The sequence below is a fragment of the Marivirga salinae genome, assembly GCF_030503855.1.
GTDB classification, from domain to species: domain Bacteria; phylum Bacteroidota; class Bacteroidia; order Cytophagales; family Cyclobacteriaceae; genus Marivirga; species Marivirga salinarum.
The window spans coordinates 699558-756498 of record NZ_CP129971.1; the positions used below are offsets into that span (position 1 = coordinate 699558).

Annotated in this window: 62 protein-coding genes and 1 riboswitch (2 of these 63 only partly in view); of the genes, 42 read left to right on the plus strand and 20 right to left on the minus strand. The window is 35.7% G+C overall.

Annotation, left to right across the window (positions count from 1 at the left end):
• Together QYS49_RS02965 and QYS49_RS02970 are read left to right on the plus strand one after the other, a co-directional pair.
• Positions 1-287 carry the end of an ABC transporter ATP-binding protein gene (locus QYS49_RS02965; protein WP_308350148.1) on the plus strand. 406 nt of this gene lie to the left of the window's left edge, so the window shows 287 of its 693 coding nt (coding positions 407-693); its start codon lies off the left edge, out of view; its stop codon occupies positions 285-287.
• Between the two features lie 10 nt (positions 288-297).
• Positions 298-2823 carry an ABC transporter permease gene (locus tag QYS49_RS02970; RefSeq protein ID WP_308350149.1) on the plus strand — a complete coding sequence of 842 codons (2526 nt, stop codon included), beginning with the start codon at positions 298-300 and terminating at the stop codon, positions 2821-2823.
• A 10-nt stretch (positions 2824-2833) separates the two neighbouring features.
• On the opposite strand, the gene QYS49_RS02975 is transcribed toward QYS49_RS02970, so the two are convergent.
• The 3 genes from QYS49_RS02975 to QYS49_RS02985 form a co-directional block, all read right to left on the minus strand.
• On the minus strand, positions 2834-3610 hold the full coding sequence (locus QYS49_RS02975; protein WP_308350150.1) for a class I SAM-dependent methyltransferase: 777 nt from the start codon (positions 3608-3610) through the stop codon (positions 2834-2836).
• 10 nt (positions 3611-3620) lie between these two features.
• A complete protein-coding gene (locus tag QYS49_RS02980; RefSeq protein WP_308350151.1) occupies positions 3621-4376 on the minus strand; it encodes a 2OG-Fe(II) oxygenase in 756 nt (251 codons plus the stop codon).
• 196 nt (positions 4377-4572) lie between these two features.
• Entirely contained in the window at positions 4573-5148 is a 576-nt protein-coding gene (locus QYS49_RS02985) for a methyltransferase family protein (RefSeq protein ID WP_308350152.1), read from the minus strand.
• 188 nt (positions 5149-5336) lie between these two features.
• Here QYS49_RS02985 and QYS49_RS02990 point away from each other — a divergent pair, with 188 nt between their 5' ends.
• Entirely contained in the window at positions 5337-5900 is a 564-nt protein-coding gene (locus QYS49_RS02990) for a DUF4256 domain-containing protein (RefSeq protein WP_308350153.1), read from the plus strand.
• Positions 5901-6100: 200 nt separating this feature from the next.
• Here the strand turns inward: QYS49_RS02990 and QYS49_RS02995 are convergent, their stop codons facing one another.
• A complete protein-coding gene (locus QYS49_RS02995; RefSeq protein WP_308350154.1) occupies positions 6101-6829 on the minus strand; it encodes an NYN domain-containing protein in 729 nt (242 codons plus the stop codon).
• A gap of 93 nt (positions 6830-6922) precedes the next feature.
• A complete protein-coding gene (locus QYS49_RS03000) occupies positions 6923-7606 on the minus strand; it encodes a hypothetical protein (protein WP_308350155.1) in 684 nt (227 codons plus the stop codon).
• A 323-nt stretch (positions 7607-7929) separates the two neighbouring features.
• Here QYS49_RS03000 and QYS49_RS03005 point away from each other — a divergent pair, with 323 nt between their 5' ends.
• Positions 7930-9063, plus strand: a complete 1134-nt coding sequence (locus QYS49_RS03005) for a DUF3137 domain-containing protein (protein WP_308350156.1) — start codon at positions 7930-7932, stop codon at positions 9061-9063.
• Here QYS49_RS03005 and QYS49_RS03010 read toward each other — a convergent pair.
• The 3 genes from QYS49_RS03010 to QYS49_RS03020 all read right to left on the minus strand — a co-directional run bounded on the left by QYS49_RS03010 (position 9053) and on the right by QYS49_RS03020 (position 11735).
• The gene (locus tag QYS49_RS03010) at positions 9053-10252 is read right to left on the minus strand and encodes an MFS transporter (protein ID WP_308350157.1); all 1200 of its coding nucleotides are present in this window, start codon (positions 10250-10252) and stop codon (positions 9053-9055) included. The genes QYS49_RS03005 and QYS49_RS03010 overlap by 11 nt on opposite strands.
• A gap of 152 nt (positions 10253-10404) precedes the next feature.
• Entirely contained in the window at positions 10405-11223 is an 819-nt protein-coding gene (locus tag QYS49_RS03015; RefSeq protein ID WP_308350158.1) for an SDR family oxidoreductase, read from the minus strand.
• 59 nt (positions 11224-11282) lie between these two features.
• Positions 11283-11735, minus strand: a complete 453-nt coding sequence (locus QYS49_RS03020) for a hypothetical protein (RefSeq protein WP_308350159.1) — start codon at positions 11733-11735, stop codon at positions 11283-11285.
• Positions 11736-11928: 193 nt separating this feature from the next.
• Between QYS49_RS03020 and QYS49_RS03025 the strand changes: the two genes are divergently transcribed.
• The 3 genes from QYS49_RS03025 to QYS49_RS03035 all read left to right on the plus strand — a co-directional run bounded on the left by QYS49_RS03025 (position 11929) and on the right by QYS49_RS03035 (position 16929).
• On the plus strand, positions 11929-12987 hold the full coding sequence (locus QYS49_RS03025; protein WP_308350160.1) for a flavin monoamine oxidase family protein: 1059 nt from the start codon (positions 11929-11931) through the stop codon (positions 12985-12987).
• A 76-nt stretch (positions 12988-13063) separates the two neighbouring features.
• On the plus strand, positions 13064-14731 hold the full coding sequence (locus tag QYS49_RS03030; RefSeq protein ID WP_308350161.1) for a formate--tetrahydrofolate ligase: 1668 nt from the start codon (positions 13064-13066) through the stop codon (positions 14729-14731).
• Between the two features lie 365 nt (positions 14732-15096).
• Positions 15097-16929 carry a T9SS type A sorting domain-containing protein gene (locus QYS49_RS03035; protein WP_308350162.1) on the plus strand — a complete coding sequence of 611 codons (1833 nt, stop codon included), beginning with the start codon at positions 15097-15099 and terminating at the stop codon, positions 16927-16929.
• 51 nt (positions 16930-16980) lie between these two features.
• On the opposite strand, the gene QYS49_RS03040 is transcribed toward QYS49_RS03035, so the two are convergent.
• Positions 16981-17490, minus strand: a complete 510-nt coding sequence (locus tag QYS49_RS03040; RefSeq protein WP_308350163.1) for a sigma-70 family RNA polymerase sigma factor — start codon at positions 17488-17490, stop codon at positions 16981-16983.
• 17 nt (positions 17491-17507) lie between these two features.
• A complete protein-coding gene (locus QYS49_RS03045; protein WP_308350164.1) occupies positions 17508-17906 on the minus strand; it encodes an ArsI/CadI family heavy metal resistance metalloenzyme in 399 nt (132 codons plus the stop codon).
• A gap of 457 nt (positions 17907-18363) precedes the next feature.
• Between QYS49_RS03045 and QYS49_RS03050 the strand changes: the two genes are divergently transcribed.
• On the plus strand, positions 18364-19821 hold the full coding sequence (locus QYS49_RS03050) for a S41 family peptidase (RefSeq protein WP_308350165.1): 1458 nt from the start codon (positions 18364-18366) through the stop codon (positions 19819-19821).
• Between the two features lie 173 nt (positions 19822-19994).
• On the opposite strand, the gene QYS49_RS03055 is transcribed toward QYS49_RS03050, so the two are convergent.
• The gene (locus QYS49_RS03055) at positions 19995-20198 is read right to left on the minus strand and encodes a YwbE family protein (RefSeq protein ID WP_308350166.1); all 204 of its coding nucleotides are present in this window, start codon (positions 20196-20198) and stop codon (positions 19995-19997) included.
• 242 nt (positions 20199-20440) lie between these two features.
• On the opposite strand from QYS49_RS03055, the gene QYS49_RS03060 reads away from it, so the two are divergent.
• The 22 genes from QYS49_RS03060 (at position 20441) to QYS49_RS03165 (ending at position 38940) form a co-directional block, all read left to right on the plus strand.
• Positions 20441-20749 (plus strand): nucleotidyltransferase family protein, encoded by a 309-nt coding sequence (locus QYS49_RS03060; RefSeq protein ID WP_308350167.1) that lies wholly within the window; start codon positions 20441-20443, stop codon positions 20747-20749.
• A complete protein-coding gene (locus tag QYS49_RS03065; protein ID WP_308350168.1) occupies positions 20739-21077 on the plus strand; it encodes a HepT-like ribonuclease domain-containing protein in 339 nt (112 codons plus the stop codon). The genes QYS49_RS03060 and QYS49_RS03065 overlap by 11 nt, the downstream gene beginning before the upstream one ends.
• Before the next feature lie 175 nt (positions 21078-21252).
• The gene (locus QYS49_RS03070) at positions 21253-22224 is read left to right on the plus strand and encodes an NAD(P)-dependent alcohol dehydrogenase (protein WP_308350169.1); all 972 of its coding nucleotides are present in this window, start codon (positions 21253-21255) and stop codon (positions 22222-22224) included.
• A gap of 72 nt (positions 22225-22296) precedes the next feature.
• The gene (locus QYS49_RS03075; protein ID WP_308350170.1) at positions 22297-23298 is read left to right on the plus strand and encodes an NADP-dependent oxidoreductase; all 1002 of its coding nucleotides are present in this window, start codon (positions 22297-22299) and stop codon (positions 23296-23298) included.
• Between the two features lie 22 nt (positions 23299-23320).
• Entirely contained in the window at positions 23321-24127 is an 807-nt protein-coding gene (locus tag QYS49_RS03080; protein ID WP_308350171.1) for a type 1 glutamine amidotransferase domain-containing protein, read from the plus strand.
• A 251-nt stretch (positions 24128-24378) separates the two neighbouring features.
• Positions 24379-25263, plus strand: a complete 885-nt coding sequence (locus QYS49_RS03085; RefSeq protein ID WP_308350172.1) for a DUF808 domain-containing protein — start codon at positions 24379-24381, stop codon at positions 25261-25263.
• Between the two features lie 72 nt (positions 25264-25335).
• On the plus strand, positions 25336-26154 hold the full coding sequence (locus QYS49_RS03090) for a crotonase/enoyl-CoA hydratase family protein (protein WP_308350173.1): 819 nt from the start codon (positions 25336-25338) through the stop codon (positions 26152-26154).
• A 63-nt stretch (positions 26155-26217) separates the two neighbouring features.
• On the plus strand, positions 26218-26901 hold the full coding sequence (locus QYS49_RS03095; RefSeq protein WP_308350174.1) for a DUF6090 family protein: 684 nt from the start codon (positions 26218-26220) through the stop codon (positions 26899-26901).
• 241 nt (positions 26902-27142) lie between these two features.
• A complete protein-coding gene (locus QYS49_RS03100) occupies positions 27143-27400 on the plus strand; it encodes a hypothetical protein (RefSeq protein WP_308350175.1) in 258 nt (85 codons plus the stop codon).
• Positions 27401-27579: 179 nt separating this feature from the next.
• Complete coding sequence (locus QYS49_RS03105; protein ID WP_308350176.1) at positions 27580-28422, plus strand: tetratricopeptide repeat protein; 843 nt, start codon at positions 27580-27582, stop codon at positions 28420-28422.
• A 163-nt stretch (positions 28423-28585) separates the two neighbouring features.
• Entirely contained in the window at positions 28586-29452 is an 867-nt protein-coding gene (locus tag QYS49_RS03110; protein WP_308350177.1) for a TraB/GumN family protein, read from the plus strand.
• A 9-nt stretch (positions 29453-29461) separates the two neighbouring features.
• The gene (locus QYS49_RS03115) at positions 29462-29965 is read left to right on the plus strand and encodes an RNA polymerase sigma factor (RefSeq protein WP_308350178.1); all 504 of its coding nucleotides are present in this window, start codon (positions 29462-29464) and stop codon (positions 29963-29965) included.
• Entirely contained in the window at positions 29955-30608 is a 654-nt protein-coding gene (locus QYS49_RS03120) for a hypothetical protein (protein WP_308350179.1), read from the plus strand. The genes QYS49_RS03115 and QYS49_RS03120 overlap by 11 nt, the downstream gene beginning before the upstream one ends.
• Positions 30609-30661: 53 nt before the next feature.
• Positions 30662-31039, plus strand: coding sequence for a hypothetical protein (locus QYS49_RS03125; RefSeq protein WP_308350180.1), 378 nt, complete (start codon positions 30662-30664; stop codon positions 31037-31039).
• 377 nt (positions 31040-31416) lie between these two features.
• Complete coding sequence (locus QYS49_RS03130; protein WP_308350181.1) at positions 31417-33267, plus strand: DUF885 domain-containing protein; 1851 nt, start codon at positions 31417-31419, stop codon at positions 33265-33267.
• A gap of 440 nt (positions 33268-33707) precedes the next feature.
• Entirely contained in the window at positions 33708-34409 is a 702-nt protein-coding gene (locus QYS49_RS03135; RefSeq protein WP_308350182.1) for a DUF3667 domain-containing protein, read from the plus strand.
• Between the two features lie 204 nt (positions 34410-34613).
• Positions 34614-35240, plus strand: coding sequence for a Crp/Fnr family transcriptional regulator (locus tag QYS49_RS03140; protein WP_308350183.1), 627 nt, complete (start codon positions 34614-34616; stop codon positions 35238-35240).
• 77 nt (positions 35241-35317) lie between these two features.
• Positions 35318-35530 (plus strand): YgaP family membrane protein, encoded by a 213-nt coding sequence (locus QYS49_RS03145; RefSeq protein WP_308350184.1) that lies wholly within the window; start codon positions 35318-35320, stop codon positions 35528-35530.
• A gap of 102 nt (positions 35531-35632) precedes the next feature.
• A complete protein-coding gene (locus tag QYS49_RS03150; RefSeq protein WP_308350185.1) occupies positions 35633-36274 on the plus strand; it encodes an IS3 family transposase in 642 nt (213 codons plus the stop codon).
• Between the two features lie 327 nt (positions 36275-36601).
• Positions 36602-37219, plus strand: a complete 618-nt coding sequence (locus QYS49_RS03155; RefSeq protein WP_308350186.1) for a hypothetical protein — start codon at positions 36602-36604, stop codon at positions 37217-37219.
• Between the two features lie 429 nt (positions 37220-37648).
• Complete coding sequence (locus QYS49_RS03160) at positions 37649-37879, plus strand: hypothetical protein (RefSeq protein ID WP_308350187.1); 231 nt, start codon at positions 37649-37651, stop codon at positions 37877-37879.
• 5 nt (positions 37880-37884) lie between these two features.
• Positions 37885-38940, plus strand: coding sequence for a hypothetical protein (locus QYS49_RS03165; protein ID WP_308350188.1), 1056 nt, complete (start codon positions 37885-37887; stop codon positions 38938-38940).
• Positions 38941-38944: 4 nt separating this feature from the next.
• Here QYS49_RS03165 and QYS49_RS03170 read toward each other — a convergent pair whose 3' ends face one another.
• Positions 38945-39283, minus strand: coding sequence for a hypothetical protein (locus QYS49_RS03170; protein ID WP_308350189.1), 339 nt, complete (start codon positions 39281-39283; stop codon positions 38945-38947).
• Between the two features lie 154 nt (positions 39284-39437).
• On the opposite strand from QYS49_RS03170, the gene QYS49_RS03175 reads away from it, so the two are divergent.
• The 3 genes from QYS49_RS03175 to QYS49_RS03185 all read left to right on the plus strand — a co-directional run bounded on the left by QYS49_RS03175 (position 39438) and on the right by QYS49_RS03185 (position 41527).
• Positions 39438-40016, plus strand: a complete 579-nt coding sequence (locus QYS49_RS03175; protein WP_308350190.1) for a hypothetical protein — start codon at positions 39438-39440, stop codon at positions 40014-40016.
• Positions 40017-40135: 119 nt separating this feature from the next.
• Positions 40136-40747, plus strand: a complete 612-nt coding sequence (locus QYS49_RS03180) for a hypothetical protein (RefSeq protein WP_308350191.1) — start codon at positions 40136-40138, stop codon at positions 40745-40747.
• A 93-nt stretch (positions 40748-40840) separates the two neighbouring features.
• On the plus strand, positions 40841-41527 hold the full coding sequence (locus tag QYS49_RS03185; protein ID WP_308350192.1) for a hypothetical protein: 687 nt from the start codon (positions 40841-40843) through the stop codon (positions 41525-41527).
• A 96-nt stretch (positions 41528-41623) separates the two neighbouring features.
• Here QYS49_RS03185 and QYS49_RS03190 read toward each other — a convergent pair whose 3' ends face one another.
• The gene (locus tag QYS49_RS03190; RefSeq protein ID WP_308350193.1) at positions 41624-41899 is read right to left on the minus strand and encodes a Trm112 family protein; all 276 of its coding nucleotides are present in this window, start codon (positions 41897-41899) and stop codon (positions 41624-41626) included.
• Between the two features lie 336 nt (positions 41900-42235).
• Here QYS49_RS03190 and QYS49_RS03195 point away from each other — a divergent pair, with 336 nt between their 5' ends.
• The gene (locus QYS49_RS03195) at positions 42236-42880 is read left to right on the plus strand and encodes a DUF2715 domain-containing protein (protein ID WP_308350194.1); all 645 of its coding nucleotides are present in this window, start codon (positions 42236-42238) and stop codon (positions 42878-42880) included.
• Positions 42881-42947: 67 nt separating this feature from the next.
• Complete coding sequence (locus tag QYS49_RS03200; RefSeq protein ID WP_308350195.1) at positions 42948-43874, plus strand: hypothetical protein; 927 nt, start codon at positions 42948-42950, stop codon at positions 43872-43874.
• On the opposite strand, the gene QYS49_RS03205 is transcribed toward QYS49_RS03200, so the two are convergent.
• Complete coding sequence (locus tag QYS49_RS03205; RefSeq protein WP_308350196.1) at positions 43856-44194, minus strand: Trm112 family protein; 339 nt, start codon at positions 44192-44194, stop codon at positions 43856-43858. The two genes, QYS49_RS03200 and QYS49_RS03205, sit on opposite strands and share 19 nt — an antisense overlap.
• A gap of 416 nt (positions 44195-44610) precedes the next feature.
• On the opposite strand from QYS49_RS03205, the gene QYS49_RS03210 reads away from it, so the two are divergent.
• A complete protein-coding gene (locus QYS49_RS03210; RefSeq protein ID WP_308350197.1) occupies positions 44611-46536 on the plus strand; it encodes a tetratricopeptide repeat protein in 1926 nt (641 codons plus the stop codon).
• Between the two features lie 152 nt (positions 46537-46688).
• Here the strand turns inward: QYS49_RS03210 and QYS49_RS03215 are convergent, their stop codons facing one another.
• From QYS49_RS03215 to QYS49_RS03230, 4 genes are read right to left on the minus strand one after another with little or no spacing between them, the layout of a single operon-like run.
• The gene (locus QYS49_RS03215; protein WP_308350198.1) at positions 46689-46988 is read right to left on the minus strand and encodes a Trm112 family protein; all 300 of its coding nucleotides are present in this window, start codon (positions 46986-46988) and stop codon (positions 46689-46691) included.
• A 29-nt stretch (positions 46989-47017) separates the two neighbouring features.
• Positions 47018-47644 carry a thiamine phosphate synthase gene (locus tag QYS49_RS03220; RefSeq protein ID WP_308350199.1) on the minus strand — a complete coding sequence of 209 codons (627 nt, stop codon included), beginning with the start codon at positions 47642-47644 and terminating at the stop codon, positions 47018-47020.
• Positions 47641-48705, minus strand: coding sequence for an AIR synthase-related protein (locus QYS49_RS03225; protein WP_308350200.1), 1065 nt, complete (start codon positions 48703-48705; stop codon positions 47641-47643). The genes QYS49_RS03220 and QYS49_RS03225 overlap by 4 nt, the downstream gene beginning before the upstream one ends.
• A complete protein-coding gene (locus QYS49_RS03230; protein WP_308350201.1) occupies positions 48705-49430 on the minus strand; it encodes a class I SAM-dependent methyltransferase in 726 nt (241 codons plus the stop codon). The genes QYS49_RS03225 and QYS49_RS03230 overlap by 1 nt, the downstream gene beginning before the upstream one ends.
• 43 nt (positions 49431-49473) lie before the next feature.
• A riboswitch (TPP riboswitch) is annotated at positions 49474-49568 on the minus strand.
• A 317-nt stretch (positions 49569-49885) separates the two neighbouring features.
• Between QYS49_RS03230 and QYS49_RS03235 the strand changes: the two genes are divergently transcribed.
• The 4 genes from QYS49_RS03235 to QYS49_RS03250 all read left to right on the plus strand — a co-directional run bounded on the left by QYS49_RS03235 (position 49886) and on the right by QYS49_RS03250 (position 52063).
• Complete coding sequence (locus QYS49_RS03235; protein ID WP_308350202.1) at positions 49886-50467, plus strand: hypothetical protein; 582 nt, start codon at positions 49886-49888, stop codon at positions 50465-50467.
• A 318-nt stretch (positions 50468-50785) separates the two neighbouring features.
• Complete coding sequence (locus QYS49_RS03240; RefSeq protein WP_308350203.1) at positions 50786-50977, plus strand: DUF3185 family protein; 192 nt, start codon at positions 50786-50788, stop codon at positions 50975-50977.
• 138 nt (positions 50978-51115) lie between these two features.
• Positions 51116-51232 carry a GTP-binding protein gene (locus QYS49_RS03245; protein WP_308350204.1) on the plus strand — a complete coding sequence of 39 codons (117 nt, stop codon included), beginning with the start codon at positions 51116-51118 and terminating at the stop codon, positions 51230-51232.
• A 96-nt stretch (positions 51233-51328) separates the two neighbouring features.
• Entirely contained in the window at positions 51329-52063 is a 735-nt protein-coding gene (locus tag QYS49_RS03250; RefSeq protein WP_308350205.1) for a toxin-antitoxin system YwqK family antitoxin, read from the plus strand.
• Here QYS49_RS03250 and QYS49_RS03255 read toward each other — a convergent pair.
• A complete protein-coding gene (locus QYS49_RS03255) occupies positions 52060-53610 on the minus strand; it encodes a hypothetical protein (protein WP_308350206.1) in 1551 nt (516 codons plus the stop codon). The two genes, QYS49_RS03250 and QYS49_RS03255, sit on opposite strands and share 4 nt — an antisense overlap.
• Positions 53611-53866: 256 nt before the next feature.
• Here QYS49_RS03255 and QYS49_RS03260 point away from each other — a divergent pair, with 256 nt between their 5' ends.
• Positions 53867-55858, plus strand: a complete 1992-nt coding sequence (locus tag QYS49_RS03260; RefSeq protein WP_308350207.1) for a GTP-binding protein — start codon at positions 53867-53869, stop codon at positions 55856-55858.
• Between the two features lie 122 nt (positions 55859-55980).
• Here QYS49_RS03260 and QYS49_RS03265 read toward each other — a convergent pair whose 3' ends face one another.
• Complete coding sequence (locus tag QYS49_RS03265) at positions 55981-56352, minus strand: hypothetical protein (protein WP_308350208.1); 372 nt, start codon at positions 56350-56352, stop codon at positions 55981-55983.
• Between the two features lie 105 nt (positions 56353-56457).
• Between QYS49_RS03265 and QYS49_RS03270 the strand changes: the two genes are divergently transcribed.
• Positions 56458-56941, plus strand: the 5' portion of a protein-coding gene (locus QYS49_RS03270; RefSeq protein WP_308350209.1) for a transposase. 305 nt of this gene lie beyond the right edge of the window; the window shows 484 of its 789 coding nt (coding positions 1-484); the start codon lies at positions 56458-56460; its stop codon lies off the right edge, out of view.

The following is a 56941-nucleotide window of genomic DNA, read 5'->3' on the forward strand; positions in this document are numbered from 1 at the left end:
TGCATCATTATGCTTCTCAACTTTCAGGAGGTGAGCAACAAAGAGTTTCCATTGCAAGGGCTTTTGCCAACCAACCTAAAATATTATTTGCTGATGAGCCAACTGGAAACTTGGATCAGGAAACTGGAGAAACCATTGAAGCTCTTATCTTTAATCTGAATAAAGAATTAGGTACTACTTTGGTTTTAGTAACTCACGATCCTGATTTAGCAAAGAGAACTGACCGAATCCTCCAGCTCAAAGGAGGAAAACTTATCAAAGATACTTTAACTACAGAAGAAGCTTAAAACCATTCTCATGCAAAAACTAAATTGGTTATTGAAAATGGCTTGGCGCGATAGCCGCAGAAATCGTTCTCGTCTATTTCTTTTTATGAGCAGTATAGTGTTAGGAATAGCTGCACTAGTTGCCATTAATTCTTTTGGAGATAACCTTACTCAACAAATCAACTCAGAAGCCAAAGAGCTTTTAGGCGCTGATGTGGAACTGGAAAGTAGAAGTCCATTTACTGATTCTCTTTATCAATTTCTGCAAAATGAAAACTTAGAACTTTCTGAGGAAAGAGCTTTTGCCAGTATGGTTTATTTCCCGAAAAATGGTGGGACTAGACTAATCAATGTGAGAGCTGTAGAAGCTAATTACCCTTTTTATGGTAAAATAGAAACTACTCCTTTTGAATCTGCGGAAAACTACAATACAAGTGAAAAAGCATTGGTAGACCAGTCTTTAATGCTGCAGTTTAATGTGAGTCCTAATGATTCGGTTCGAATAGGGAATCAAGTATTTTCCATTGCAGGAGAAATCAATAAAACGCCAGGGCAATCGGCAATCACCACAACCGTAGCTCCTCCTGTTTTTATTCCGTTCTCAAAGCTGGAAGAAACAGGCTTGATGCAAAAAGGAAGCCGAATCAACTATAAACTATATGTGAAATTCCCTGATGGAGTTGATGATCAAAAATATTTTAATGAGGTTTTAAAACCCCGGTTAGAAAAAGAGGAAATCCGATTTGATGATGTGGAAGAAAGAAAAGAAGAATTGGGAGATGCTTATTCCGATTTAACCGGATTTCTGAATCTAACTGCATTTATAGCACTACTCTTGGGTTGTATAGGTGTGGCAAGTTCCGTACAAGTTTATGTGAAGGAGAAAGTGAAATCAGTAGCTATCTTGCGTTGCTTGGGAGCTTCTTCTTTACAGGGAATGTGGATTTTCTTAATCCAAATTGCAATCATTGGCTTGATAGGTTCAATTATTGGTTCTTTGCTCGGAAGCAGCATTCAGTATTTTCTTCCTCAACTTTTTGCTGATTTCTTGCCATTTGAAATAGAATTAAGCTTTAGCTATAGCTCGTTTTTCCAAGGTATTTTAATTGGATTATTAGCTTCTGTGCTTTTTGCCTTAGTTCCGCTTTTGCAAATCCGTAAGGTTTCTCCTTTAAATGTATTGAGAAGTTTAGGCTGGGGAAAAACTTCCAAAGCCAGCCGATTTGTATATGTTCTAGTGGTTTTATTCGTTTTTGGTTTTTCTTATATTCAGCTGGATTCACTTAAGGAAGCTGCTGTATTTACTACTTCATTGTTGGTTGCTGCTTTAATTTTGATGGGAGTTAGTAAATTAATTATTTGGGCAGTAAGAAAATATTTTCCAGAAAAAGCCCCTTTTACAACACGTCAAGGTTTAGCAAATTTATACAGACCGAATAATCAAACCTTAATTTTGGTAGTCACCATTGGATTAGGCACAGCCCTTATTACCACATTAATGTTGAGTCAGGATTTGCTTTTAGATAAAGTCAAATTAAGCAGCAGTGAGAATCAACCCAATATGGTGCTCTTTGATATTCAAAGCGACCAAGTGGATGAGGTGATCGATATAACCAAAAATGACAGTTTACCTGTTATTCAGGAAGTGCCAATAGTTACTATGAAATTGCACAGTATAAAAGGAGAATCTGTCGAGGCTATCCGTGAAGACACTACGGCTGGAGTGAGAAATTGGGTGCTTAGAAGAGAATACAGAGTGACTTATCGCGATAGTTTAATAGCTTCCGAAACGCTTCTAGAAGGAGAATGGAAGGGTAAAGTTCAAAATTCAAATGACTCTATCTTCATTTCCTTGGATGATGGATTGGCAGAAGATATGAAAGTTGGATTGGGAGACCCACTTACATTTAATGTTCAGGGTGCTTTGATCCAATGCTATGTTGGAAGCATCAGAGAAATCGATTGGCAACGTGTGCAAACCAATTTCTTGGTAGTTTTCCCTGAAGGAGTACTGGAAGAAGCTCCAAAATTCCATGTGTTACTTACTCGCTATGAAAAAGTGGAAAAATCAGCTCAATACCAACAAAAAGTAGTGAGTAAATTTCCTAATATTTCCATCATCGATTTAGATTTGATATTGAAAACCGTGGATGAAGTATTAGGCAAAATTTCCTTTGTGATTCAGTTTATGGCTTTCTTTAGTATTATAACAGGTGTAATTGTACTAATTGGTGCTGTTAATATCAGCAAATTCCAGCGAATGCAAGAAGCCGTTTTACTAAGAACTATAGGTGCAAGCCGAAAGCAAATTGTTCGCATAAACTTTATGGAATATTTCTTTTTAGGAAGCATTTCAAGTTTAACAGGCATCATTATAGCTATTTTATCCGCTTGGGGACTTGCTTATTTTAGCTTTGATACTGTATTTGTTCCAAATCTATTGGCGGTCTTGATTACCTATATTGCTATTACAGGGCTAACCGTTTTCATTGGATTGACGAATAGTAGATCGGTGGTGAATAAACCGCCTTTGGAAATTTTGAGAAAAGAAGTTTAATTGAGTTTACTTATTTCGTCAGAGTATAAAATAAGTCTAAACTTTCTTCAGCCTTTTCATTCACAAAATAATCTGCAACGGAGATTGATTTTACCAATGAATTATCAGCTTGATCCAGTTTGTTACGGTTAAGTCTGTTTAAAAACTCGTAAGGAATTCTTAGTAGTGGGGCTGGTAATCTGTATTGAAGATTTAAAATATCAAAACGGGTGATTTTCTTAACTGACTCTCGGTTTTTATCGTGATAATCCATCACCTTATCATTTCCTGCAATTCCATTGGCTTCTACTTTTGAGAAAATGGATTTACATAACTCCTCTAACTCAGGAGCAAAATATTCCCTAACATGCCAAGGATTTCGTGTCAAAGTCATTTTCTTATTTGGAGTAGAAATGATTGCTTTTCCACCTGGCTTTAATACTCTATGAATTTCCTTTAAGAAGGTCTTATCATCCTTGATATGCTCTATCACTTGAAAAGAAACCACGGTATCAAAAGAATTATCAGCTATATCCTTCAAAGGCGGAATATGCATAGAAATAAATTTTGCTTGAGGATATTCCTTTTGTAATTCCTCAGTCAAACTTTTATATTTATCTATGCCCGTATAATGATCTGCAGCATTCACTAAAATCTCTAAACCTCTTCCTGTTCCACAACCAATCTCCAATAATTCACCTTCAATTTGTGGTTGTGCATAAACATATGCTGCCAATAATCTTTGATGTATAGGATTGTCTGATGCAATAGAATCAGAAGTGATTTCTGTGGTTGAGACTTTGGACATAATATTTAGCTTAGCCGACTTTTAAAGCCTTTTTAATACTTTCAAAAAATGATGGTTGTGGTTTTTCCTCTTGATGCTCTGGGAAAATGGTATCGTGAAATTTAATGTCTTCCTGTTCTTTTTTGGTATAAAAAGTAGCAGAAAACATTTTTCTTTCCGCTTTATCGGGACATTCCAAAGGCTTAGTATAGCCATAATAAGAAGTATCTTTCACTTCAAAAATAACCGCTCTATTAAACCTGCAAGAAACCGCTTTTTTACATTTGGAAACACAACCGTTCCACATTTCTAAAGCTCCGTTCCACTCTGGCTTCCATCTTGGCGTAAGATAAAGCTGTAAATTTAATCTACGCTGAACATCTTTCTCAGGATGAATATTGAAATCCACATGAACATCCTCAAAAGAACCTTTTTTTCCTTTTTGAATGCCTACTCCAAAGCCATCGTTAGTAATAAAGGCATTTTTAATGCCCGTTACTTTCTCAATAAACTCCAGAAACTGTGGTTTTGCTATCTCCTCTTTCAGCAGGTTAAACAAACGAGGATATTCCTCAAACTTATCACCCTCCAGTTTATTCTCATGCCTGTCCTTTTTAGGCTTATTGAAAAGCTCATCCTCAGGAAAGAAATTATGAAGTTTCTCTGCAGTTTCTGTTGACAAAAAGTCATCCAGAATGATGTGGTGAAAAGGTTTGGAAGATTCGAACTCTTCCTTGTACTGATCGATTTGTTCTTGACTAAAATGCTTATTTTGAATAAGTTCCATAAAGGAATTTAAAATTTCGTGGCGCAAATATACACTTCAAATGTAGTTTGCTCACATAAAATTTAAAATATTTAAATTTAATTTTCTATTACTTTCTCAATATTTCGATAAACACCCCAAAACGGTAGTGTAATCAAATGCATAAACCCTTTTTTTTTCTAAAAAGTGCCAAAATTATAAGTAATATTATAAAATTTCAACGAAATGATGTAGGAAAAAGCATTGGCGTTCGCACTTTGTACCTCTTATACTTCTCTCCAAAGCGGGCTATCAATCTCTTTTCCTCATAATGTATCCCAATAAACAGGTAAATCAGAATACAAATTGCGTGTACTAAATGTGTGTAAGTAGGATTAAAAATGACAAAACCCACTAAGCCTAAAATTAAAGCCGTGTAAAGTGGGTGTCTCATTCTGGCATAAATACCTTTGGTTATTAATTTGGGTTCATCCTCTTCTTTTATTCCTATAAATTGAGAAAAGCTAATAGGTTTAAAAGCCAATTTTGCCAATAAAAATCCGAAGGTAGCAATAATCAACCCCACGGATTTAGTAGCCTGTCCCTTAGGAAGGAAATATTGCGGAGGAATCAAGCTTCCTAAGAAAAATATAAATAGTACTGCAAGAATAGAAATAATGTTATAAAGCCTTCGGTAATTAACGGGTTTTAAACTTATTTTCTCCTTTATCAAATTAGAGGCAAGAACAGAATGAAGAATACCAAATAGCATCCAAGCAAAAATGATAGGCAGATATGCAATTATATCAGACATAAAAAATCTATTTTTATAAAGGTAGAAATAAATTCTACGGATAATATTATAACACAAAATAACATCAGAACGTGATCTCGGAAATTAAATTTGCTTAATTAAAGAGAGAATAAAATTATCCTTGATATCATGTTTGCAATCATTAGGGAATACCAGAAAAATGAAGAAGAATTTTATAAATTAGTCTCATGGATGGCAATAAAACTCTAGGCAAAGAAGAAATGGAAGATTTAATCAAGACCTTAAAAAATCGCTTTGATGAAAACCTCCACAGGCACAAAAAACTTGAATGGAATAATATTCAGGAAAAGTTAGTAGCTAATCCTGATAAGTTATGGTCATTAAATGAAATGGAAAAATCAGGAGGAGAGCCTGATGTTATTGATTTTGATGAAAAAACAAATGAGTATATCTTTTGTGATTGCTCCCCTGAAAGCCCAAAAGGCAGAAGAAGCGTTTGCTATGACCGTGAAGCATTAGAAGCAAGGAAAAAATATCCGCCTAAAACCAGTGCATTGGATATGGCTTCTGAAATGGGAATTGAGCTTTTAGATGAAACTCAATATCGTCATTTGCAAAGCCTTGAAAGCTTCGACCAGAAAACTTCAAGCTGGCTGAAAACACCAGCTGATATCCGAAAACTCGGAGGTGCAATCTTTGGAGATTTCCGATTCGGAAGAGTCTTTATTTATCATAATGGCGCTGATTCTTATTATGGTGCTAGAGGTTTCCGAGCTTTGCTCAAGATATAATTCGAACATTTTAATGGGGAGTTCATCTGAAGAGTAGATAATAGGCTTCTAATGAAAATTGATTTTTCATTAGAATTTTGCAACTGAAAAAACTCAAAAAATAGACCCTTGGCTAAAAAGTCGGTTTCTTACTCAGCATCTAGCTTACTTGTCAACCTAAAAACCTCAACACTTAAAAACTTACTCACTTACACACCTATTCACTTCTTCTTTAACCTCACATATACCAATTTCAAATTATTTTTATTGCCAAATCGCTCTTCTATTTCAAAGTTTTTAAGGGATTTGATAAGCGGTGTTAATTTTGCAAACCCATAATTTCTAGAGTCAAAATTAGGTTGTTTCTTTTGGAGCAGGTTTCCCACATCACCTAAGAATGCCCAGCCATCATCATCTGCCACATCGGTAATTGTGCTTGCAATTAATTTGATTTCCTTTTGTGTAACTTTATCTACAGCAGGTTTTGATTTTGATTTTTTATCCTCTGTTTCTTCTACTTGATTATTCAGGATTTCTATGTAAATAAACTTATCGCATGCTACTATAAATGGGTTAGGAGTTTTCTTTTCTCCAATTCCATAAACTTTCATTCCTGCTTCACGCAGTCGTGTAGCTAAACGAGTGAAATCACTGTCGCTGGAAACCAAACAGAAACCGTGCACTTTTTGTGAATATAGAATATCCATGGCATCTATGATCATGGCAGAATCAGTGGCATTTTTACCTGTGGTATAACCATATTGCTGAATGGGTGTTATTGCATTTTCCAACAACAAATTTTTCCACTTGCTTAAGTTTGGCTTTGTCCAATCGCCATAAATTCTTTTGATGGTAGGATTACCATATTTAGCAATTTCCTCCATCATCTCTTTTACATTGGCTGAAGGAATATTATCTCCATCGATTAATACTGCTAAATTTATTTCCATATTATAAATTTTAGATGCTATTATCTAGTACTGCTAAATTGGAATTTAGTTGGTGAAGGAGCAACTTTTCTACATCTAGAATAGGTAATAAAATTATTTGTACCCATCATAATAGAAGACTTCAAAGTCTCCATATTCTTCCTTGGTCTTGTTTTCAAGCCCTGATGTTGTGATCCATGTATCTCCAAATACAGACTCATATTCAATGAAAATTATCTTTGAGCCTCTCCCAAAGTAACTATCAAAAAAGTTAGAAATTTTAGCTAAACCAGAGCTACCGCCTCCAGCTGAAAAAAGCTCCCATTCTTCTCCTGGACTTAATACAAGCCCGTCAAATATAGAACCAGAATTATAGCTATAGACTGTGTCGCTATTTTGTTCCTCATAAAGGTTGTACAGATTATAATGAAAGAAAGTTGAATCGCCTTCTTTAATATATAAGCCTTTAATAAAGGCAGGTCCAAGACCTTTATTTTGGATTTTTATCGAATACCAGTTCTCACCACCTCCATTAAATAATTGAATATATGGGAGAACGGATGCCTTTTGCTGTTTTACAGTTAGTTCATACTGTTTATTTAATATGTGGCTTTGGTATAGCAACACCACTAAAGTAAAAAGTGCAATCGACATGGCCGATAAACTCACAATTTTATCCGCACTCCAAAATTTCTTCTTTGTTGGCTGAGGTTTATATCTTTTCTTATAATAAGGCTTTTTGGCGGGCCTATTTTCAGGTTTACCTGGACTGTTTTGCTTATTTGGCTTTTCTTCCATCTTTTTAAGGTTGGTCTATTTATTTAAATTTAAGTTTAAGGATACATCTGATTTGTTAAAAATGCAACTAAAACTTTTACTGTAATTAAAATTATTTCTTTTGTTAAGTTATTGTTTAATCCAATTCATTAAAAAAGTGGTTTCATACTTTGCTAATTATTCCATCAAATAACCACACTAATTTTGTGTTCACATTGAATTGTTGATAATGCAAGTTCCAATTAGTTTAAGATAAATGAGTTTTATAGACTCCTATTAAAGGAGTAAGAAAGCCAATCAAACTTCTTTTGCTTTTATTCTCCATATCAATTACCTTAAATTTTATGGAAATAAATGTGGAATTTAAGGAGTTTTATAAAACTGAGCTAAAATACAAACTTGAGAAAATTGAAAAAGAACGTTTGGTTTTTGAAAATAAAATGAAAAAAGACCGAAAGAAAGGTGTCATTATCGCTTTGGGTATTGCTCTTTTAGTTTCAATAGGTGTGCAAGCCATGCAAGAGGAAGGTAGCTTTACTGATTTTTTAAAAGCCTTTGCCATTTTTGCACCAGTTTTTTCACTTTTTGGGTGGGGTTTTGGAAGTCATTTTGCAATGAAAAAAATGTTGAAACTTAAAAAGCCATTTAAAGAAAAAATAGTGGCTCCTATCATTGATCATTTCAATTCTAATTTGAAATATCAGCCAGAAAAATCAATCACCAAAGAAGAAATAAAAGACAGCGAATTGTTTCAGGAGAATATAGAGTATTATAATGGAGATGATTTATTTGAGGGTTCAAACTCATTTTCAGATTATCGCTTTTCTGAAATGAGGTTAGGGGTTAAAGTTAAGAAGCCGGACAAGGATGGGCATATGCGTGACATCAGTCATGCAATTTTTAAAGGCGTATTTTTAGTTGCTGATTTTCAAAAAATTATAATAGATTCTTTAATTATTAGACCGAATCCTTCTTTTAAAGAAGAAAATGACAAAAAGCGATTTATCCAAAAAGGTTCAAAATTCCAGAAAGAATTTGCTAAGAACAAATACACTCATTGGTACATTGAGGATGTAAAAACTTCCCAAACTTTAAGAAAAGTGGAAACTGGTGACGGCTATTTTGATGAACAATTTCTAATCTATAGCAGTGATGAAGAAAAAGCAAAAACTTTACTTGAGGGAGGTTTAATGGATTTCTTTTTAAAAATTACAGATTGGGAAAAGGAGCAAACCTACAACGATAAAATTGAAGGTCATTTACAAGGAAATTATCAATTTCCTACCATCTATTTTTCAATTATTGGTAATAAAGCCTATTTCGGAAAGCCTTTTGATAGAAACTTTTTTAGTCCAGATTTACTGAAAAGTATAGTAGATGAAGAAAGAACTGCAAAATTTTATCAAGAGATTAAAGAATTAAATTTACTGATGGAGCAGATGACCCAAATTATCCCAAAAGCTACCTCTAATAATTAAAATTATTCTGCTTTACGTCAGACTTTTTTTCCTTAAACAAACCCCACAACCCTAAAGCAGGCCCAATTGCCAGAATGATGTATAAAAAGACAGGACTAATTTCTAATCGGAGGATATTTAAAAGCTGAATACTGACGATGGTAATGGCAAAGCCAATGGAATTCACTATGGTCAAAGCAGTTCCTTTTGTTTCGGCAGGTGCATGAGTAGCGACTAAAGTTGAAAATAGCGGTGAATCAGCTATCACAACCATCCCCCAAAAAATCAGGAATAAAATAAATGTCCCTGCTGGAGTATAAAGGATTATTAAAGGAGATATTAAGCAACATAAGCCAGATAGCAAAAGGAAAGTGCTAGCGGTTTTTTTTGCACCATATTTCTCTGAAATATATCCACCGGCTATGCAGGATAAACTTCCAATTCCGATTATGATGAAGGATAAGAGCGGAATATTAAATTCTGTAATAGTATGAAGTTCTTGATAAGCTATTAAAATAATGGGGACGAATGCCCAAAAAGCATATAATTCCCACATATGACCGAAATAGCCAAAAGCGGATGCCCTAAATTCCTTTTTCTTAAAAACTTGAAAGAAAGCTGAAAAATCAGGTCTTTGGCTTCTTTTCTGAAAGGGGCCATCTGGAACTAAGATTAAGAGTAAAATTCCACCCAATCCAGCTAAAGCAGAAGTGATGTAAATGACCAATTGCCATTCAATATTTTGGGTAATTTGCTTTAAAAGATGTGGAAAGGCGGTTCCTAAAACCAAAGCACCTACCAAAAATCCTAAAGATTTGCCCAAACCTTTTTCATAATAATCGGAGGCTATTTTCATGCCTACAGGATAGATTCCTGCCAAAAAAAAACCAGTTACAAAACGGAAACTAATCAAGCTCCATAAAGTATTTCCTCCCCAAACTGCACCCAAATTAGAAACTGCCCCAATCAATGCACAGAAGAAAAAGACTTTAGAAGGAGAAAACCTATCCGCTATGGAAAGAACTGCAAAAACCAAGGTACCGATGATAAAACCAAACTGAACAGCCGAAGTCAGACTACCTAAGGCAGTCGGAGCCAAATTAAAATCTAATAATAAATTTGGCATCACCGCATTGCCTGCAAACCAAAGAGAGGTGCAGCAAAATTGAGAGAAAACAATGATGGGAAGAATTCGAATAGGTGGGTTCATGAAGTTCTAATCTCAATTTGAACCTTAAAGATATTATTTGCTATCAAATATAACCCCATAATCTTTTCAAAGTTTTTGCTTTAGAAACTTTACTTTGCGTGGTCTTCGCGCCTTTGCGACTTTGCGTGAGTCACCTCAAACCTTAGGCTTTTTCAAAACCCCTCCACCATTTTCTCACTTTCTTCCCAAAGTTTATTTCTTGAGGCTTTGCTATTGGCAATAGGCGAGGCTTTCTTTACTTTCTGATCTTTAAAATATTCCCCATTTTTATCTGCTGGCAGATCATTTGTCGCCAAATAAATGGAAGTGGAAGCGCCTTCTCGGGCAGATTTCATAAAGGGTTTTCCAAGTTTCCACATCAACTTAAAGAAGCCTGGCAATGAATCTCCAAAACCTGAATCGATTACTCCTGGGTGGAGTGCGTAAGAGGTCAACCCCTTATCTGCTAATGATTTTGTGAATAGGATATTGTATAATTTTGCGTTTCCATATCCCATTATGGTGGAATACTTTTTCTTTAAATTCATATCAGACCAATTGGGGTTTCCAGCTCTGTGAGCTTCTGAACTCACATTAATTACTTTAGTATTGCTTTTTTCCAGTAAAGACATCGCTATTTTAGTAAGTAAAAAATGTCCCAAATGGTTAACTGCTAAATGTAATTCAAAGCCATCTTTGCTTTCCAATCGCTCATTAAATGTGCCTCCAGCGTTATTGATTAATACGTCCAGTTTATCGGTTTTCTGCAAGAGTTCTTCACCTGCTTTTCTGACGGATTTAAGGTCTGCCAAATCGCATTTTATGATGCTTATATTTTCTTTTTTATCCCAATCAGCAATTACTTCTTGGGCCTTTTCCGTGTTGCGGACTAAGAATATTAAGTGGTGTCCTTTTTTTAATAATTCTTCAGAAGTAGCCAACCCAATTCCTGATGTGGCTCCTGTTATAGCGATGGTTTTTGTATTGCTCATATCAATACCCAACTTATTTTGAGGGAAATAGTTGAGTAAATTTTTATCCTTTGCAGTCTCTATTCAACTTTTTCAAAATAATTATCTGACCCATCAAAAGGAGAGGCATTAAAAAACATATAATTTTCAGAAAAATAAATAGTTCCAAATGTGTTTGAAATAGGTTCATTTGTTTCTAGGTAGAAAGCATCTTCATATCGCTCATCAAACTCCCAATATTGTATTTGTTCGAGATTGTTATCAGTAAAAACCTGAACACTATCGCCTTTAAATTCCAATATAAAGTGGTCATCATCTACAGCCACCCAGCCACTATTTGGAGACATTGGGCAACAATAGGTATAAATTAATTTCCATTTTCCTTGAAGATGAACTTTTGCGGTTTCTTTTGTCCAGTTCGCAGCTTCGTGATTTTCATAGAATTCTATATTATCAAATGGAGGCTTTTCGTCTCCTTCCTTGCAAGCAAAAAGGATAATAGCTGTAAGAAAAATAAGGGTGATTTTTTTCATGGTACTTATTATTGGTTCAATACTCAATTAAGACACAGGAATTTAACAAAAGGTTGATTCCTTTTATTAAAAAAAACGGATAAACTATTGTAGAACCTTGCTATTTGGATTTCAGAAGCGTTATAATTTAAACATTTCAAAACAGGACAAGTTTGACCTTTTTAAAACTGTATAGTTTATCTACTTTTAAAGAATGATTATAATCATAGGAGCAGGATTGTCAGGTTTAGTAACCGCTTATAAACTTAAGCAGGCTAAAATACCCTTCAAAATAGTAGAAGTCAAAAACAAAATAGGTGGTAGAATATTTACAAAAACCACAGAAAATGAAACGACTATTGAAATGGGCGCCACCTGGTTTGGAAGACAACACCAAAATCTTATCCGGCTTCTCAATGAACTCGAAATCGCTGCATTTTCCCAATTTCAAGGTGAATATTACTACTACGATGACCCTGATTCTCCTCATCATGGAAAATACAAACTCCCACAACAGGAACCTACATACCGCATAAAAGGGGGAAGCAGAAGTTTGATAGAGAAATTATATGGCAACCTTGAGGAGGAAGACATTGTATTTAATACTAGAGTTATAGAAATTAGAAAGGAAAAGGAAGAACTAGTTGTCACAGCAGATAATAATGTAGAATATAGAGCTAATCAAGTAATATTAGCCGTGCCTCCTAAAATCTGGTCGCATCAAATCAACTTTGTTCCAGCTTTACCTCAAGAATTACAACATACGGCTAAAAATACTCAGACCTGGATGGAAGATTCCATAAAAGCAGCCGTAGAATTTGAACAGCCTTTTTGGAGAGAGAATAATAGTTCAGCTACTATCATGAGCAATTATGGTCCTTTCATTGAATGTTATGATCATTCTAATCAGCAAGAAAATAAATTTGCTTTGTGCGGTTTTTTGAATCCCGCTTTTAAAGAAATTACTAAGGAAAAAAGGGAAAAGTTAGTTCTTCAACAATTGTCAAATATTTTGGGTGAGCAAGTGCTAAAGGGAATAAGCTACCATGAATACATTTGGTCAGAAGATGATTATGTAAAATGGCCAAAAGAAATTTTTATGCAGCCCCATCAAAATAATGGACATCCTATTTTCAGGGAATCCTTTTTCAACAATCAATTAATCATTTCAAGTTCAGAGAGTGCATCAACTTTTCCCGGTTATATGGATGGAGCGGTTGAAGCAGGAGAAAGGACATTTAAAATAATAACTGAAAAAACTAAAGTGAATTAAAATCAGCAAATAGCCTGATCTCTGTCATAAATTTGATTAGTACAGGGGGGTAAATTAGCATTCTAAAAATAAGCATATGACAGATTTAGAAATAGCCAATAAAAGCAAACTGCAACATATTCAGCAAATTGCTGAAAAATTAGGGATAAGTTCCGAAGACCTTGAAATGTACGGCAAGTATAAAGCCAAACTACCCATCGATTTAATTGATGAAAACAAGATTGATCAAAGTAATTTAATTCTTGTTTCGGCTATTTCACCCACACCTGGTGGGGAAGGTAAAACCACCATGTCAATAGGGCTTTCCGAAGCCTTAAATCAATTGGGAAAGAAAACCACAGTGGTTTTACGAGAGCCCTCGCTTGGGCCTGTTTTTGGAATGAAAGGCGGGGCAACTGGTGGAGGAAATGCGCAGGTTCTTCCTATGGAAGATATTAACCTTCACTTTACTGGAGACTTCTCTGCAATTGAAAAAGCTAATAATTTACTTTCGGCAATAATTGACAACAATCTGCAAAGCAAGACCAATTCTTTAGGGATTGATCCGCGGACAATTGCTTGGAAACGTGTTATGGATTTGAATGATCGTGCTTTGAGAAATATCGTGGTAGGATTGGGTGGAACAACCAATGGAATCCCAAGAGAAACGGGATTTGATATTACGGCCGCTTCAGAAATCATGGCCATTCTTTGTCTTTCTTCTGATTTAATAGATTTGAAAAATAGACTGGGAAATATTTTTGTCGGCTATACTTTTGATAAAAAACCCATTTATGCAAGAGATCTGAAAGCAGAAGGTGCTATGACTGCCTTGTTAAAGGATGCCATCAAACCCAATCTCGTTCAAACTATAGAGGGAAATCCGGCTATTATTCATGGTGGGCCATTTGCCAATATTGCGCAAGGAACTAATACAGTGATTGCCACCAAAATGGGGATGTCTTTATCAGATTATACCGTGACCGAAGCAGGCTTTGGTTTTGATTTGGGTGGAGAAAAATTCTTGGATATTAAATGTCAAAGCGCTAATTTAAAACCAAAAGTTGTGGTGCTAACTACTACTATTCGTGCACTGAAATATCATGGCGGAGCGGACTTAAAAGAACTCAAAGAACCAAATTTAGAGGTATTGAAAAATGGATTTCCAAACCTGGAAAAACATATTGAAAATGTGAAGAAATTTGGAATCACGCCAATTATTGCCATCAATAAATTCAATACTGACACAGAAGAAGAAATTGATGCAGTTCTAAAATTTGCTCTACTAAAAAATATTCAAGCCGCGGCAACAGATGTTTGGGCAGATGGAGGAAAAGGAGCCTTGGGTTTAGCAAACCTAGTAATCGATTCCGTAAATGCAGAGCTTTCCCATTTTAAACCTTTATACGACTGGAAAAGTCCGGTAAAAGATAAGATAGCCAAAATAGCCCAGGAAATATATGGTGCCACAAGAGTGGAATATGCAAGTAAGGCAATTGCAGATCTACGAAGAATTGAAAACTTAGAATTGAGTAATTTGCCTATTTGCATGGCTAAAACCGAAAAATCGCTTTCCGATAATCCAAAGTTGTTAGGAAGACCAAAAGATTTCGTCATCACCGTTCGAGAAATAGAAATTGCAGCTGGAGCAGGTTTTATTATTCCTATAACTGGAACAATTATGCGAATGCCAGGCTTGCCGGCTCATCCCGCTTCAGAACAAGTTGATGTGAATGAAGAGGGGAAGATTACGGGCTTGTTTTAGCCGGTGGGTTAATAATTTCTTATTAAGTCACAGTATACGGGATCTTTATTTTTCTTCTGGCAAAGCTGTTTAAAATCGCATTTCAATTCATTAAAAAGTAGCCGTTTAATATTATAAAATAATTTGTCTCATGAATTATTGAACATATTAAACTTTAAGCACGCATTAATTTGCGTGCTTTTTTTGTTTCCATTTCTCCAAAACACTCCTCTTTTTAGCCTCTAAAACCCTATCAATCTTTAAGAAATAAATTCCTAACAAGGGTAACAAAAACAAGATGTGTTGATATATGGGTGATTGCAATCAAAACCGGAGAGAGGGATCTCTCCACTAAATAAATTTTTAACCCAATAAATTTAACAATTATGAAAACTTACATTTTACTTTTCATCGCCCTAATATTCGCTAATTCGGGCTTTGCACAATTAGTAGTTAAACCCTCGACACCCGTTACCGGCTATTCACAGCCACATTGGAACGTAGATAGCGATTTAAATGACAATTATATGGTGGTTACCTTTGGAAACCAAAACCCTAGTACATCTGCTGGTGGCTCGGGGACATATATGACAATATTTGATAATCTTGGCTCACCATTAGTACAGAATATACAAGTGCTAAACATAGGTCAGACTGTGAGTAGAGTTAAAATATCAGCCGATAACTACATTTATGTTTTGGGCTTGCAATACAACAGCCCTAATAACAGACTTGTCTTGAAGAAATATAATTTATCCGGAACTATGGTAGGACAAACCATTGTAGACAAATATGACCCAAGTAATTATTTTGATTTAGCTATCACAGAAAATAACCATGTATTAGTATCACTCTTTGATGGTGATAAATTAAAGATTAAAAGTTATAAGAATAGCCTTGCCGATAATGGAGAAATTGGAGTGGATAATGTGACGCATCTTCATCTTCCAACTAACAAACTTAGGGCACATTCAATGGACTATAAAGATGGGTATATATTGATTGGTTATTCAAGAGGTGTTGATGCTAGCAATTTAGCGAAAATCAAAAAGTATAAATATAATGCTGCTACACCTGCTATTTCCCCTGTTGTTGAAAACCATTCTTTTTATGGCGGATTTAAAAGAGTAAGTCTGGGAGAAAACAATTCACATCAGGTAGCTTTAAGGAAAAACGGGGATATTTTTTATGTGAATGCAATTTCAGGAGTTAAAAGAATTTCAGGAAATAATACTTATACGGTTAGTACCCGAAGGTTGGTAAAAGTGAATGTGGATGCTAACGATCAGTTGCTTATTTCATGGACAGATAACTCTAAAGCTTATGCAAGATTGTTTGATGCTAATAATAGCCATGTTCGTCTATATACTGAAGATGGAAATATAAACGGTTCATGGGCACCTGCTTTTAACAATTGTCAGTTTATTATTGCTGGGGACAAAAGCAATCAGGCTACTGATTTCCATACTTACAGAAAACCACATTATCAGGTTTTTAACTGCTCAGAATGTGAAATAGGTAGTGAGTCTACTGCTGCGGCTGAATTCAGATATCCAAACCAAATGCTGGAACTAAATTCAATGTATGGCCCGATAGAAGTAGCTGAATTGTGCCTGGTAGATGATTTATTGGTAGATGGCTCTGCAAGTTGCAGCGAGGATGCTTATTTTGTTGGGCTTTCAGAATTTGACCTTATGAATTGGACAGATATTAACGTTCTGCATTCTGGATGGGTAAGTAACGGTCAGGCTCCTAATGATATTGATATAACTGACTTTTTGCCGCAAGGGTATCAATTGCGACCTAATAAAGTCTATAAATTTAGATTGGCGGTTGGACCAAATTGGGATGCGGTGGATATTTTCTTCAAAGTAGCATGCTGTCAAAGAGAAATTATAGGCGTAGACGATGATGTGATTGGAATTGCCCTTGATTCTATTAGAGGAAAAGCAGATGTTAACCCAATAGAAACCGAGGAACTTGAGGTAGATATTTTCCCGAACCCTGCAAAAGACTATGTGACGTTTGACTTTTCAAAAGAAGAAATTTTGAATAATGTTGCAGTAAATATTAGCAACTTCTCAGGCAAAGAAGTATTTAATGCACGCTCGAAAGAAGAACAATTAAAAGTTGATATTACCGAATGGGAAAAAGGCATATACATTTGTGAAATTACCCTCAATGGTAAAAAATCGATTAAAAGAATTGTGAAGGAATAACAATAAATTTTTAAAGCACGAAGGTTTTGCTCTCGTGCTTTTTTCTTTCAATTATCCCTCTGTTACACAACTACAACATTCATAGAACTTAGATTTTAAGGATTCCCTTCCTCTTTGCACCCGCATTTTCGCAGCTGAATAGGAAATATTCAATTTCTCCGCAATCTTCTTTTGGTTTACACCTTCCAAATCAGACATTCTCACGGCCTCCTTATATTTATCAGGTAATTGTTCCAACAGCTGCAACACACAATTCTCCACTGCAATATTTACAAAATCTTCATCCTCATCTTCTAATAAATCATCCGATATGGATTGACTTTGTTTCTTTTGCTCATCTCTAAAGTAATCAATTACAGTATTGGAGGCTATACGATAAATCCAGGCTCGCAGATTATTAACATCATGTAGTTTCTCACAAGAACTATATAACTTAAGAGCTAACTGAGAAGTCAAATCCTCAGCTACTTCTTTGGATTTGACTTTCTTCAGGATATGGCGCTGGATTTCATCCTTAAATTCCAAGTAGATTGGAAAAACAGCTTTACATTCTTCTTTCATATTTCAATATCTGAAATTTATTTCAATGCAACAGCACTTTCATAATACCCAGGGTTGTCCTGATAAGTGGTAAATAATTCCCATTCATTTTGATCTGGATCTTTTGCCCATGACTTTTGTGATTTTGCATAGCAACAGCTAGTTAAACCTTCTTCTTCCATGGCCACATTAGCATTTTTTGCTTGAAGGTAAAGGCTTTGCAGTTCCTTATCTGAGCTGGCTTCAATGCCTAAGTGATTTACTCCAAAAGCTTCTGCTGCATTACTTTTAATACTTAGATTCAGACTAGGATTGTCAATCTTCCACTGTAAATAATCGTCTTTTTCTTTAGTGGGAACTGTTCCCAATAAAGCTGAATAAAACTTCTTAGCATTTTCTAAGCTACTTACGTTCAACATAATGTGTATTCTTTTCATCTCCTTTATATTTAAAATTCATCCCTATGACGGAGACATTTATAAAAAGACACATTTTTTAAATTTTCTTTTTTAGGACTTTAGAATTTCGTTTCGGTAATCGAGGAATTATGTATAGATATCCAACCAGTCCAAGCGGACGCTTGAACCAGTGAGTGCTTAAAAGTTAGAGAATACAATTACGCAAGCTTCTTTCTTCAATAGCATAAAAGCTAGAAAAACTTGCTGCTTATAAATAAAAACTTTATTTCAAAGGTTTGATTTTAGTAAGAAATCACTAGTTTTAAAAAAGTACTATTCAAAACCCTCAAAGTCCCTTCCCTATCGATAGATGATTTTAGGTTTCAGTTGTGAATAAAAATTTGAATTATATAGCAAAAGGTCATTATATAAACAGGATCTATAGTGGATCTAAGATCATTAAAGAAGCAAATAATTATTAACCTTATAAAAACAAATGAAAAAGAACCTATTTTTAAAAACCATAATGGCATTGTCAGTGTGGACAATTTCAATGTATTCTTTACAAGCTCAGGATTGTGAATGTAAAAGTGTATTTGAAAAAGCAGTAAAAGCTTATGAAGAAAATTACTCTTTATTCATGTATAAAGTCACAGATGAAAACAGAACATTATACAACGCTCATAAAGCTGCGATACGTGATAAAGCAGATAAAACAGTTGATTTGAATGATTGCAAGACTATTTTAGAACAATACTTGACTTTCTTCCGTGATGGCCACACTTACATTATAGCTTCCGGTCAAAAGGAAGTTTACAATGAAAATATAAATATTAATGAGAAGCAATTTAAAAACACCTATAAAGCAAATAACTACAACTTGAATCCAATCTTTGGCATTTGGAAAAGTGGCAGTTATACAGTTGCTATTGTCCCGAATACCTCAGAGTCTGATCGTAGCAGAGATTACGTAGGAGTCATTCTGAGCAGTGATAACCCAAATTGGGAACAAACAGAAGTCAAGTTTGAACTGACTTTAGGGACTGGAGGAACTTACGAGTGCAATTATTTAATGAGTGATCATTCAATAAGCAAATTCACGGCTAAGCTCATAAATAAATCTTCACTTAAAGTGGAAGGACTAGGTGAGTGGAAAAAGGTATGGCCGGAAGTAAAGCAACAGCAATCTAAAAACAAAATTCAATCAAAATTCAATGAATTTCACCTCACTTATATTGATAACATACCCTATCTAAGACTTCCTGATTTTTATTCCGTTGAGCCCTCTTTTTTAGATAGTTTATTGCAGTCAAATCATAATAAAATTATCAATTCAGATTTTATGATAGTTGATGTAAGGGGAAATAGTGGAGGTAATGATGGAACATACTTTCCGGTTTTACCTTACGTTCTGAATGGCCCTATTGAATTACCGGTCAATGGTTTTTGGTTGAGTGAATATAATACTGAAATGATTATAGCGGCTATGGCAGCCAATCAGGGTCTCTCCGTTGAAGAGTATGCTGTGCAGGAAAAGAAGACATATGAAAGCTTTATATCAAATAAAGGAACAGCCTATTTTAAAAACCCAAATAAACACTGGACATTCCAAGCGGACACCCTTTACGAAGGCCCAAAAAAGGTGATTATTCTAACTGATGAAGGAACGGCCAGTTCTGGAGAAACTTTCGTTTATCGTGCAAATAAAAGTGAGAAAGTCGTGGTCTATGGTCAAAATACTGCCGGTGTAGTTGACGGATTTAATGGCATTTATCAAGATATCGGTTGTTTTCAAGTTGTTTTCCCTTCATCCTTTAGGGCAACTGATATCAAGGAAAATCCAATTGATCCTTATGGTATAGCTCCTGATGTGTATGTAAACGAAAAAGATGATGTTTTATCCTATGCAATTGAACATATGAAGCACTTAATAGAGAGTGAAAAAATCGAGTAAATGAAAGGTAATTATAAAGTTTCCTTGTAACTAAAGGTAGGTAAAGTGCCTACCTTTTTTTTGCATTTTAAATAACTCAATGCTCTATTAAAGCATTCAAATGAAAAAAAGCTTTGTTTCATTTGCAATGAAGCCTGAGTTATTATTACCCGTTAAGAAAACTTCTTTGCTAACTATTCCTCCTCAATTATCTCCTTCACTCTTCCCACTTCCCCTGTTTCCAACATCACTTTTATCCCATGCGGATGAAATGAAGATTTGGTTAAAATTTTTTTCACAAATCCGTTGGTCAGATCACCTCTTCGCTGATCTTGCTTTTGCACAATCTCTACCTCATCACCAATTTTTATATTATTTCTGTTTTTTCCGTCTGGCATAGCTTTTTAAGTTGGGTCGTAAATGGAGTGCAATTTAATGGAAATTAAAGCTAAATAAGATCTTTGATTAACAATGATCCGAAGTGGATGCTTTAACCATCGTCAAAATTTATTAATCTGCGATAGCGTCAGCTTGCATTTTGCAAATTTCCAATCCAAATTTAAATACAAGCAAGTTATTAGTTAATAATTGCAAATACAGAATATAGGATTGATTCAAATTTTCAATTATCTTTGAATAGATGGTAGCATTAGTTCAAAATAAGCTTGAGGAGATTATTGCTGTGAGCAAAGAACACAGTGTAGAATCAATTTCACTATTTGGATCAGCCGCAAAAGGTTCAATGAACCATAAGAGTGATATAGACTTTCTTGTTCAATTCTCTAAAGATTTGGATGTTTTAGATTACGCAGATAACTATTTTTCATTGCTAGAAAAATTAGAGAAAATTCTAGATCGAAAAGTTGACCTACTTTCTGTAAATTCATTAAAAAACCCTGTATTGAAAGAAGAGATTTATCAATCTAAAGTAGATCTTTATGCAGCCTAAACTTCTCAAATACATTTTAGATGTAGAGAGTGTGATTGAGGAGATTGAAGCAATAAAACAGAAAACTGCTAATAACTTTCATAACTTTTCTACAGATATAATTATCCAAAGAGCTGTGGAAAGGGATTTAGAAATTATAGGGGAAGCAATTCGAAAAATAATCGAAATAAAACCCAATGTTAAAATTACTTCATCTAAAAATATTATTGGCTTAAGAAATATAATTTCACATGCTTATGATTCAGTAGAACCCGAAATGCTATGGGGTATAATTCAAAATAACATTCCTGTTCTAGCAAATGAAATCAAAGATTTGAAAGATAAATAGCCTAATCGATAAGAACTTAATAATTATTGCAAGCAGATTTTTAAATTTAGTATCCTAAAGGAATACATCATTCCACACATATTTCAATTCCCTGAATTTTATCTTCATTCAAAAAAAATGCTATCTTCATTAAATGAGTAATTTGTTTTGCTCAAAAACTATAAACCCGTATCAGATGAAGGTCATTTTTTGTTCTCATTACAACTCTCCTGAAAAACTCGAAATCAAAGAGGTGCCCACCCCCATTCCAGCTAAGCACGAAGTATTGGTGAAAATAGTAGCAACCGCCATCAATGATTATGACTGGAGTATGGTGAGAGGAAAACCCTACGTGTATCGTTTAATATTTGGACTTACGAAACCTAAGCGTCCTATTGCCGGAATGGAATTATCGGGCGTGATTGAAGATATCGGAGAAGGCGTTACGCAATTCAATAAAGGCGATGCCGTTTATGGAGACATTTCTGAATATGGCTTCGGAAGCTTTGCAGAATACATAGCAATCAATGAAAAAGCATTGGTTTTAAAACCTGATGCCATGAGTTTTGAAGAAGCCACTGCTATTCCGCATGCTGCATTGCTAGCTTATCAAGGTTTAGTAGAAAAAGGAAAAATTCAAAAAGGTCAGAAAATTCTAATCAATGGTGCTGGTGGCGGTGTAGGTACATTTGCATTGCAACTCGCCAAAATGTATGATGCAGAAGTAACGGGTGTTGATACAGGCGAAAAGCTCCATAATATGAAAGCTATCGGTTATGATGAGGTCATTGATTATAAAAAAGAGGATTTCACCAAAAGAGGCGAACGCTATGATTTGATTTTGGATGCCAAGACCTCTCAGCCGACTTGGGCCTATCTAAAAGCCTTGAAGCCCAAGGGAAAATATGTAACTGTAGGCGGTACGGCTGGTAATTTAATACTCTTTGGTTTAACTAGCGGATTACTCTCTGCTATAACTCGAAAGAAGTTTCTGCTTTTGGCGCTACAACCGAATCAAGGACTACCCTATATCAACCAATTATATGCAGAAGGTAAAATCAAAGCAGTTATTGATGGACCTTATGCGTTCCATGAAATCCCCCGATTGATTCAATATTTTGGAGAAGGAAAGCATACTGGAAAAGTGGTGATTAATCTTTCAAAATAACCGCCAAACTAACAACTCATAAAATAGCTGCTCGTTAGCCCTCTCTACGCATTTAATTTTTACAGAGGAAAAATGAGTATAACCAATACAGTAAATTTAAAAAACAGACCCAAAGGACGCCCTTCTTTGGATAACTTCGATATCACCACCTCAGAGATTCCTGAAGTGCAAGATGGCGAGCTTTTGCTAAGTACAAAATACGTTTCAGTCGATCCTTACTTAAGAGGTAGAATGAGCGATGCACCTTCTTATATTCCGCCTTTTGAGCTTAATAAGCCGGTCAAATCGGGTGTAGTAGCAGAAGTGCTAGCATCAAAAAATGATGCTTTTTCAAAAGGAGATTTTGTAGTGGGAGAATTGGCCTGGAAAGAAAAGCAAGTAGTGAAAGCAGATGGCTTAATGAAGGTAGATCCAAATCAAGCAGCTTTATCAGCTTACTTGGGTGTTTTAGGTATGACAGGACTTACTGCCTACCATGGAATGATGGAAATAGGGAAACCTAAAGCAGGAGAAACCTTAATTGTTTCAGGTGCAGCTGGAGCAGTAGGAAGCATAGTGGGCCAAATCGGAAAAATTCTTGGTCTGCGTGTGGTAGGTATCGCTGGAAGTGACGAAAAAGTAGAGATGCTAAAATCAGAATTCGGTTTTGATGAAGGGATCAATTATAAAACTACTAAAAACATGACTCAAGCCATTGCGGAGGCTTGCCCTAGTGGCGTAGATGTCTATTTTGACAATGTGGGAGGAGAGATTTCAGACGCAGTACTTTTCAACATCAATAAATTTTCAAGAACGATTAACTGTGGAGCTATCTCGGTTTATAATAATACCGAAGCACCCAAGAGTATCAGTGTGCAGCCATTTTTAGTCAAAAAAAGTTCTCTGATGCAAGGGTTTATCGTCACAGATTACGCTGATAAAAACAATGAAGCCATTCAACAGTTGTCGGAATGGTTGCAGCAAGACAAATTGCATTATACCGAAACCATAAGGGAAGGTTTTGACCAAATACCACAAGCTTTTCTTGACCTTTTCGAAGGAAAGAACAAAGGAAAAATGATTGTTAAATTATAAATAAATATAAAATAAATTAGAGATGAAGAATATCAAATTATTAGTATTAGCAGTAATGGTAATGGGATTTGCAGCATGCAATTCCAACAATAACAAACAAGCAGAAAATAAAGTAGAGGAAAAAGAGACGACAGGCAAAGCGGAAAAACTAAAAGTTCTCTTTGTACTTACCTCTCATGATGAGTTGGGAGACACAGGAGAAAAAACAGGCTTTTGGGTAGAAGAATTTGCCGCTCCTTATTATACTTTAAAGGATCAAAATGTGGAAATTACAATTGCCACACCACAAGGAGGCAAAGCACCGATTGATCCAAGAAGTCAATTGGAAGCCAGCCAAACGGAAGCTACAAAACGCTACAATAATGATGAGGAAGTGCAAAAGCGCATTGCCAATACTCAGAAATTGTCAGCGGTAAATGCAGCAGATTATGATGCGGTATTTTATCCTGGGGGACATGGACCACTTTGGGATTTAGCAGAAGATGAAACTTCAATTAAGCTAATTGAAACTTTTAACGCTCAAGACAAGCCAATGGCATTTGTTTGCCATGCACCAGCAGCTTTAAAAGAAGTGAAAGGTAAAGATGGTGAACCTTTAGTAAAAGGAAAGAAAGTAACGGGTTTCACTAATTCAGAAGAAGAAGCAGTGCAGTTAACGGAAGTAGTTCCTTTTCTATTAGAAGATATGCTAGCCGAAAAAGGAGGCACGTTCACAAAGGGTGAAAACTGGAGTGTACATGTAGTGGAAGATGGTAATTTGATTACAGGACAAAATCCAGCTTCTTCCAAAAAAGCAGCGGAGCTTTTATTAAAGAAATTACAACAATAAATTTTTCGAAGCCTGCTTGTTACAGATAAATGTAGCAAGCAGGCTTTTTTTTTGGCCGATTTTCAGTGCTTAAACTCCAATAGCCATACAGAACTTAGTCGATTGACAATAAATTTAAGGCTACAGCTTCTCTCCTTATTTGCATAATCAACTCCACCTAGCCATCTTTAAGAAGCTTAAATTTTTCTTTTGGTAGATTGAGTCTACTCAGATTACCTTTTAACTTGCACCAAATTTTAATTATATAGACTATGGCTTCTGGATTTTTTGCTTTACTGGATGATATTTCAATGTTGATGGATGACGTAGCCACGCTTAGCAAGGTGGCGGGTAAGAAAACAGCTGGGATACTTGGCGATGATTTAGCGGTAAATGCAGAGAAAGCATCCGGTTTTATGGCTTCACGAGAGATTCCAGTGCTTTGGGCCATCACAAAAGGCTCTTTGCTGAATAAATTGATCATTTTGCCACTCGCCTTTTTATTGAGTGCTTTTGTCCCCGAGGCTATTCATATCATTCTTTTATTTGGTGGCTTATACCTTGCTTATGAAGGAGCTGAAAAAATTTATGCCTTTTTCTTCCATCGAGCACCCAAAAAGAAAATAGAAACAGTTGAAAAATTGACTAAAGAAGAGGCATTAAGCCAAGAAAAGGAAAAAGTAAAATCCGCTATTGTCACTGATTTCATTTTATCTGTTGAAATTATCATTATTGCCTTAGGGACGGTTGAAAATGAGACATTGCTTAATCAAATTATGGTCGTGTCTATTATCGCTTTAGTAGCCACAGTCGGTGTTTATGGAATAGTGGCCCTAATTGTTAGAATGGATGAGTTTGGGGTAAAATTGATCAACCTAAATGAAGAAGATGATAGTTTTTCGGATAAAGTAGGAAAATTTCTAGTACAAGCTTTGCCTATAGTAATTAAAAGCTTGACCGTAATCGGTACTATCGCACTACTTCTCGTTTCTGGTGGAATTTTTGCTCATAATTTAGACTTTCTACATGGTCTTCTTCCAAATGTGCCTTCCTTTATAACAGAATTTCTCATCGGCCTTGTGGTGGGGATAATAGTGCTAGCGGTAGTGCAAGTGGCTATTTTTGTAATGAAAAAAATAAAGGCCAATAAAGCATAAATCATTATTGTCCATCAACATTCCATGTGAAAGGCTTATATTGGTTTAATAAAACCAATTATTCATAATATCATGGAAATTACACCTCAGTATTTTAAAGTTGAAATTGAAAATAAAGTAGCGAGCGTCACTTTCAACAGACCGGAAAAATCAAACGCACTCCATAAGCCAGCATGGACAGAGTTGAAGGAACTCTTTAATTCTTTATCCGAAACGGCTGAAGTAAGGGCAATTGTATTAGCAGGAGAAGGCAAAAATTTCTGTGCGGGCATCGATTTAGAATTGCTGATGTCGGTCAGTCAATATCAAAAAATTGAATGTGCCGGAAGAAGAAGTGAAGAAATAAGAAAGCTAGTATTAACACTGCAAGAAGCCGTTAATGCCATTGAAAAATGCAAGAAACCAGTATTGGCCGCAGTGCATGGAGGATGCATAGGCGGAGGAGTAGATATTATTGCGGCTTGCGATATGCGCTATTGCAGTGATGATGCCTATTTCACCATTAAGGAAATTGATTTAGGAATGGTAGCCGATCTGGGCACTTTGCAACGCCTTCCAAAATTAATTTCTCCAGGAATGGTTTCCGAAATGGCCTATACGGGCAGAAAAGTCCCTGGCAAAGAAGCCAAAGAAATTGGACTAGTGAATCAATCTTATCCTTCAAGAGATGAATTGATGGAAAGTGTCAAAAAACTGGCCGCCACTATAGCTTCAAAATCTCCTTTATCGATTAGAGGCACCAAAGAAGTATTGAAATACAGCCGTGATCATTCGGTGGAGGATTCACTAAATTATATGGCCACCTGGAATGCCGCCATGTTACTTTCTGATGACTTAAGCGAAGCCTTCAAAGCGACTATGGAAAAAAGGAGTCCAGAGTTTAAGGATTAAATGCAAGAGTGAAATATTTTCTTATCAAGAGCGATAATTAGAACTATTTGTTAAATTTATGAGATGGCTAAAAAAATTAAAAAAACAAGGAAAGTAAAATTCGACTGGCTCAATCACTCTGTTAATTTCGTTGCGATCATAATAGGTGTTTACTTAGCCTTTTATATGAACGAAAGGACCAAAGAAAATCAACATAGAGAGGAAAGTTTAATTCTAATGAATTCTTTGCGAACCGATCTTCAAAGCGATATTGAATCCTATGAATCCTATCAAATCCCTGAAAATAAAAGACATCAACAAAATGTTGGAAACCTTCTGAACATCCTACTGAAAGATAGCTTAAGTGGAAATGAGGATCAATTATCTACCATCTTTGAGCTACAGAATTATGAACCCTCAAGTGCAACCTATAGCTCTATGAAATCCTCCGGTAAATTAAGTTTACTGAATGACTTATCTCTACAGAATGAGTTGGCTAATTTTTATGAAGGTTTTGCATTGGAGAGTATTGATAAAGGAGAATCACAAGTAGATTTTTTTTCCGAAGAATTACTTCCTTGGTATATGAATAATCTGGATTTTACGAACATGCAAGTTCTTAACCCATCGGAATTAGTCGTTTTAAGAAACAAACTTATTATTTATGAAACGCTAATTGATCAAAAGCTGCAATCATATGAAGGGATAGTGAGGGAATCCAAAGCACTTAAAAATAGTATTGATGCCTTAATTACAGAAAGAGAATAAGGCGATTATTCTGTGTATTTTGCTTCAAAATGCCAGCTGGACTAATCAGTGGTTACATGCTTGTCCAACCACTGATTATGCATTGCATCATGCGGAATTCCTCCACCATAATTGCTATATTTATAAATGGAGAAATTAAGATTTCTACTAGAAAATAAGCCAAACGCCACTAGCGCGCGTTGCGCAGCAAAACGCGTGCTATTAGATAAGAAAGTAAGTTCTTTACCTACTCGTTTCCGCCTTGCTCTGCAAGGTTAAGATTGATGGAAATCATCCGATCAAATTAGACAATAATGAAATATTGCAGCAGAAATTAGATTATGTACATTTTAATCCTGTGGAATCTGAAATAGAGGATAATCCTGATGGGTACAAATGCAGTTCAGCAAAAGAATTTGCTGGTGTTAGGAAAGGATTGTTGGCTGTGGAATTGTTGGATGAGCTTGCTTATTCACACGCGTTTTGCTTCGCAACGCGCGCAAGGAGTAAATACACATGAAAATGGTTCGAAAGCATGAGACAAGGGAAGGGCTGTGAAAAATGAAGCAAACAGTGCTAGTCATAGGTTTAAGTCGCTAAGCAATTATTATCATGATTAAAAATCATATAACTTTGGCAGGCCTGAGGTTTCAAACAAAAACCCTTAGGGGAATAATGAACCAAACTATTTGATAAACTATGAATCTGAATAAAAAGCTATTTTTTATTTTGACGGGCACTGCACTTATCAGCTGTCAGCAAGAAGATAGCCCCACCGAATATAGTGCTCCAAAAACGACTGCTCAATTAGAATCCATAGAAAAGAGACAGGACAGTATTATTCAAGAACATCTGAAAGAAGGTGCTTGGAAGTATTCCTATTATTCCCCTGAATGGCAGGAAGAGATTGACAAAGGTCTCGCGAAAGACTCTACCATTGCTTATCTGTGGCAGCAAAAAGCCATGCCTCTATTCAAACAGGGGAAGTATGAAATTGGCATGCCCTATCTTGATAAAGCCGTAAAGTACAACAGAAGACAGTGGCAGGATTACAGGGCTTTTATGAAATGCATATTCTCAAAAACATACAGGGCAGCCATAGTTGATTTTAAAGATTACCAAAAAAGGTTTGGAAGTGGACATGTCATGGATCATAGTTATGATTTTTATATCGCACTTTCTTATCTTCAACTCAATGAATTTCACAAAGCAGAAATCTTGTTTAAAAGCATTCATGAAACACAATTGTCGAAAAACGGGAAAGAATGGTTGCATCCTGTAGAGCTGTTTTATTACGGCATCAGCAAATTTGAACAAGCAAAATACCTCGAGGCAAATGAATTATTTGATTTGGCCTTAACCCTTCACGACCAATTTTCAGACGTACAGTATTATAAAGCAATGTGCCTGAGTAAAATGGAGAAAAGGGAGGAAGCCAAAGAACTAATGGCCATTGCTGAGAAAAACGGAAAAGACGGATTTTCTTTAAATGAAGATAACGCATTCTATGAAAGATATCCTTACCAGGTGAGGTGGCGTTAATTAACTAATTTTTTTAAGGATTGCGAAAGGACATGCTGTTACTGAATGTCTCACCCTAAAATTACTTTACGGATTTAGTGATATATTAAAAATATTATTTACAGTTCTGTAACATTTTTTCTCTTTTGAATACTTACTCACTGAAACTTAAAAAAAGAGAAAAATGAAATCTGTAAAAAACATCTTTATCCTCCTACTTTTTATTGCAACACTGCAACAGACACAAGCTCAACAAGAGATGGCGTTAGAAAACTCCACTCTTTGGAAAGTAGAACATGCTAAGCTGGAAAAGCCCTCTTACATCTTGGGTACTCTACATATGATGTGTGCCAGCGACTTTCAAATACCAGAAAAAGTAAACATTGCGATGGCTGCAGTTGATGCCTTGGTTGTTGAAATTAATTTATCTGACAGTTCTGAAATTCAAAAAATGCAAGCCTCCATGGCTTCTTCTAAAAAGATATCAGAGGAGTTAAGCCCAAGTCAATTTGAACAACTAGACACTTTGGTACAACGCATTGTTGGAATGCCCTTAGTAAATCTTGATGCTTACGGCCTTCAGGTGCTGAGTTCTATAATGATTTCAAAAATGTTACCTTGTACGGACATAAAACTCTTTGAAGCTGAATTAATGCAGATAGCCAAAACAAATACAATCCCTATTTATGCCTTCGAAACAATAGAAGAGCAAATGGCTATCGTAAAGGAAGCCTATCCTCTTGAATCATCTTACGACCAATTAATGCTACATGATTCTTACAAAAGAGATTTCAACAAAGCAATTACTGCTTATAAAAATGAAAAGCTTACTGAGTCAGTTAGTTACCTTACCAGACCGGAATATATGGATGAAAATGCCACACTACTTATGCAAGTAAAACGAAACCAAAATTGGGTACAACAGATGCCCAAAATGATGGAAAAAGGCAGTAATCTGTTTGCTGTAGGTGCCGCTCATTTAACGGATGAATTCGGCCTCATCCAATTATTGAGAAAAGAAGGATATACGGTTAGCCCAGTCTTAAATTAGTAGCTATTAATGCAAATCACGGAAGAAGCATTCTTAGCAGCGATCAACAAACACAAAGGCATCCTCTATAAAGTATCGAGGATGTACTTTGACAATCTTGAAGATCAGCAAGACCTATTTCAGGAGATTATCCTTCAATTGTGGAAATCCATAGGCAGCTTTAAAGGAACTAGCGAATTGTCTTCTTGGATGTATAGAGTATCCCTAAACACGGCTATTGTCTTCTTTAAAAAGGAGAAAAGAAAGCCTGGGCAGGAAAGCCTTTTAGATGGTGAAGGGATCCCGGAAGAACAATATGATGACCATAAAGACCAGCAACTAGTACATTTCTATGAGGCTGTCAAAAAGCTAAACAAGATTGAGAAAGCCATCATTCTACAGCTTGTTGAAGGGTTCTCCGGTAAAGAGATCGCGCAAAACTTAGGCTTGTCAGAATCTAATGTCAGAGTGAAGACTAAGAGAACAAAAGAAAAATTACAAAACATTATAAAAATACAAGGATATGAATCTTGACGAAATAAAAAAGAAAATGGAGGCGGAAGGAACGAGAGACCTTTCAGTACCGAAAAATATTAAGCAACTAGAAGATAGCAAACTACCCATACAGAAGGTTCGGAAGAGTATGAGAAGTGAAATCATTACGCAATTGGTAATCATCATTGTATTCTTTACGGTGCCCTTGGTGCTGGAAATGAATCAAATGGCTAAGGGTTTATACTTTATATTACAATTTGTCACTGCTTTAATTACTTTATTGTACATCGCTAAAATGACTTGGTTTCTTAATAAAACAAGCAACATAAGTGGAAGCAGTAGAGATACGGTTATGGGCTTTATCCATGATTTGAAACTTACGCTGGAAGTGTATAAAACTGCAATTATCGCAGGGAGCTTGATCCTACCACTTTCTCTAGCTGCTCTATTCACTGGCAATGGAAAGTTGCATTTAAGCCTTGGCGAGATTCAATTGGGCGGTGAAGACTTATTCTTCAAGTTATTCTCATTAGATATGAATCCTATTAACATTATGATCTGCACCCTTATATACCTTCTAATGGCAGCCGGGATTTATTATATGACAGTAAAATGGGCGGATGGTTTGTACGGCATCCACATCCATAAATTAGAAGAAACACTTAAGGAATTTGAAGTTTAGCAAATGTTTTTTGCGCAGACAACAACAGAAATTTTTTAGCTAAAACTAACAAAATGAGACTACTCGAATTAATTATTGAAGGAAAAAAACTGGAAATTAACAGGACCCTTTTGGGAAAAGAAACAGTACTTTTAGATGAACATATCGTAAGTCAAAAACGGACTATAACTGGAAGAAGCCACAAAATCGAGATAGATGGAAAAATCTATGAACTGAAATACATCGTGAAAAATGCGTTGAAAAAATTGACTGGAGAACCCACTATCCAAATCAACTCAGAAGGGAAGCTATTAAGTGAGCATAAGATAAACAATAAATCATTCGTAAGGCTTCAGTTTTTTATTGGCCTATTGACGATGTATGCCACCTATTTAATTGTACATAAAATTGTAGAAATGGCTCAGAATGGATTTTTTCTCCATGAATATTAATTTCAAAATACTCCCCTTCCCGCCATGCTCTGCAAGGCGGCAAGATTGATGGAAATCATCTGATCTAATTAGATAGAAATGAAATTTACAGCAGAACCGACTAGCTGCTATTAGAGTACAAATATATTTCAGAAAAAGAATATGCTGGTATTAGGGAAGGATTGTTGGCTGTGGAATTATTGGATTAGCTTGCTGCTTCGCACGCGTTTTGCTTCGCAACACGCGCGAGGGGGAAGTGAACTGGCTCGCACACGAATAAATCATTCTTTGAAATAATTTTCCTATCTTGTTTAAAATCAGCCACTAGAAGCTATTGATTCTCTAAGCGTTTCCTGTGCTGTTAAAAAAACAAATTGTTTACAACTAAACCACAATTCATGCTTACAAAAACTAAACACTCGTTCCTGCTATTGATAATCCTAATAGCAGCCATTTCATGTCAAGGACCTTCCGAGAAAAAAGAAGACACGGCCAAGAAAGATGACCTCAGTAAAGAATTAACCATTTGGTTAGATGAAAAATATGAGGAATCACTTCAAAAAAGTCCTTTGACTTTGACTACTTTAGGTCGCAAGGATCATTATGGGCAGCTTGATGATGTAAGTATGAAAGCATTAGAAGAGGAGGCAAATTGGATGCAGCAAACAGTAGAAGAGCTTCAGACAAAATTTGACTACGAGCAACTGGATAAGCAAGCACAATTATCTTATGATTTATGGGTATACAAAAATGAGGTAAAACAAAAAGAAGTGAAATGGAAACCCATGGAATATGTTTTTGATCAGATGACTTCCGTGCATACTCGCTTACCTACTTTATTAATCAATTTTCATAAAGTGGATAGTTTGTCTGATATGAAGGCATATATAAGTCGAGTGGAGAAAATAGAAATTGCCATGGATCAATTACTAACCAGAGCCAGGTTACAAGCTGAAAAAGAGATTCTGCCTCCACGTTTTGCTTTAGAACTTGTTCAAAAAGAAGCAAAAGCCTTGATTGATGGTCAGCCATTTACTGAAGGTGAAAAGTCCACCGCCATTTTCAAAGACATGAATAAAAAGATCGATGCACTATTGGAGGATGAATCAATAACAAAAGAGGAAGGGGACATGCTGAAAAAATCCTCAAAAGAAGCTCTAGTTAATGCTTTTGGCCCAGCTTATCAGAAACTGATTGCCTGGACAGAAAAGGAGATCCCCAATGCCAAGGAAAAACCTACTGGATTAAGCCGACATGAAAATGGAGATGCCTACTACAATTACAGATTAAGTACCTCCACTACTACAGAATTAACTGCTGATGAAATTCACTCTATTGGTTTGTCAGAAGTTAAACGTATCCAAAACGAAATGATAGCAATTAAAGAAGAGATTGGGTTTGATGGCGATTTACAAGCTTTCTTCAAGTTTGTGAATGAAGATTCGCAGTTCTATTTCCCCAATACAGACGAGGGCCGACAAGCCTACCTGGATGAGGCAACCAAATTCATTGATGAAATTACTGAGAAATTACCTGATTATTTTGGCATCTTACCAAAAGCAAGTTTAGAAGTAAAGAGAGTAGAAGCCTTTAGAGAGCAAGATGGCGCCCCTCAACACTATATGCAAGGTACGCCTGATGGCTCACGACCGGGTACATACTATGTCCATCTGTCGGATATGACTTCCATGCCTAAAACAACTTTAGAGGGTGTGGCTTATCATGAAGGGAATCCGGGGCACCATATGCAAATTTCTATCGCTCAGGAACTAGAAGGGATTCCGAAGTTTAGAACTCAAGGGTTCTATAATGCCTATATAGAAGGCTGGGCTTTATATTCTGAAAAGCTTGCCAAAGAAATGGGCCAATACAAGAACCCATATTATGATTACGGTCGATTGGTGAACGAAATTTGGAGAGCCATTAGACTAGTGGTAGATACTGGTTTGCATTCAAAAGGCTGGACAGAAGCGGACGCCATTAAATACTTTACTGAAAATTCTTCGATTTCGGCTAATGCTATCATTGCTGAAGTAAGACGCTATATGGTGATGCCGGGACAGGCAACAGGCTATAAAATAGGGATGATTAAGATTTTTGAACTGAGAGCTAAGGCCAAGCAAGAATTAGGAGATCAATTTGATATCAAAAATTTCCATGATCTCGTATTAGGCAGCGGGGCATTACCCTTGAACTTATTAGAACAAGAGGTTGATGCTTGGATTGTTAAGAACAAAGAGGCCGCTTAATATTTATATGGTAAGGCTAACAAAAAACTGCTACTTTTCAGCGTAGCAGTTTTTTTTTGCCATGTTAGGAGGGATTAGGACGGATATTGATACTTTTTACCAATATACTGACCATCTGCATATTAACAGTGTCTATGCACCTCTTCAAATTCTATAATCTCAGTACTTCTTCTGATTATATTTTTAAAAAACTAGCTGCTTACTGTCTTTTTCTGCTATGCACGCGTTTTGCTTCGCAACGCGCGCGAGGGGGAGCGAGAGTAGAGCGAGGGGGAAAATACGCTGACAATCTGAGCAAGTCAAAAGTCCTTCCATCATTACCTCGCCTTATTTATTTGGCTAAAGTAATGTACTAGTACTAACTACTGAAGTAATTCTGTTAGCTTGCCTGTGAAAAAATTAGAAGGCTGAAAATTAACTACAGCTTCGACTAGCAATCCATGGAAAATACTACAAATAAAAAGGAATTAGAAAAATCTGAAAATCAGAGCACTTTAGAGAGAATTGACGGAAAGTATATCTGGCGTGAATTTGTTAGTGTTTTAATCTTTGAAAAAGGAATACTATTTACCATCAAGGAACTATTTGTAAGACCAGGTGATACCATTCGAGAATTCCTACATTACGATAGAAGCAAACTGGTAAAGCCAATTTCTTTTTTAATTTTCAGTTCATTAGTCTTAATCATAATTCACAATATTTTAGGTCTCAAAACTGATAGGGCACCACAACATTTTGATAGTAATGGAGCAATGATAGCTTTGGAATGGATTGAAGATAATTATGAGATTGTTATTATTTTATCGGGAATTTTTATTGGATTATGGACCAGTTTATTTTTTATAAAATCAAGTTTTAATATTTACGAGATATTCATTTTGGTTTTTTTTACAACTGGAATTGTAAGCTTGATTTGCACTTTATTTAAAATTGTGGAAAGTATTACTGGTTTCGAAAGCTCCTATTTGTCATTGATTATTCCACTGTTTTATTCAACTTGGGCTATTGGAAACTTCTTTAACAAAAATAAATTTCTGAGTTATTTTAAAGGCTTTCTTGCTTATCTTTTTGGATCTACGATGTTACCCCTCTTTATAATTATAATTGGCCTTTTACTTGATGTGTTTAGTAAAAGCAATTAGTAAAAGCGATAAAAAGTATGGATTTAGATCCGCTCGTCCTCCTTTGTAAGGAGGACGATACAGGAAAAGCCTACTAGCGCGCGTTGCGAAGCAAAACGCGTGCTAATAGCTATGAAAGCAAGCTAAGGTAGTTCATTACTCGACATTATCCAGAAAAGCAATATCTTTATAGCAGCATACAGAACCTCTTAAAAACCACAACTAATGGAATCTGAAAAGAAGATATTGTCTTTTTTAAAACCTGATTTGGTTGAAAAGATACTGCAAGAATCAACGGTCAAAGAATTTCCCAAAGGAACCGAAATTTTAAGAGCGCAGCAATATGTAAAGGTCTTACCCATTGTCTTGGATGGCTTAGTAAAAGTATATTCAAAATTTGAAGAGAAGGAGTTACTACTGTACTATATAGAACCTGCTCAAAGTTGTGTGATGACTTTCAATGCGGCATTGAAAAACAGCCCAAGTAAAGTCTTTGCCACTACGGAAACTGATTCAAAAATCATTTTAATTCCCGTACAGCTTTTGCCCGAATGGCTGCATCAATATCCGGACTTCAATGAATTATTTTATAATCAATACAATCTAAGATATTCAGAATTACTGGAAACTATAAGCCATTTACTATTAGACAAAATGGATAAGCGCCTGTATGATTATCTGAAAAAGAAATCTGCCCTGACCAGTACTAATTCCATTAAAATGAGCCATAGCCAGATTGCGAACGAATTAGGAACCGCTCGCGAAGTGATCACTCGAGTGCTGAAAAAGCTTGAAAATGAAGAGAAAGTGGAACAAAAGGCTGGGGAGATAAAAATTGTGGGAGAGTGGTGACCGCAGTCACTGACTAGCAATTGAGCAGTACTTATCTTTATCCTATCATAAAGCAAAACCATTTAAATTTTAAGAAGATGAAAAAAAATATGGGATCAGCAGATAGAATTATTAGAGTAATAATCGCTGCAGTTATAGGAGTTCTTTATTTCACAGGAATCATTTCAGGAACAGTAGGCATAGTGCTTTTAGTATTAGCTGGAGTATTTGTTTTAACCAGCTTGATAAGCTTCTGCCCTCTTTACGCACCTTTCGGGATTTCAACTTGCCCTATGAAAGAAAGTAAATAAGAAAACTTTCTAGATTGAATAAAAGCACTAGCGGTTCAGGTGATCAATCACTTCCTTCTTTTGGTTTAAGTGGAAGTGCATCAATTACTTTAAAAACCGCTCTTGCTTTTTTATTTCAATGATAGCTCTGCACTAGTTCAAGCGTCCGCTTGGACCCCTACTCATTCTCATCATTGGTTACGCAAATATCCAAACCTGATTGCTCAAAAGCAGATTTATAAAAGCAATCAAGTATGGGTTAGTGATATTACATATATTCAAATAAAAGAAAATTTTGCTTATTTGAGCTTACTAACTGATGCTTACTCAAGGAAAATATTAGGTCATTATCTAAGTGAAAACTTATCAAGAGAAGGACCGATAGAAGCCTTGAAAATGGCAATAAGACGGAAAGGTCAATCCTATGTGACTCATCATTCCGATAGAGGGATACAATACTGTTGTAAAGATTATGTTGATATACTCAATAACAGCTTCATTAAAATTAGCATGACAGAGAATGGAAGTCCATATGAAAATGCAATAGCGGAAAGGGTAAATGGTATCTTAAAACATGAGTTTGCATGCAATCAAGCTTTTGGCTCATTTACTGTGGCGAAAAATTTCATTGATAGAGCGATTAAAAACTATAATGGTATTAGACCACATATGAGCTGCAGTTACTTAACACCGAACATTGCACATGAAACTGAAGAGACTATAACACGAAAATGGAAGAACTACTACAAAGAAAAAGTAAAGTAATACTAGGACTATTAATCGTAGTAAAGTTATATTAGGACTATAATGTTAAACCGTAAAGTAATTTTAGGACGATACATCATGTTTTGTGAATCCTCGTTACAAACGAGGACTAGCGTGGGTATTTTTCTTCTAAGAATTTAAGAACGTGAGGTTTTACGGGTATATTTAAAAGCATAGGCTAATTTACTGAGCCTATTTGGATTGGTGCAAGTGTGGTTGGCGGTGGTGCGATAGTTGTGAGAAATTATATTTTTTCAATTAAAATTTGAACGAAATGCACGTTCTTATTAAATAAAAAGTTAAATTGTTCTTCAAAAAAATATACCTATGAAAAATTTACTTACTTTAATCACTATTCTTCTATTAGCAACTTCGAATCTAAATGCTCAAAAAGAGGCTACGACCAATGAAGGTGAAAAGGTTTTATTATATGAAGATGGAACATGGGACTATGTTGATACAAAATCTGAATCTGAACTTTCGGAGTCTACTAATTCAGATGATTGTTCTCAATACGTATCGGTTGAGGTAGATAAAATGACAGGAGACAAGTCATATGCAGGAAAAGAATTACTGATAGTATCAAAAGATGGTGGTAAGAACGGATTTGGTTTCTATTTATTGAAAAGTGACAGAGGATCTATAATAATTAGTGCACAAGTCGTTGGTGCAAGCAGCTGCATTGATGATGATGATAAAATGAATGTCTTGTTTCGAGATGGCACCAGATTGGAATTGGTAAATGATGCAAAATTCAATTGTAAAGGTAATTATACTCAATACTTTTTAGGTGTATTTGGCAAGAAAAAGCAACTAGAAATGTTTATAAATAAGCCAATCGAAACTATGAGAATTTGGACTAATGATGGATATGTTGAAGAAGATTTTACGCCAGAACAAAGTAATACTTTGATGAATACAATCAGTTGCTTAGTAAATAGTTAAACTCTTAGAATAATTTACTTTTCAACTTCAAAATTATATCTTTAATTAAATCAATCAAAACTATTATGACTTACTGAGCCTTAGTAACTTTAGATTTACCTGATGCAACAGATGATCAAAGAGAATTATTTTATAAATTTCTTTCTGAAAGGAAATGGTCTAAAATTAATAAACTTACTACCACTTGGAAATTATTATTTAAGGAAAATGTTATAAGAAATAGATGTAAAGAAATAATAGAATCAAATTTAGAAAACGCCAAGAATCACAGTAATATAAAAAAAGTGGAATATGCTTATTTGATTGGAGCTATGGAAGTAGAAATAGGGCATTTTTAATAAATGCCATTTCATTACATCTAAAATAAACTATTATTTTATGTTTAGCGTTTATAAATTAGTAATATTGCAAATATAAAGTTGCTCCTCTATGAATAAAAAATCTGAAAATAATGACTCAGTTACATTCCTTGACATACTGATCATAGTATTAGGTTTTATAGGAATATCTTCAATTTTATCGTTATTTCATGATGATAGCAGTAAAATTGTTTCCAAAAAAGGAGAGAAAATTCTTTCAAGCCCCAAAGAAATGGAAGAAATTAATAAACTTATAGATAGCAAGCAGAGTTCTGAACACTACTCTGAAATAGTGATTTAACTATAATGAATTTATCTTTAGGTTTTATAACAATCCTATTCCTAATTATTTTTCCTGGAGTAATTTTTCGTAGACTTTATTTTTATGGTGAATTTTCAAAAGAGTTTAGGTCGAATTATAATTTGATCACTTTAATTGCTATTTCATCTATTCCAGGAGTTATATTATTAATAATAACCTCACTATTATACAATTCATTTGACACAATTAATCTAGATTTTATTATAGACTATTTTAAAGAGATTAAGTCTAATGAAACAAAACCTGATGACGACACTATATATCCCATCACATTAAATGAAATATTTGCTAGTAAAATAGCTCCATTTACTGGCCTGCTCTATTCAATCAGTATTGCTTCAGGATTAGTATTAGGAAGAGCTGTCAGGAAAAGTAGAATAGATACCAAATTTAAATTATTAAGATTTAGAAACTATTGGTTCTATTTATTTAATGGACATCACACCAGTTTTAAAAAATTAAAAGGTATACAGCCTGGATCAAATAAACATCTATTTACTCGTGCCGATATTTTAATTGGCACTGGAAGTGATTCAACATTGTACTCTGGAATTGTTGTAGACTATGAGTTAAAGGAGAATGATTGTAGTTCTTTAAACAAAATCATGCTTCAAAGTGCAAGAAGATACAAAACTAAATTTGGGCGTATGTTATCAAAAGATATTCCTGGACATTTATTAATTGTTGATTGCGAGAACATGTCAAATATCAATTTGACGTATGTAAGTGAAAAAAGAGTTGGTTTACTAGAAACCAAACTTCCTGGTATTATACCAAATATTATTGGAACAACTTTAATCCTGTTAATTCCTTTATTTATTTTTGAAATTGAAAAAATAGATTGGCTTTTGTATGAATGGTATTTTGATTTACCATGGTATGCAATGATTCTGTCTTATTTATTAGTTGTAGAAGTCCTAACCCTTTTAAATCCATTTAGAGAGACGGATGACGGATATGAATGGAATGGATGGGTATACTATGTGATAAAAGTAATTGCCATTCTTTTCACATCCGTATTAATTTATTGGCTATCTTAATTTCTTATTTCTTCTTCCTACTCAGCTTACTTCTCATTACCTCAGCTTCCTCCTTCAATTCATTAAACTCTTTCAATACCTGAGAATATTTTTCTTTATCGGATTTATTTACTGATTTCAATTCATCAAAATTCATCTTAAGCTCATTTAAATTCACTTCTAAATCAGCTTTTATCAGCTTGCACTCATTATACTTCACTTGCAAGTCAACTTGATTGAGGTGGGCTGACCATTTGGTGATGAAGAGTTCACTTAGCTTGTAATTGATGTAAGCCAATAGCCAGCTGATGAAAATACTGAATAGGATACATTGCCATTCACGGCTGAAATCATAGGCCCTCATAAAATAGAAGTTGACTATAAGGGAGGAATTTCCGAAGACTACAGGTGCGGTAAAAATAGGTTCTACCTTGTTTTTTTATCCCTTAATGCTATTTTTTAAAATAAAAATAATATCTTACTAGTATAATTAATTATTCAACCAAAATAATAGCACTATGAAAAAGCTTTTCGCACTAGCATTAGTTACCCTAATTTCGTTCCATCAAGTTTTAGGACAAGAAGATAAAGAACAAAACAATTTACCTCTTGATTTAATGGTTACTGTTATCAATAATAGCATTAATGAAGCAAATTCAAGTCTTAAAGACAATCCTCTTAACATCAAAAAGGCGGTCATAACACTAAAAACGAGTTATAATGGTAGCGGAGGTGGTGGCTTCTCATTTTTTGTCAAAGCTGAAAAAAAGTGGCAGTTGGAGAAAGCTCATACTCTTACATATACCTATGAAAAACCTTCAGAGGCGAAAGAGAAAAGCATCGATAAAATGTACGATCCAATAAAATTATTTGAGAAAAAGCTTGCTGAGGCAATTTTTGAAGCAGCTGATCAATGGAATAAAGTTTCCGCTACAGTAGAGGGATTACCAAAAAAAGAATTTACTGTAGAACTTTCCTTTACCTTCAAAAAAATAACTTCCGCGGGAATTGAATTTGAAATTTTCGGTATAGGTGGTGATGGATCTATAGATTATGAAAACTCTGCAACTCATAAAATAGCTCTTACCTTTCATTAAATATTAGTAATAAAATTAATTCTATTCAAGAATAAATCCCCGTTCCCGCCATGCCTCTGCATGGTGGTCTTCTACCTTTCATTCATTATCGCCAACCCAATAAGGTAACTTTTAGATAAATGGAATTAAAATTTGACATCTTTATTCCCGATAAAAGAAAGCAATATTCGATTAGTGATATTCTAGGAATAGTTGCTATGATTCTTGCAATACTAATTCTCATCTTAAACCATTTTTTTACAATATCACAAACAATTAATCAAGCTATCTCTGGAATTCTGTTTACGGTAATGCTTTATTATTTTGTTAGGGCAGTAGTGGTGAGGGGTAAAATACAACCTCTAAAAGGAAAGTTGATGGGACAGCTAAAGTTTGGCAGCACAGAGATATTTATAAATGATCAGAAAATTGATCTCGATCAGATAAACAAGTTAGAGTTCATTTTTGGCAATTATTATTCTCAATTTAAAAGTGCACAACCGATTTTTGACCCGTATAGTGAAAACGGAACTAGTAATTGGATGACCTTATGTTTTAATAAGAAAAAACATTCAATTCAATTTCGAAGAATGTATAATGGGCAAGAAAAATATCTAAAACCATTGCTAGAATATCTCCATTTCAAAGATAAAATCTCTTTTTTAAGGTTAACCGAGATATTAGGTATTAATAAATTTGAGGAGATTCAAGAATATAAACTGGAATTGGAAAATAAATTTGATCAAAACTAAATTAAATATCAAAGACCCAATTGGAATTGATGTTAAACAAATACTTAAATTGCTATATAGTAACGATAAAATTATTTTGACAAAAAAGTACTTATGAATATTGGTTTCAAAACAAAGTTGAATTCTGTTTTTAAATGTATTTCTTTTACGTTTATTCTAATTGTGTTTTTTGGAAACAATACCATATTTGCACAAATCCAAGTGCAAGACATTTTCTACAAAGTCAATGGCGATTTTAAAACAAATAATAAAGAATCTCGAATAACTCACATTAACCATCAACTTGAAACTAATTTTACTTACCCAGAAGCCATTTTAGAATCAGGGCTAGATGGGCAAGCATTATTACATCTTTTCATTAATAACGGTGAGATTGAGAAGGTAATTAATGAGAATATTTATTTTAGCTATAAATTTTTTGAACCCGAATTTTCCATATTCCTAAAAAGAGAGTTAGATACATTTATTGAAACCACAGATGGAAAAACTGAAATATTCATGCATGTAAATTTCTTTCTTCCTAGTCGGAATAAGTGGAATTCGAAGAATTACAATAAACAAAAGTACTACAATGAGGTAAAAGATTACATGGACAATTTAGAATCTGAAGATATAGAAATAAATATAGCTGGAAAATTAAATTCTTTACTTTGCTATAATGCTCTAGATATTCAAGTAAGAGAGCTTTTACTTAGAGCTCTAACTGTTTATGACAATCAACCTAAAATTCAAGAAGCCAAAAAATATATAGTACTTTTAGAAAAGTTAAATGCTATTTAGCACCCGTACTCCCCCGTTCCCGCCATGCCTGCATGGTGGTCAATCATTTTAGGCAACTTTTCAGGTTCCATAAAAGCCCATTTAACCTCCCACCTTTCATTCATCACCGCCCATCTCCAAAGCTCTTGCATGCGTAGGTCCATCTAATCGAAAACTTTGATCCCCTGCTGGCAAATCCAATCCCCACTTCTTCATGACCGGAGCCTCCAATGATTTTTGTCTGTATTCATCAGGGGTCATGATCGGGATACCGTAAATAATCGGGAAATAACGCTGACAAGCTGAGCAAGTCAAAAGTCCCTCAATAATTTCCTCATCCTCCTGTTTAAAAATACTGATATTCAAATCGCCCTTATCAAAAGGGCAGCACATTTTCTTTATTCTTCTTCAATTGATTTTGGTGTTGGAAAGGGTCTTGTTAGATGTTCATTTGATGGGGTATTTAAGTTTTTAATGCCACAATGCGGAGCATGACGGGAAGAAGGAATTGAAATCAAAGATTCACTCAACATTAAACTCTCTTAAAACATCATAACCATATAGTATATACATTAAACTACTATACTTTTACGGTATACGCAAACTAAAATACTGAATTTAGCTTTCTTTCCTTTGTGAAAGTATGTAGTTTAGCAGGCTAATGTAAAAAATCAAAAACTTGTCTACTTCAATAGACTATTGCGTAAGACGAGTTGTTATTATAATCTAATGACTAAAAAAATAACGATTTCTGTTCTATTGCTGATTTTTACGATAACCATCAGCTATTCTCAAAGTAGAGATAAAAAACTAGGGTTAAGATATTCATCAGACTATGCTCTTTTTCAAGGAGAAGGAAAATTTGTCTATAATCCTACAGTAGGTCATAAACTTGGACTAATTAAAGAGAATGGCTCACTTACTTTAGGTGGTGAATTAGGCTACTTTAATTTTAGTCCTAAAGAAGAGGAATTTTACTATTTAACGAGTAATACCACCTATGGGACAGCCAAGTATTCTGATTATAAAATCTTATCCCTGAATCTTATTTTTTTATGGAATCTACAAGTAAATAGAAACTTTCAAATTAAGCCTGGAGTACATTCCGGATATTATTTTGTCATGTATGAGACCTCTATTTCAGATGACTTTGTAAATTCTACTGAATCATTTATTAGTGGAAGAGGCGGGATAACCCCAACTATCGAGTTCCATTATGCATTAAATGAAAATTGGTCAATTGATGCCCATTCAATGTATCATATCTTTTTTGAAATCGGTAATTCTGATCCTTCCAGTGTAAACTTTAATTCATCATTAGGAATTGCACATAGAGTTTGGTCTAACGGATTAGGGATTACTTATTTCTTTTAAACTTTTACTCTTGCAATATTCCCTATAAAATTATTAGCTGTCTAACTATCTGATTAATCTGTTTATAATGAAACTAAATACTATAAAGTTCTTTTTTGTTTGTCTTTTATTATCCTCTTGTGAGGCAGAAAACCCTTTTGTTTCTAAGGAATATATTGAACAATTAGAGGAATCATTAAAGCCGGACATTACAAATATTGCATTTATCTACGAAAATGACGTTTATTATCTTGCTGATATTGAGTCTATTCCCCAGAAGATTACTGGAACTCCTGAAAATACTAAGACTAAAATATCTGTAAGCCATAGTGGAAAAAAGTTTGCTTTTTTGAATAAAGATAACCTGATTGAGATCATCGACAGCACTGGAACGGTATTGACAATACTTTCAAGTTATACGGATGTAAAATCATTCGACTGGAGTGAAGACGACTCTACATTATATATTCTAAACGGAAATTCTTTATCTTTTTATGGGCCCGATATGGATATTCCTACATTAACTTCGCCTTCAATTCCCAACTATGCTTTTGCAGAGTTTACTTCTTTATCGATTTCTTCTGGAGGAGATTTGGCTTATACTGTAAAATACATGGGTGCCATTAATTCAGACACCTATAGATTAATACAAAAGCCAAATGATGGAAGTGATAACGAAATAATTTATTCAAATAACTCAGTGAAAGATTTTACTTATGTAAATTTCTCTTCCAACGCTCAAGATTTGGTTTTGGGAGCAAGTAACTCAATTAATGTACTCGAAGAAGTATATTTCTTCGAAGATTTAAATAATTTCCACTCTTTTACTTCTGAATTTGATCATATCACCCCTACCTACAATAGTGCTAAACAATTTATAGTTGGCGGTTATAATAATTCTAGTCAAGCCAGCGAACTTTACTTATATGCGAGAAGTCTTACGAATTCTGATGAGGATTATGTATTCGATAGTTTTTCCAATGAAAATAATCCCATTTATGTCGACTGGAAGTGATTGAAAAAGGTAAGAAGTTGCTGACCCAATTCATCTCCTGCTGGCAATTCCAATCCCCACTTCTTCATGACAGGCGCTTCCAATGATTTTTGTCTGTATTCATCAGGGGTCATAATTGGAATACCGTAAATAATAGGGAAATAACGCTGACAAGCAGAGCAAGTCAAAAGTCCTTCAATAATTTCCTCTTCCTCCTGTTTAAAAATACTGATATTCAAATCACCCTTGTCAAAAGGGCAGCACATTTTCTTTAATAGTCTGCTTTGCCTCGTTCCCGACAGGCTCTGCAAGGTGGCAAGATTGATGGAAATCTTTCCCACAAATTAAGATAGTAATGAAATATTCCAGCAGAAATTAGATTATGTACACGATAATCCTGTGGAGTACAAATATATTTCAGCAAAAGAATATGCTGGTATTAGGAAAGAATTGTTGGCTGTAGAATTGTTGGATTAGCTTGCTGATTCGCTCGCGTTTTTAGTACGCAATACGTGCGATAAGGGTGGTATTATATCGCTAAAACCACTATATTACTTTCAGTAATCAACCCTGCTCTTTTACTATATAAATATACCAAAACTGTTCATTACATATAATAATTCTCTTTTCAGAATATTTTGGTGCACAGTTTACTTTAATATACTGTTGGTAAACAGTTTAAATAATATTACTTTTAAGGTTTAGCAGTCGGTTTCTACCTACTGCAGACAGGATTTTAGCTACATAACCACTATAGATGTCAAACTTCTTTCAAGAGCTTCAAAGGCGAAATGTTATCAAATCGGCCATTTCCTATGTAGTGATCGGCTGGGCAATTTTACAAGTAGCTGATATCTTATTTCCTGCCTTTAAAATTCCAGATAGTGCGATCCGCTATGTTTTGTATGCCTTGATTGGAGGCTTCCCTATATGGGTTATTTTCGCCTATATCTATGAGTGGACGCCTGCCGGTTTTCAACGAACCAGTACGGTACAAAATGAGGCTTCTGTTCATCAGCAAACTGGAAAGCGTCTTAACTTTTTTATTTTCGGGGGGATGGCGCTTGCGATTATCTTGTTATTGGCAGATAGGGTCTTCAATTTTACTGACACGCTTGAGACTACCGATGAGAAGAAAGCGATTGCAGTATTACCTTTTGAAAACATGAGCACCGCAGAAGATGCCTACTTTGCCAAAGGAATTACAGAGGATATTCTCACACAGATTTCGCAGATTGGGGACTTACGGGTTTTGAGTAATTTCACTATTCGAGATTATGATACAGAAGGAAAAACAGTAGAGGAAATAGGAGAAGAACTGAACGTAAACTATCTGCTCACCGGAAGTATTCGAAAAGCTGGCGAGCAGCTTCGCATCACATGTCAATTAGTGCAGCTTGACCCTGAAGAGCAGGCATGGGCAGAAAATTATGACAAAAGAATGGATGACGTTTTTGCCATACAGACCCAGGTAGCCGAAGAGGTAGCACGTAATCTTAAAGCCACTTTAAGCCCTGCAGAAAAAGCCAAAATAAAGGATAAACCCACCGATAATCTTGCGGCCTACAATATCTATCTGAAAGCAAGGGAAAAATATAACACCTATGAAAATGAAAATTTTAAAGAAGCAGCCGACCTCTTCAAAAAAGCAATTGCATTAGATCCTGAATTTAGTTTGGCCTATGCGGGCCTAGCAGAGACTTATGGAATAGGATATCTTAGGGGGTTCTACACAAATTTCTTCGCAGATTCTGCCAAAAAATATGCGGAAAAAGCAACGGTTTTAGGACCTAAAAGAGCAGAAACTTGGACGGCTTTGGGAACAGCCTTCCGTTGTGAAGGAAACTATGCTGAAGCTAAGGAGAAATACCAAAAAGCACTGACTTTTAATCCTAATTATCTATTGGCATTGGCGAATTTAGCAGATATTAGTATTCGACAAAACCGGCAAGTGGAAGCGATTAGGCTCTATCAAAAAATCATCAAGTCAAATCCTTTAAATTATAAAATTTTTGCTGGCATGGGGCTTACATACTTATTGTTGGATATGCCTTCTAAATCAGCGGCTTACCTCCAGAAAGCCATTTCTTTAAAGCAAGATAACCTTGACGTAAAGTTTTATTATGCGCTCTGGCATCTGTTCTACAGCACGCCTGATCAGGCCAAAACACAAATTAGAAAGTTTAAAGCTGCAGACCCACAAAACATAAGAGTAACTGCGACATGTGCAGTTTTGGCCTTAAATGTGGACCAAACACTTGCGAAAAAGTATGTGAATGAGTTGATTCAAAGCCCTGCATTCAATCCATCGGAGTATATTGATCAAACTCATGTCTTGAGTTATTTACTAATGGAAGAAGGCAAAATTGATTCCGCTAATTACTGGCTAGACACTACTATTACTATCCTGGAAAAGAAGATGAAAGAGGGGGGTAAAAACTCAGCACTTCCGGGTCTACTTATGGAAGCTTATGCTATCAAAGGAGAAAAAGAAAAAGCCTTACACCTGCTAGACAGTTTAAATCCTGAAAATGATCCTTCCCCTCCCATTGAGTATCTGAAAAGTCCATATTATGAAGACTTAAAAGATAATGATCGCTTCCAAAAAATTATGGGGGAAAAGCAGCAGTATATCAATGCAAAGCAGCTGGAGTTGAGTCGTCAAGAATTGGAGCTTCAATAATACAGCAATTGGTTTAAGAGGACGCTTGAAGCAGACTGCAAGAGGTCATGTAGAATCTTAGGAAATACCCTCGTTCCCGCCATGTTATGCATAGTGGTCAATCATTTTAGGCAACTTTTCTGGTTCCATAAAGCATTTAACCTACCCTCCTCTTATTCATCACCACCCATCTCCAAAGCTCTTGCATGCGTAGGTCCATCTAATCGAAAGCTTTGATCACCAGCAGGCAATTCCAATCCCCACTTCTTCATGACCGGAGCTTCCAATGATTTTTGTCTGTATTCATCAGGGGTCATGATTGGAATACCATAAATAATAGGGAAATAACGCTGACAAGCTGAGCAAGTCAAAAGCCCTTCAATAATTTCCTCTTCCTCCTGTTTAAAAATACTTATATTCAAATCACCCTTATCAAAAGGGCAGCACATTTTCTTTAATAGTCTGCTTTGCATAATTTTTTATTATCTCAATCCCTATATTCTTAATACTGTAGCTTTTCTTTATATTTTTTGGCAGCTGCTTCAGGATCGGCTTCATTTAAGATGCCTGAAATAACCGCAATACCATGGAAGGGGAGCTCCTTCAATTGCTCTAAATTCTTTTGATTGATTCCTCCCGAAAGAAAAATGGGCATATTGCTGATTTTGGTTGCTTTCTTGATGCTTTCGGGCTGTACAATATCACAGCTTTCAACCGAAGGAGATGGAAAAACGGAGCAAAAACTGATATAAGACAAGCCATTTTGCTCAGCCATGAGTACGGCTTCCATATCATTCGTAACCGTAAGGCCAATATATTGGTCTTTCAGTTTGGCCTGAATAGTTGGAAAATCGGCAGGCAATCGGTCAAAATGTACCCCATCTAATCCTGTCTCTAAGGCCAAGCGCCAGTCTTGATTCATAAGCATTGGCACTTGAAAATCCATTACCAATTCTTTAGCCCGCTTAATAAATTTTAATTTGGCTTCCTTGCTCTGATTCTCAGGCCAATGATCCCAAATCTGTACAATATCAACGCCCCCTTTCAAAGCTGCCTTTAGTTTGTTCAACAAGCTTTCGTGCTCTTGACTTGGGTCAATCACCAAATAAAGTCCTGCTAGTTTTTTCATTTCCATCCTGCTTGAAATGCTTTAAAAAATGCAGCCCAATAAGGATCCACCCCATCAAAAGTAAAAGGCTTCTGCTCTCCATTGGTTTGCACTAGCTGCTTGGAAGAGCCTTCCGTAAACTCTCCAATTTTATAAGCCTCAACTCCTTCTTCTGAAAGCCCTTGGATCAAGCGGTCTTCATTTCCCGGCTTTACCGCCATCAGCATAGAACCGGCACCGATAGAGATAAAGGGGTCGATCTCAAACAAATCAGTAATCTGCTTTACCTCCTCATTCAGTTTAATCTTATCTAATTCTACTGTGAAACCGCAGCCCGAGGCATCCGCCATTTCATCCAATGCTCCTAAAATTCCGCCTTCTGTTACATCATGCATCGCATGCAATTCTTTGTTTGGCTCCAGAATGCTGGAGGCCGCTAATGCTTCTTTCAATACAGAAAGATCCCAAAAGTTATTAGCCGCAATTTCTTGGGTTTGCTTACCGCACTTTTCACTTACCGTTTTAGGAAAAGCATTGGCTAAAAGGGAAGAGGATGATAAAGCCGCATGTTTTGTCATGATAATGCTATCGCCTACTCTTGCATTATTACTGCTTACTATTTTGTCTTTCGGAGCCTGTAAAAACATGGTGCCTCCTCCGGAAATGGTAGATTCCTGACCGGGAATCTGGCCTGTATGTCCGCCCGTAATACTAATGCCTATTTTTTTGCAAAGCGTATCTATGTGGCCCCAATACAAATTAAAATCTTCCCGAGACAAACTGACCGGAAGATTGAGTACAAACTGAGCATACTGGGGAGCAAATCCGGTAGTAGACATATCATTAGCCAATAGGTGCACGGATAAGTGAGCTGAAATTTCCATACCCAGAGACGGAATCAGAGATAGCGGATCACTAGAAGTGGCCAACGCATTTCCATTACCTAAGTCAATTATGGCCGTATCAACGCCAAATCTCGGGCCGCAAATTACTTCTTCTCTTTTGGCCCCACATTTATGCAGTAAATCCTCTTTAAACACCTGAGCATCTACTTTTCCAAATTGATCATCAAAAGCCGCCATCACACATCATTAAATTGTACATATAAACCAAAGAAATCACCATAAGGTAACTTCCACTGCTGACGTGGAAACCATTTGGGTAAGCCAGTTGCATTCCACTGAATGCTATAATCCCTGTCAGGAAGCGCCTCAGCAATAAGTTCTTTTAATGAAGCAGGCGTATAGAAATTAGCCGTTACGTAATAATTGTTTTGTCCAAATAACTGCTGTACCCTTCTTCGCACCAATTTGGGTGTGTTTCGGTTCATCATCCCAAAGATAATCCCATATTTACCTACTCTTGCGGCTTCACGGATTACTTCTATTGGTCTTTTGTAGTATTCGAAAGTGGTGATAAAGGCCAGTGCGTCAAACGTATGATTTTTAAAAGGCATATGATGAGAATCGGCTAGAACAAGGTCGCCATTGAAGAGGTGAACACCCTGGGCCAGCATAAAAGGAGAAATATCACCGCCTGTAGCCTGAATCCCTATTTCATGCCACCATCTTGTAAAGCGTGTAGTGCCACAGCCATATTCCAATAAGCTTTCAACGCGGCTATCTTTCTTTATGAGTTCTTCCAGCGTTCTTTTTTGCCAAACTTCCTGGCGCTTATAAGGTCCTTCGTAATAGGCCTCGTAGTGGTCGGTATCGTCTCTGTTAAAAAACCACTCCTGCCTACCTTGCCAATTGCGCAATTCACCGGTGGCGACATCAAATTTTTCCTTTTTTGAAATTTCAGTCATCGAACTTAATATTTATGACCTTTGCATGCAGGGGAAGAGGAAGTTCGAATGGCTTTCACAATTCCTACGCTAGCATTACCTAGATCAGGTTATTTGGGTATAATCTCAGCCGTTCAGTTGGCACCCCATGTAAAATATAAGACGAAGCTAAGGATAATTAAAAACTTAAGCAATGCTTTCAAAAAATATCCCTTAGGCACAGCGTAATGGTCCAAGCGGGCGCTTGAACTAGTGCTAACTTGAAACTAACTGAAATAGTATAATGCAAGCGTCCGCTTGTGCTTATGCTATAGAAAGATCAATAAGGCAACCGTTTTGGAAAGTCCTTCAGCAGGCTTAATTGAAAAAGCTGCCGCCTACAGTAGCGGAGAAGTGACATCAGAAATTGTCATCGAATCTCAAATTAAAAATATAAAATCCCGCTTAATCTTGTAATTAATTCTACTTTTAACTTTATGAACGAAGGAATTATTAAAAACGCTTATGAAGCAATGATCAAAGAGCTTCAAACCATCATTACGGTAGCCTATATTTTTGCCGTAGGGATTGGGATGCTATTTAATTATCAGAGGTATGATGAGTTCGGAATTAATATTTTTGATTATGCCGATGTATTTGACTTTCTGATCACTCCTTTCTCTGATTTTCAAGTCTTGCTTTTTACTATGATTTCTTTGCTGTTTACTTATTTGATTTACAAGCTAGATGTGGCTTGGAAAGGGAAGTACCCCAAGTGGTATTCGCGGTTAGTATATTTTGGTTTTGACCAAAAAAGCTGGTTTGCTAACTTTCGCTATTTCACATTTTTCATAGTGCTCATTTCCTACCTATACGTATCTGCGGATTGGTATGGATCAATTTCAAAAAAGCAACTTAAAAAGCTTGATCCTATTACTATTCAATTTTCAGATGGAGAAGTAAAAAAGGGTAAAATGATTGGAAAGACGAAAGAAGTGATTTTCATCATGTATGGCAAGCAAGTGGAGGTAATCCCTATTAGCTCTTTGGTTAAAACTATAAAAATGCCTGTTCAATAAGACCCGCAAATAGTATCTACCATTGGTCCAAAAGGGCATTTTTTGTTTTTTGTTGCAGCCGGCACAGCAGCAATACTCTTTGCTTTTCACTGGGAGAAAGGGATTGCACAATTAAAGAAAGAGTAAAATAGTACCATCTACTTCGTTTCGCAGGAAAAGCCTCCGGTCTATTAATTTGATATTACCAAAAATCCATTTCGGTTCTAAAATCTAAGAATTCAATATCGTTACACTTCTTTCTCTTGCTGATTATAGCGCTTACATTAATAAGTCATGATAATTGACTATATTAAAATGTTGTAAACAAATAACAGAACTATGAATAAGAAGCTAATTGGAATAATCCTTATTGTTGCGGGTGTAGCACTAGCAATTTGGGGGTATGATGTATATGATTCAGCAGGCTCACAAATCAGTAGAGCATTTAGTGGCGACACACCTATAGAGGCATGGATAGGAATGGTTGGCGGAGGTCTTTGTATTATTTTGGGGATTAAACAGCTACGGTAAATGATACCACATACCTAGCCCAAGCATCCGCTTGGGCTATATCCATTAGCGCGCATTCGTAACGCGTGCTTACTATTCTATACAAAATTATCCAAGCCCAGCCCAAAACCCTCCCAATCTTCCTAAGTTTGCACTTCAATGTCAGCAAAAATAGTTTTAACCATAGGAATCTTAGCGCATGTAGATGCAGGGAAAACCTCCTTGACGGAGTGCATGTATGCCAATCAACAATTAATCAGAAACGAAAGGAAGTAATAACATACCGTTAACAAATACCATTTAGTAAAAAAACTAGTAAACTGTACTTGACTGAACCCTATTTTTTTTGTTAATTCAATTAAAATAAGCACTATGCATAAGAACATCTACCTATTACTACTTCTTGTTTTAGTCATTTTTTCATGTGATCAATTAGCTCCAAAATCCGCATCAGAAAAAAATGAAGAAGATCCTTATCATAAAATTTCTTATCACGCAAATGGAAAATTAAGAACGGATGTTCACCTCGATTCTTCAGGAAGATATGATGGAGAAGCCAAGAAATTTTATGAAAGTGGCCAGCTAAAATCTCACACTACCTATAAGCATGGAGTAATCCAATATGCAAAACAATATCATGAGAATGGAAATTTAGAAATGGAATTCCCTTATAAAAATGGCAAGAAGAACGGCTTGCGTAAAAAATATTGGGAAAATGGAAAGCTACAATCACAAATGACCTATGTTAATGGGGAACCAAAAGCAGACCTGATCGAATACGATAGGAGCGGTGAAAAAGTAACTACTTATCCGGATCTCGTCATAAAGCAAATTGATAATATTGACAAAACTGGCCAATATATTCTTCAAGCATATTTTAGCTCAAATCCACAAAAAGGAACCTATTATTTAGGGGAATTGAAAAACGGAGTTTTGGAAACTTACACCACTAGAATGGCTAAAAACGGAAAGATAGGAGAAGAAATATATAGGCCTGCTCCAGGGACTTTCTTCATGAAAAAAGTCAATATAATTGGCAAGTTCATGACGGGTTATGGCAATATTCTAATTGTTGAAAAAGAAGTAAATCTAGCCTTTTCTAATTAATTATATAACATGCTTCTCGCTGACTTCAATTGATAATTTTCCGGCTCGAATGACAACCCTTTCTTGACTATTTGGCGAGCTTTAGACGTATATCCTCTACGGAAATATTCTAGGCAAAGCATGGAATATGCATTGCCTAATAAATTAGCTTGATAGGTGTTGATCTCACTTTTACTAATAGATTCTTCAAATTTACTTCTAAATTCTTCTGCTTGCTTCAAGTTTTTATCTTGTAAGGTTAAAAATATTGATTGCAATAATAGGTTTTGCTGTAGTTCTACAAGTATTTTATTTTCCAACAATTTTGGATACTTGCCAATCAGATTTTGTAAATCTTCTAAAGCTGTAATCTCATATTCATTCTCATAAATTTTAGCAAAGGACTGAAGCAACAATGGAGCGGTGCTAGTATGATTTGGCTGCAAGCTATACGCTATTTGAGCATTTTTATAAGAATTCTTATAATACCCTCTATTGAAATTCACAACTGCTAAATTGTAATTATAGTTAAATTTAACTCGATCTACCAGTGTAGAATCTTGTAATCTGTTTATTGTGTAGTTATACGCACTATCTGCTAATTTTAAATTTCCTTTGCTAATAAGTGTTTCCTGAATCATTCTGCCAATTTCTCCTTCTACCTGAGTGATATTGATTTCCTTTCCAAGAAATTTTTCAAGCTTCGGAAGCAGTATAATTTCATCCCAATTACTATAATCCGCCTGACCTAAAATACTAACAAGACTTATTTTTAATAATTCTTCTGTCTTTTCATTTGGGTAGATAAAATGAGCTTTCGAAAAATTTGTGTAAGCGGCTTTAAAATTTGACAAACTAAATTCTTGAATTCCCCTATTATAATATTGTAAAGAAGCCAACTCTAATTTATTTAACCTTTTACCTCCAAAATAATAGCGTTCGAAAACTGTATTAAGATCATTTCCTCTTATTTCGCTCTCTTTTATAATTTTTTGCGCCAATAATGTACTGATAAAATTCTCCTTAAAACCATTAGAAAATTCTGCAAAACCCTTTACTGGATCAGTGGTTTCAATTAAAATTTGTTCACCGTTTGGGTCTGCTATTAAATAGACATGTGTGGGGGTTTCTTTAATGGAATAAGGAATGCCTAACTCATCAAACATTAATGAATATAAAATTACTGCGCTAACACAATTGTATGTTCCGTCTTGAAAAACTTGATTAAAATAACTCAGTTCCTCATATTTAATCAGGAAATTCTCATGGATTTGTTCATATACTTTCTTCAAATCCTTTGAAAACCTCCTATGTATTTTTCGGTTTTTTAGATCTTCAACTTCTCTTTCAAATTGATAGGCTGATTGGTTTATAGAAGCAGAATCATCTACATTAATGGTAAAATAAAAAGGAAATAGATTTGATTGGTTTGTATCCAAATTATTGAAGAAATCTTCCTCCATGGAGGATTGAAAACTTAGTTCACTTAATTCATATTTGACTTGTGACTGAGCAAAAGAAAGAAAGGTGAAGAAAATAAGGCTTCCGCTGATGAATAATTTTAACATTGGTGATTCAGTAATGTGTAAGAATACTAACTTTCAGACTAATGTATTGATAATTCTTGAGCCATTAAAACCCTCTGAGAAATAATTTAAAATATAGTTTTAAATCTTCCTTAACCATTCTTCCACTGTTGGCGCAAGCGTGTCACTTGTGCCAAATGACATTATTAAAATTTATCGTCCCCACTAGGACTGATTTTAAAACATATTCTATATCCCCAACCCAAAATCCTCCCAAACTTCCTAAGTTTGTACCCTAATGCCAGCAAAAACAGTTTTAACCATAGGAATTTTAGCGCATGTAGATGCAGGGAAAACCTCTTTGACGGAGTGCTTACTACACCAGGCGGGTGCCACTAAAGCACAAGGCAGTGTAGATAAAGGTTCTGCTATCACAGATGGCTTGGCACTGGAGAAAAGCAGGGGGATTTCCATCAAAGCGGCTTCCGTTAATTTTAGCTGGAAACAAACGCAATTCCAATTGGTGGACACCCCGGGCCATATTGATTTTGCGGCAGAAGTAGATCGGGCGCTTTCCATTTTGGATGCGGTGATCTTAGTAGTTTCAGCTAAAGAAGGTGTTCAAGCCCATACCTTAAATTTATGGGAAAGTTTGAAGGAGCGTAATCTGCCTGTCATCATTTTCTTTAATAAAATCGATAGAGATGGTGTTTTCCCGGAGCAGGTTTTTGCTGATTTTCAGAAAGAATTAGACGCTAGGCTTTTTGCTTTGAATCTTTCTGATTTATCGGATTCCAATCAAGTGCATGTAGTACCTTTTGAAGCTTGTAGTGATCATGCAGATCATGCAATTATTGATCATTCCCTAGAAAATTTAGCCGAATGTGATGAGGCTTTTTTGGAAAAATACTTAGAAGGAACTATAGGCGAAATGTCCACTATTTTGGCGCAAGCCTTGCCACATATTCAAAATGGCAGTCTTTATCCTGTGCTATTTGGAAGTGCTAAGTTAGGTCTCGGCATTGATGGGTTATTGGACCAGTTGGATAAACTGATTCCTCCTCCGCAACATTACTTTTCTTCGCCAGCTGCCAAGGTTTTTAAAGTCGAGTTCCACGAAAAATTGGGGAGGCTCGCTTATATCAAATCTTATGGAGGCCTGCTGAAAACCAAAGACAGCATTCCGTCTCAAGAGATGGGCAAAGACATTAAAATCAACCAAATCTTTAAAGCAGAAGCTGGTGGATTGGAGCAAGTAGCAGAACTCCATCAGGGAGAAATCGGTTTGATTACCACTTCTGATATTATCCTGGCGGGAGATATTTTGGGCAATGAAAAACTCGCGGATTCCTTTTCCAAAATCAGTAATGCCGTATTGGCGGTAGAGGCAAAAGCCGTAGAAGAGAAAGATTATCAAAAGTTAGGAGAAGCATTAGAGATTCTCAATTTGGAAGATCCCATTTTGGATTTTAAATGGTTTAAGGAAGAAAGAGAATTTCACATCAAAATTCTAGGCCCTATTCAAACCGAGGTCTTGAAAGACAGCCTAAGCCAAAGATGGGGAATTGAAGCAGAATTCCTTCCGCCAAAAGTGATTTATAAAGAAACGCCTACTCAATCAGCCGAAGGCTTTGTCCGCTATTGGATGCCAAAACCATGCTGGGCGATTATGACATTTCTGATAGAGCCAGGAGAATCGGGCAGTGGTGTGAGCTTTGAAAACAAAGTCCGCACGAGCGATATCAGTCAAAAATACATTAATGAAGTAAAGCGCGCCATTCCGTGGACGTTGAAACAAGGTTTGCATGGCTATGAAGTAACGGACATCAAAATCACATTGATCAAAGGTGAAGAACATAATGTACACTCCAACCCGGGCGACTTTTTATTAGCCACGCCTATGGGAATCATGCGTGGATTGGAAAATGCAGGAACCGATCTTTTGGAACCTATGTATGCCTTTGAAATCAAAGCGCATCAGGAATATCTTGGGGCAGTCTCCAGTGATTTAAGTCAAATGCGGGCCACTTTGGAAAGTCCTCTTTTTGATGGGGAGTTTTTCATCATGAAAGGTCGGGTTGCGGTAGCCGAAGCGATGGATTATGCCATCCAATTCAATGCCACCACTTCTGGCAAAGGCCGACTAAAACTCAGTCTGGATGGCTATGAAAAAACCACACTAACAGAAGATAAAACCCGTCCCTACAAAGGTGTTTCCCCACTTGATGAATCGCAATGGATCTTGCATATGCGTGGTGCTTTTAAGGCGGATGAGAGGATGATGGGTTAGTAGGTTAATGTCTAGTTAGTCCAAGCGGACGCTTGAACCAGGTAATAAATTGGCTTGAACCTGTACTAAATTGAAACTAACTACAATTGCCTACCATAGCCCAAGCTTTTGCTTTATGCAGTTTATTCAACAGCTACTTCTCCAATCACTTCTAAACATGTAATATAAACCTGTTCTCCTACCATACAGATACTTCCCATTTCTTCGGCAGGTTCAAAGCCTAAACGTACGCGCTGACCATCTACGAATTGAAAATCCCACAATGGATCTTCGGTAGCTTCTTTCGGAAGCGGTGGAGTAGCACACCAGCCCCAACGCCACATAGGCTCTAAATAATCACCATTGTCAAGTTGGAAAACAAAACCACAACCATCCAAGCCTTCTAAGTCCACTACCGTTGCGGTATAAGTACAATCTTGGGAAATTTTTGCTTCTTCCGGTTCGCAAGCTAAAACGCTTAGCAATATTACCATTACTGCTATTATTCTGTTCATTTTATTTGAGGTTAAGATACTTCAAAGACACTTTATGGATTTAATAGGTTGGAATTTTTTTAAATATGAAATATCAGAGACCTTAAAATCAAAAATCTGTGAGGCATGCCTTTAAAGCATTGCAATATTAAAAATAACTGGAATAACCCAAGTAGTGGTTTGTGTTTGATTCTAGAATTATACAGATTTAATATACCCTCATTTCTTTCCTACCAAATAATAAAATTTCATTTCTTTCCAATTGCATTTTTCTCCATTTTTAAAGAAATTAAAATTTCAACCAAAACAGTTTCAACCAGTATGTCCCATAAATTTCAGAACAAGTACCGCATAGCAACTGCTAGATTAAAAAATTGGGATTATGGCAGCAATGCCACCTATTTCGTAACCATCTGCACCAAAAACAGACAACATTTTTTCGGTGAAATCAGGAATCAGAAAATGTTTTTAAATGATATCGGAAAAATGGTAGAATTCGAATGGTTAAAATCATTCGAATTACGACCCGATATGAATTTGTATATGGGTGAATATCAGGTAATGCCCAATCATTTTCATGGGATTGTGGGGATTGGGGAAAATCGGTATA

What these genes read in the sequence shown, in the direction of transcription:
- QYS49_RS03000 (WP_308350155.1), bottom strand. Translation starts at nt 7,606, where the DNA reads ATGGAAGAAAAGCCAAATAAGCAAAACAGTCCAGGTAAACCTGAAAAT.
- QYS49_RS03005 (WP_308350156.1), top strand. Translation starts at nt 7,930, where the DNA reads ATGGAAATAAATGTGGAATTTAAGGAGTTTTATAAAACTGAGCTAAAA.
- QYS49_RS03165 (WP_308350188.1), top strand. Translation starts at nt 37,885, where the DNA reads ATGAATTTATCTTTAGGTTTTATAACAATCCTATTCCTAATTATTTTT.
- QYS49_RS03230 (WP_308350201.1), bottom strand. Translation starts at nt 49,430, where the DNA reads ATGACTGAAATTTCAAAAAAGGAAAAATTTGATGTCGCCACCGGTGAA.
- QYS49_RS03260 (WP_308350207.1), top strand. Translation starts at nt 53,867, where the DNA reads ATGCCAGCAAAAACAGTTTTAACCATAGGAATTTTAGCGCATGTAGAT.
- QYS49_RS03035 (WP_308350162.1), top strand. Translation starts at nt 15,097, where the DNA reads ATGAAAACTTACATTTTACTTTTCATCGCCCTAATATTCGCTAATTCG.
- QYS49_RS03185 (WP_308350192.1), top strand. Translation starts at nt 40,841, where the DNA reads ATGAATATTGGTTTCAAAACAAAGTTGAATTCTGTTTTTAAATGTATT.
- QYS49_RS03020 (WP_308350159.1), bottom strand. Translation starts at nt 11,735, where the DNA reads ATGAAAAAAATCACCCTTATTTTTCTTACAGCTATTATCCTTTTTGCT.
- QYS49_RS02990 (WP_308350153.1), top strand. Translation starts at nt 5,337, where the DNA reads ATGGATGGCAATAAAACTCTAGGCAAAGAAGAAATGGAAGATTTAATC.
- QYS49_RS03130 (WP_308350181.1), top strand. Translation starts at nt 31,417, where the DNA reads ATGCTTACAAAAACTAAACACTCGTTCCTGCTATTGATAATCCTAATA.
- QYS49_RS03105 (WP_308350176.1), top strand. Translation starts at nt 27,580, where the DNA reads ATGAATCTGAATAAAAAGCTATTTTTTATTTTGACGGGCACTGCACTT.
- QYS49_RS02970 (WP_308350149.1), top strand. Translation starts at nt 298, where the DNA reads ATGCAAAAACTAAATTGGTTATTGAAAATGGCTTGGCGCGATAGCCGC.
- QYS49_RS03155 (WP_308350186.1), top strand. Translation starts at nt 36,602, where the DNA reads ATGAAAAATTTACTTACTTTAATCACTATTCTTCTATTAGCAACTTCG.
- QYS49_RS03025 (WP_308350160.1), top strand. Translation starts at nt 11,929, where the DNA reads ATGATTATAATCATAGGAGCAGGATTGTCAGGTTTAGTAACCGCTTAT.
- QYS49_RS03095 (WP_308350174.1), top strand. Translation starts at nt 26,218, where the DNA reads ATGGCTAAAAAAATTAAAAAAACAAGGAAAGTAAAATTCGACTGGCTC.
- QYS49_RS03040 (WP_308350163.1), bottom strand. Translation starts at nt 17,490, where the DNA reads ATGAAAGAAGAATGTAAAGCTGTTTTTCCAATCTACTTGGAATTTAAG.
- QYS49_RS03135 (WP_308350182.1), top strand. Translation starts at nt 33,708, where the DNA reads ATGGAAAATACTACAAATAAAAAGGAATTAGAAAAATCTGAAAATCAG.
- QYS49_RS03080 (WP_308350171.1), top strand. Translation starts at nt 23,321, where the DNA reads ATGAAGAATATCAAATTATTAGTATTAGCAGTAATGGTAATGGGATTT.
- QYS49_RS03115 (WP_308350178.1), top strand. Translation starts at nt 29,462, where the DNA reads ATGCAAATCACGGAAGAAGCATTCTTAGCAGCGATCAACAAACACAAA.
- QYS49_RS03240 (WP_308350203.1), top strand. Translation starts at nt 50,786, where the DNA reads ATGAATAAGAAGCTAATTGGAATAATCCTTATTGTTGCGGGTGTAGCA.
- QYS49_RS02995 (WP_308350154.1), bottom strand. Translation starts at nt 6,829, where the DNA reads ATGGAAATAAATTTAGCAGTATTAATCGATGGAGATAATATTCCTTCA.
- QYS49_RS03160 (WP_308350187.1), top strand. Translation starts at nt 37,649, where the DNA reads ATGAATAAAAAATCTGAAAATAATGACTCAGTTACATTCCTTGACATA.
- QYS49_RS03045 (WP_308350164.1), bottom strand. Translation starts at nt 17,906, where the DNA reads ATGAAAAGAATACACATTATGTTGAACGTAAGTAGCTTAGAAAATGCT.
- QYS49_RS03090 (WP_308350173.1), top strand. Translation starts at nt 25,336, where the DNA reads ATGGAAATTACACCTCAGTATTTTAAAGTTGAAATTGAAAATAAAGTA.
- QYS49_RS03175 (WP_308350190.1), top strand. Translation starts at nt 39,438, where the DNA reads ATGAAAAAGCTTTTCGCACTAGCATTAGTTACCCTAATTTCGTTCCAT.
- QYS49_RS03235 (WP_308350202.1), top strand. Translation starts at nt 49,886, where the DNA reads ATGAACGAAGGAATTATTAAAAACGCTTATGAAGCAATGATCAAAGAG.
- QYS49_RS03195 (WP_308350194.1), top strand. Translation starts at nt 42,236, where the DNA reads ATGACTAAAAAAATAACGATTTCTGTTCTATTGCTGATTTTTACGATA.
- QYS49_RS03050 (WP_308350165.1), top strand. Translation starts at nt 18,364, where the DNA reads ATGAAAAAGAACCTATTTTTAAAAACCATAATGGCATTGTCAGTGTGG.
- QYS49_RS03190 (WP_308350193.1), bottom strand. Translation starts at nt 41,899, where the DNA reads ATGTGCTGCCCTTTTGATAAGGGCGATTTGAATATCAGTATTTTTAAA.
- QYS49_RS03055 (WP_308350166.1), bottom strand. Translation starts at nt 20,198, where the DNA reads ATGCCAGACGGAAAAAACAGAAATAATATAAAAATTGGTGATGAGGTA.
- QYS49_RS03060 (WP_308350167.1), top strand. Translation starts at nt 20,441, where the DNA reads ATGGTAGCATTAGTTCAAAATAAGCTTGAGGAGATTATTGCTGTGAGC.
- QYS49_RS03030 (WP_308350161.1), top strand. Translation starts at nt 13,064, where the DNA reads ATGACAGATTTAGAAATAGCCAATAAAAGCAAACTGCAACATATTCAG.
- QYS49_RS03220 (WP_308350199.1), bottom strand. Translation starts at nt 47,644, where the DNA reads ATGAAAAAACTAGCAGGACTTTATTTGGTGATTGACCCAAGTCAAGAG.
- QYS49_RS02985 (WP_308350152.1), bottom strand. Translation starts at nt 5,148, where the DNA reads ATGTCTGATATAATTGCATATCTGCCTATCATTTTTGCTTGGATGCTA.
- QYS49_RS03120 (WP_308350179.1), top strand. Translation starts at nt 29,955, where the DNA reads ATGAATCTTGACGAAATAAAAAAGAAAATGGAGGCGGAAGGAACGAGA.
- QYS49_RS03075 (WP_308350170.1), top strand. Translation starts at nt 22,297, where the DNA reads ATGAGTATAACCAATACAGTAAATTTAAAAAACAGACCCAAAGGACGC.
- QYS49_RS03010 (WP_308350157.1), bottom strand. Translation starts at nt 10,252, where the DNA reads ATGAACCCACCTATTCGAATTCTTCCCATCATTGTTTTCTCTCAATTT.
- QYS49_RS03085 (WP_308350172.1), top strand. Translation starts at nt 24,379, where the DNA reads ATGGCTTCTGGATTTTTTGCTTTACTGGATGATATTTCAATGTTGATG.
- QYS49_RS03065 (WP_308350168.1), top strand. Translation starts at nt 20,739, where the DNA reads ATGCAGCCTAAACTTCTCAAATACATTTTAGATGTAGAGAGTGTGATT.
- QYS49_RS03070 (WP_308350169.1), top strand. Translation starts at nt 21,253, where the DNA reads ATGAAGGTCATTTTTTGTTCTCATTACAACTCTCCTGAAAAACTCGAA.
- QYS49_RS02980 (WP_308350151.1), bottom strand. Translation starts at nt 4,376, where the DNA reads ATGGAACTTATTCAAAATAAGCATTTTAGTCAAGAACAAATCGATCAG.
- QYS49_RS03255 (WP_308350206.1), bottom strand. Translation starts at nt 53,610, where the DNA reads ATGTTAAAATTATTCATCAGCGGAAGCCTTATTTTCTTCACCTTTCTT.
- QYS49_RS03225 (WP_308350200.1), bottom strand. Translation starts at nt 48,705, where the DNA reads ATGGCGGCTTTTGATGATCAATTTGGAAAAGTAGATGCTCAGGTGTTT.
- QYS49_RS03245 (WP_308350204.1), top strand. Translation starts at nt 51,116, where the DNA reads ATGTCAGCAAAAATAGTTTTAACCATAGGAATCTTAGCGCATGTAGAT.
- QYS49_RS03140 (WP_308350183.1), top strand. Translation starts at nt 34,614, where the DNA reads ATGGAATCTGAAAAGAAGATATTGTCTTTTTTAAAACCTGATTTGGTT.
- QYS49_RS03170 (WP_308350189.1), bottom strand. Translation starts at nt 39,283, where the DNA reads ATGAGGGCCTATGATTTCAGCCGTGAATGGCAATGTATCCTATTCAGT.
- QYS49_RS03180 (WP_308350191.1), top strand. Translation starts at nt 40,136, where the DNA reads ATGGAATTAAAATTTGACATCTTTATTCCCGATAAAAGAAAGCAATAT.
- QYS49_RS03145 (WP_308350184.1), top strand. Translation starts at nt 35,318, where the DNA reads ATGAAAAAAAATATGGGATCAGCAGATAGAATTATTAGAGTAATAATC.
- QYS49_RS03250 (WP_308350205.1), top strand. Translation starts at nt 51,329, where the DNA reads ATGCATAAGAACATCTACCTATTACTACTTCTTGTTTTAGTCATTTTT.
- QYS49_RS03110 (WP_308350177.1), top strand. Translation starts at nt 28,586, where the DNA reads ATGAAATCTGTAAAAAACATCTTTATCCTCCTACTTTTTATTGCAACA.
- QYS49_RS03015 (WP_308350158.1), bottom strand. Translation starts at nt 11,223, where the DNA reads ATGAGCAATACAAAAACCATCGCTATAACAGGAGCCACATCAGGAATT.
- QYS49_RS03265 (WP_308350208.1), bottom strand. Translation starts at nt 56,352, where the DNA reads ATGAACAGAATAATAGCAGTAATGGTAATATTGCTAAGCGTTTTAGCT.
- QYS49_RS02975 (WP_308350150.1), bottom strand. Translation starts at nt 3,610, where the DNA reads ATGTCCAAAGTCTCAACCACAGAAATCACTTCTGATTCTATTGCATCA.
- QYS49_RS03125 (WP_308350180.1), top strand. Translation starts at nt 30,662, where the DNA reads ATGAGACTACTCGAATTAATTATTGAAGGAAAAAAACTGGAAATTAAC.
- QYS49_RS03215 (WP_308350198.1), bottom strand. Translation starts at nt 46,988, where the DNA reads ATGCAAAGCAGACTATTAAAGAAAATGTGCTGCCCTTTTGATAAGGGT.
- QYS49_RS03200 (WP_308350195.1), top strand. Translation starts at nt 42,948, where the DNA reads ATGAAACTAAATACTATAAAGTTCTTTTTTGTTTGTCTTTTATTATCC.
- QYS49_RS03210 (WP_308350197.1), top strand. Translation starts at nt 44,611, where the DNA reads ATGTCAAACTTCTTTCAAGAGCTTCAAAGGCGAAATGTTATCAAATCG.